At 39.1% G+C, this 57,671-nt stretch carries 60 protein-coding genes (2 of these 60 cut by a window edge); 14 read left to right on the forward strand and 46 right to left on the reverse strand.

Annotation, left to right across the window (positions count from 1 at the left end; genetic code table 11):
- The 10 genes from K364_RS0103935 to K364_RS0103980 all read right to left on the reverse strand — a co-directional run.
- Window positions 1-383, reverse strand: partial view of a Crp/Fnr family transcriptional regulator gene (locus K364_RS0103935; RefSeq protein WP_169734735.1) — the 5' portion only. The gene continues 361 nt to the left of window position 1, outside the view; the window shows 383 of its 744 coding nt (coding positions 1-383); the start codon lies at window positions 381-383; its stop codon lies off the left edge, out of view.
- 138 nt (window positions 384-521) lie between these two features.
- Complete coding sequence (hisIE, locus tag K364_RS0103940; protein WP_028306926.1) at window positions 522-1,160, reverse strand: bifunctional phosphoribosyl-AMP cyclohydrolase/phosphoribosyl-ATP diphosphatase HisIE; 639 nt, start codon at window positions 1,158-1,160, stop codon at window positions 522-524.
- The gene (gene hisF, locus K364_RS0103945) at window positions 1,160-1,915 is read right to left on the reverse strand and encodes an imidazole glycerol phosphate synthase subunit HisF (protein ID WP_028306927.1); all 756 of its coding nucleotides are present in this window, start codon (window positions 1,913-1,915) and stop codon (window positions 1,160-1,162) included. The genes hisIE and hisF overlap by 1 nt, the downstream gene beginning before the upstream one ends.
- A complete protein-coding gene (gene hisA, locus K364_RS0103950; protein ID WP_028306928.1) occupies window positions 1,915-2,649 on the reverse strand; it encodes a 1-(5-phosphoribosyl)-5-[(5-phosphoribosylamino)methylideneamino]imidazole-4-carboxamide isomerase in 735 nt (244 codons plus the stop codon). The genes hisF and hisA overlap by 1 nt, the downstream gene beginning before the upstream one ends.
- Window positions 2,650-3,252: an imidazole glycerol phosphate synthase subunit HisH gene (gene hisH, locus K364_RS0103955; RefSeq protein ID WP_028306929.1), complete on the reverse strand. Its 603-nt coding sequence runs from the start codon at window positions 3,250-3,252 to the stop codon at window positions 2,650-2,652. It lies immediately after the preceding gene.
- A gap of 14 nt (window positions 3,253-3,266) precedes the next feature.
- On the reverse strand, window positions 3,267-3,857 hold the full coding sequence (gene hisB, locus K364_RS0103960) for an imidazoleglycerol-phosphate dehydratase HisB (protein ID WP_028306930.1): 591 nt from the start codon (window positions 3,855-3,857) through the stop codon (window positions 3,267-3,269).
- Between the two features lie 14 nt (window positions 3,858-3,871).
- Entirely contained in the window at window positions 3,872-5,146 is a 1,275-nt protein-coding gene (hisD, locus tag K364_RS0103965) for a histidinol dehydrogenase (RefSeq protein ID WP_028306931.1), read from the reverse strand.
- Between the two features lie 2 nt (window positions 5,147-5,148).
- Entirely contained in the window at window positions 5,149-5,832 is a 684-nt protein-coding gene (gene hisG / locus K364_RS0103970; protein WP_028306932.1) for an ATP phosphoribosyltransferase, read from the reverse strand.
- A 43-nt stretch (window positions 5,833-5,875) separates the two neighbouring features.
- On the reverse strand, window positions 5,876-7,057 hold the full coding sequence (gene hisZ, locus K364_RS0103975; protein ID WP_169734736.1) for an ATP phosphoribosyltransferase regulatory subunit: 1,182 nt from the start codon (window positions 7,055-7,057) through the stop codon (window positions 5,876-5,878).
- A gap of 84 nt (window positions 7,058-7,141) precedes the next feature.
- Window positions 7,142-7,453 carry a YerC/YecD family TrpR-related protein gene (locus K364_RS0103980; RefSeq protein WP_028306934.1) on the reverse strand — a complete coding sequence of 104 codons (312 nt, stop codon included), beginning with the start codon at window positions 7,451-7,453 and terminating at the stop codon, window positions 7,142-7,144.
- Window positions 7,454-7,716: 263 nt separating this feature from the next.
- Between K364_RS0103980 and K364_RS0103985 the strand changes: the two genes are divergently transcribed.
- Window positions 7,717-7,896: a YgaP-like transmembrane domain gene (locus K364_RS0103985; RefSeq protein ID WP_028306935.1), complete on the forward strand. Its 180-nt coding sequence runs from the start codon at window positions 7,717-7,719 to the stop codon at window positions 7,894-7,896.
- A 265-nt stretch (window positions 7,897-8,161) separates the two neighbouring features.
- Here K364_RS0103985 and K364_RS0103990 read toward each other — a convergent pair whose 3' ends face one another.
- The 9 genes from K364_RS0103990 to K364_RS0104035 form a co-directional block, all read right to left on the reverse strand.
- Window positions 8,162-9,403 carry an IS4 family transposase gene (locus K364_RS0103990; RefSeq protein WP_028306936.1) on the reverse strand — a complete coding sequence of 414 codons (1,242 nt, stop codon included), beginning with the start codon at window positions 9,401-9,403 and terminating at the stop codon, window positions 8,162-8,164.
- 242 nt (window positions 9,404-9,645) lie between these two features.
- Complete coding sequence (locus K364_RS0103995) at window positions 9,646-10,314, reverse strand: GntR family transcriptional regulator (RefSeq protein WP_028306937.1); 669 nt, start codon at window positions 10,312-10,314, stop codon at window positions 9,646-9,648.
- A 29-nt stretch (window positions 10,315-10,343) separates the two neighbouring features.
- Window positions 10,344-11,339, reverse strand: a complete 996-nt coding sequence (locus tag K364_RS0104000) for an isocitrate/isopropylmalate dehydrogenase family protein (RefSeq protein WP_028306938.1) — start codon at window positions 11,337-11,339, stop codon at window positions 10,344-10,346.
- Window positions 11,340-11,400: 61 nt separating this feature from the next.
- Window positions 11,401-13,326, reverse strand: coding sequence for an aconitate hydratase (locus K364_RS0104005; protein ID WP_028306939.1), 1,926 nt, complete (start codon window positions 13,324-13,326; stop codon window positions 11,401-11,403).
- A gap of 117 nt (window positions 13,327-13,443) precedes the next feature.
- Entirely contained in the window at window positions 13,444-14,241 is a 798-nt protein-coding gene (locus K364_RS0104010; RefSeq protein WP_051533795.1) for an HAD family hydrolase, read from the reverse strand.
- Between the two features lie 117 nt (window positions 14,242-14,358).
- Complete coding sequence (locus K364_RS0104015; protein WP_028306941.1) at window positions 14,359-15,147, reverse strand: PhzF family phenazine biosynthesis protein; 789 nt, start codon at window positions 15,145-15,147, stop codon at window positions 14,359-14,361.
- Between the two features lie 209 nt (window positions 15,148-15,356).
- Window positions 15,357-16,154 carry a nitroreductase family protein gene (locus tag K364_RS0104025; RefSeq protein ID WP_028306942.1) on the reverse strand — a complete coding sequence of 266 codons (798 nt, stop codon included), beginning with the start codon at window positions 16,152-16,154 and terminating at the stop codon, window positions 15,357-15,359.
- A 58-nt stretch (window positions 16,155-16,212) separates the two neighbouring features.
- Window positions 16,213-17,523: a histidine--tRNA ligase gene (hisS, locus tag K364_RS0104030; protein ID WP_028306943.1), complete on the reverse strand. Its 1,311-nt coding sequence runs from the start codon at window positions 17,521-17,523 to the stop codon at window positions 16,213-16,215.
- 171 nt (window positions 17,524-17,694) lie between these two features.
- The gene (locus K364_RS0104035; protein WP_035267886.1) at window positions 17,695-18,477 is read right to left on the reverse strand and encodes a 4Fe-4S binding protein; all 783 of its coding nucleotides are present in this window, start codon (window positions 18,475-18,477) and stop codon (window positions 17,695-17,697) included.
- Between the two features lie 109 nt (window positions 18,478-18,586).
- On the opposite strand from K364_RS0104035, the gene K364_RS0104040 reads away from it, so the two are divergent.
- From K364_RS0104040 to K364_RS0104060, 4 genes are all read left to right on the forward strand, one after another.
- A complete protein-coding gene (locus K364_RS0104040) occupies window positions 18,587-18,949 on the forward strand; it encodes a DUF3221 domain-containing protein (protein ID WP_028306945.1) in 363 nt (120 codons plus the stop codon).
- Window positions 18,950-19,165: 216 nt separating this feature from the next.
- Window positions 19,166-19,456, forward strand: coding sequence for a CC/Se motif family (seleno)protein (locus K364_RS27520; RefSeq protein WP_264175342.1), 291 nt, complete (start codon window positions 19,166-19,168; stop codon window positions 19,454-19,456).
- Between the two features lie 118 nt (window positions 19,457-19,574).
- On the forward strand, window positions 19,575-20,102 hold the full coding sequence (locus K364_RS0104055; protein ID WP_028306947.1) for a DUF8052 family protein: 528 nt from the start codon (window positions 19,575-19,577) through the stop codon (window positions 20,100-20,102).
- A gap of 17 nt (window positions 20,103-20,119) precedes the next feature.
- Window positions 20,120-21,733, forward strand: a complete 1,614-nt coding sequence (locus K364_RS0104060) for a carbon starvation CstA family protein (RefSeq protein ID WP_028306948.1) — start codon at window positions 20,120-20,122, stop codon at window positions 21,731-21,733.
- 236 nt (window positions 21,734-21,969) lie between these two features.
- Here K364_RS0104060 and K364_RS0104065 read toward each other — a convergent pair whose 3' ends face one another.
- Window positions 21,970-22,428, reverse strand: a complete 459-nt coding sequence (locus K364_RS0104065) for a pyruvoyl-dependent arginine decarboxylase (RefSeq protein WP_028306949.1) — start codon at window positions 22,426-22,428, stop codon at window positions 21,970-21,972.
- Window positions 22,429-22,454: 26 nt separating this feature from the next.
- Window positions 22,455-23,282 (reverse strand): adenosylmethionine decarboxylase, encoded by an 828-nt coding sequence (speD, locus tag K364_RS0104070; protein ID WP_028306950.1) that lies wholly within the window; start codon window positions 23,280-23,282, stop codon window positions 22,455-22,457.
- Window positions 23,283-23,616: 334 nt separating this feature from the next.
- Here speD and K364_RS0104080 point away from each other — a divergent pair, with 334 nt between their 5' ends.
- Window positions 23,617-24,858 (forward strand): IS4 family transposase, encoded by a 1,242-nt coding sequence (locus K364_RS0104080; protein WP_028306951.1) that lies wholly within the window; start codon window positions 23,617-23,619, stop codon window positions 24,856-24,858.
- 347 nt (window positions 24,859-25,205) lie between these two features.
- On the opposite strand, the gene K364_RS0104085 is transcribed toward K364_RS0104080, so the two are convergent.
- The 3 genes from K364_RS0104085 to K364_RS0104095 form a co-directional block, all read right to left on the reverse strand.
- The gene (locus K364_RS0104085) at window positions 25,206-26,273 is read right to left on the reverse strand and encodes a LysM peptidoglycan-binding domain-containing protein (RefSeq protein ID WP_028306952.1); all 1,068 of its coding nucleotides are present in this window, start codon (window positions 26,271-26,273) and stop codon (window positions 25,206-25,208) included.
- A 126-nt stretch (window positions 26,274-26,399) separates the two neighbouring features.
- Complete coding sequence (locus K364_RS0104090) at window positions 26,400-26,585, reverse strand: hypothetical protein (RefSeq protein ID WP_028306953.1); 186 nt, start codon at window positions 26,583-26,585, stop codon at window positions 26,400-26,402.
- A gap of 78 nt (window positions 26,586-26,663) precedes the next feature.
- The gene (locus K364_RS0104095) at window positions 26,664-28,082 is read right to left on the reverse strand and encodes a pyridoxal phosphate-dependent decarboxylase family protein (protein WP_028306954.1); all 1,419 of its coding nucleotides are present in this window, start codon (window positions 28,080-28,082) and stop codon (window positions 26,664-26,666) included.
- A gap of 157 nt (window positions 28,083-28,239) precedes the next feature.
- Here K364_RS0104095 and trhA point away from each other — a divergent pair, with 157 nt between their 5' ends.
- Both trhA and K364_RS0104105 read left to right on the forward strand, forming a co-directional pair.
- The gene (gene trhA / locus K364_RS0104100) at window positions 28,240-28,917 is read left to right on the forward strand and encodes a PAQR family membrane homeostasis protein TrhA (protein ID WP_242841649.1); all 678 of its coding nucleotides are present in this window, start codon (window positions 28,240-28,242) and stop codon (window positions 28,915-28,917) included.
- 210 nt (window positions 28,918-29,127) lie between these two features.
- Window positions 29,128-29,457 carry a zinc-ribbon domain containing protein gene (locus tag K364_RS0104105; protein WP_028306956.1) on the forward strand — a complete coding sequence of 110 codons (330 nt, stop codon included), beginning with the start codon at window positions 29,128-29,130 and terminating at the stop codon, window positions 29,455-29,457.
- Window positions 29,458-29,512: 55 nt separating this feature from the next.
- Here the strand turns inward: K364_RS0104105 and K364_RS0104110 are convergent, their stop codons facing one another.
- The 4 genes from K364_RS0104110 to K364_RS0104125 all read right to left on the reverse strand — a co-directional run bounded on the left by K364_RS0104110 (window position 29,513) and on the right by K364_RS0104125 (window position 31,759).
- Window positions 29,513-29,755, reverse strand: a complete 243-nt coding sequence (locus K364_RS0104110) for a GIY-YIG nuclease family protein (RefSeq protein WP_028306957.1) — start codon at window positions 29,753-29,755, stop codon at window positions 29,513-29,515.
- A 76-nt stretch (window positions 29,756-29,831) separates the two neighbouring features.
- On the reverse strand, window positions 29,832-29,963 hold the full coding sequence (locus tag K364_RS26080) for an HAD hydrolase-like protein (protein ID WP_084295478.1): 132 nt from the start codon (window positions 29,961-29,963) through the stop codon (window positions 29,832-29,834).
- A 12-nt stretch (window positions 29,964-29,975) separates the two neighbouring features.
- Window positions 29,976-30,428: a CoA-binding protein gene (locus K364_RS22800; RefSeq protein WP_084295479.1), complete on the reverse strand. Its 453-nt coding sequence runs from the start codon at window positions 30,426-30,428 to the stop codon at window positions 29,976-29,978.
- Window positions 30,429-30,682: 254 nt separating this feature from the next.
- Window positions 30,683-31,759 (reverse strand): branched-chain amino acid aminotransferase, encoded by a 1,077-nt coding sequence (locus K364_RS0104125; protein WP_028306958.1) that lies wholly within the window; start codon window positions 31,757-31,759, stop codon window positions 30,683-30,685.
- Window positions 31,760-32,261: 502 nt separating this feature from the next.
- On the opposite strand from K364_RS0104125, the gene K364_RS0104140 reads away from it, so the two are divergent.
- The 5 genes from K364_RS0104140 (at window position 32,262) to K364_RS0104165 (ending at window position 36,449) form a co-directional block, all read left to right on the forward strand.
- Window positions 32,262-32,714 (forward strand): ferritin-like domain-containing protein, encoded by a 453-nt coding sequence (locus K364_RS0104140; protein ID WP_028306959.1) that lies wholly within the window; start codon window positions 32,262-32,264, stop codon window positions 32,712-32,714.
- Window positions 32,715-32,992: 278 nt separating this feature from the next.
- Entirely contained in the window at window positions 32,993-33,259 is a 267-nt protein-coding gene (locus tag K364_RS0104145) for a hypothetical protein (protein WP_028306960.1), read from the forward strand.
- The gene (locus K364_RS0104150; RefSeq protein WP_028306961.1) at window positions 33,260-33,607 is read left to right on the forward strand and encodes a type II toxin-antitoxin system PemK/MazF family toxin; all 348 of its coding nucleotides are present in this window, start codon (window positions 33,260-33,262) and stop codon (window positions 33,605-33,607) included.
- Window positions 33,608-33,972: 365 nt separating this feature from the next.
- Window positions 33,973-35,706, forward strand: a complete 1,734-nt coding sequence (locus K364_RS22805) for a TraB/GumN family protein (protein WP_207640826.1) — start codon at window positions 33,973-33,975, stop codon at window positions 35,704-35,706.
- A 137-nt stretch (window positions 35,707-35,843) separates the two neighbouring features.
- The gene (locus K364_RS0104165; RefSeq protein ID WP_028306962.1) at window positions 35,844-36,449 is read left to right on the forward strand and encodes a DedA family protein; all 606 of its coding nucleotides are present in this window, start codon (window positions 35,844-35,846) and stop codon (window positions 36,447-36,449) included.
- A 41-nt stretch (window positions 36,450-36,490) separates the two neighbouring features.
- On the opposite strand, the gene purD is transcribed toward K364_RS0104165, so the two are convergent.
- From purD to K364_RS0104255, 18 genes are all read right to left on the reverse strand, one after another.
- Window positions 36,491-37,750, reverse strand: a complete 1,260-nt coding sequence (gene purD, locus K364_RS0104170) for a phosphoribosylamine--glycine ligase (RefSeq protein ID WP_028306963.1) — start codon at window positions 37,748-37,750, stop codon at window positions 36,491-36,493.
- Between the two features lie 115 nt (window positions 37,751-37,865).
- Window positions 37,866-39,401 (reverse strand): bifunctional phosphoribosylaminoimidazolecarboxamide formyltransferase/IMP cyclohydrolase, encoded by a 1,536-nt coding sequence (gene purH / locus K364_RS0104175; RefSeq protein WP_028306964.1) that lies wholly within the window; start codon window positions 39,399-39,401, stop codon window positions 37,866-37,868.
- 43 nt (window positions 39,402-39,444) lie between these two features.
- Window positions 39,445-40,056 (reverse strand): phosphoribosylglycinamide formyltransferase, encoded by a 612-nt coding sequence (gene purN / locus K364_RS0104180; protein ID WP_028306965.1) that lies wholly within the window; start codon window positions 40,054-40,056, stop codon window positions 39,445-39,447.
- Complete coding sequence (purM, locus tag K364_RS0104185) at window positions 40,041-41,081, reverse strand: phosphoribosylformylglycinamidine cyclo-ligase (RefSeq protein ID WP_028306966.1); 1,041 nt, start codon at window positions 41,079-41,081, stop codon at window positions 40,041-40,043. Before purM ends, purN begins: the two co-directional genes overlap by 16 nt.
- Window positions 41,078-42,481 carry an amidophosphoribosyltransferase gene (purF, locus tag K364_RS0104190; RefSeq protein WP_028306967.1) on the reverse strand — a complete coding sequence of 468 codons (1,404 nt, stop codon included), beginning with the start codon at window positions 42,479-42,481 and terminating at the stop codon, window positions 41,078-41,080. The genes purM and purF overlap by 4 nt, the downstream gene beginning before the upstream one ends.
- Window positions 42,466-44,667, reverse strand: coding sequence for a phosphoribosylformylglycinamidine synthase subunit PurL (purL, locus tag K364_RS0104195; RefSeq protein ID WP_028306968.1), 2,202 nt, complete (start codon window positions 44,665-44,667; stop codon window positions 42,466-42,468). Before purL ends, purF begins: the two co-directional genes overlap by 16 nt.
- 2 nt (window positions 44,668-44,669) lie before the next feature.
- Window positions 44,670-45,368: a phosphoribosylformylglycinamidine synthase subunit PurQ gene (gene purQ, locus K364_RS0104200; RefSeq protein ID WP_028306969.1), complete on the reverse strand. Its 699-nt coding sequence runs from the start codon at window positions 45,366-45,368 to the stop codon at window positions 44,670-44,672.
- Window positions 45,369-45,370: 2 nt separating this feature from the next.
- Window positions 45,371-45,619: a phosphoribosylformylglycinamidine synthase subunit PurS gene (gene purS / locus K364_RS0104205; RefSeq protein ID WP_028306970.1), complete on the reverse strand. Its 249-nt coding sequence runs from the start codon at window positions 45,617-45,619 to the stop codon at window positions 45,371-45,373.
- Window positions 45,620-46,333, reverse strand: coding sequence for a phosphoribosylaminoimidazolesuccinocarboxamide synthase (purC, locus tag K364_RS0104210; RefSeq protein ID WP_035267893.1), 714 nt, complete (start codon window positions 46,331-46,333; stop codon window positions 45,620-45,622).
- Window positions 46,334-46,434: 101 nt separating this feature from the next.
- On the reverse strand, window positions 46,435-47,730 hold the full coding sequence (gene purB / locus K364_RS0104215) for an adenylosuccinate lyase (RefSeq protein ID WP_028306972.1): 1,296 nt from the start codon (window positions 47,728-47,730) through the stop codon (window positions 46,435-46,437).
- 654 nt (window positions 47,731-48,384) lie between these two features.
- On the reverse strand, window positions 48,385-48,699 hold the full coding sequence (locus K364_RS0104220) for a DUF6951 family protein (protein WP_028306973.1): 315 nt from the start codon (window positions 48,697-48,699) through the stop codon (window positions 48,385-48,387).
- A 78-nt stretch (window positions 48,700-48,777) separates the two neighbouring features.
- Window positions 48,778-49,461, reverse strand: coding sequence for a cysteate racemase (gene cuyB, locus K364_RS0104225; RefSeq protein ID WP_028306974.1), 684 nt, complete (start codon window positions 49,459-49,461; stop codon window positions 48,778-48,780).
- 44 nt (window positions 49,462-49,505) lie between these two features.
- A complete protein-coding gene (cuyA, locus tag K364_RS0104230; protein ID WP_028306975.1) occupies window positions 49,506-50,501 on the reverse strand; it encodes a D-cysteate sulfo-lyase in 996 nt (331 codons plus the stop codon).
- Window positions 50,502-50,705: 204 nt separating this feature from the next.
- Entirely contained in the window at window positions 50,706-52,244 is a 1,539-nt protein-coding gene (gene guaA, locus K364_RS0104235; RefSeq protein WP_028306976.1) for a glutamine-hydrolyzing GMP synthase, read from the reverse strand.
- Between the two features lie 11 nt (window positions 52,245-52,255).
- Window positions 52,256-52,795, reverse strand: a complete 540-nt coding sequence (gene hpt / locus K364_RS0104240; RefSeq protein WP_028306977.1) for a hypoxanthine phosphoribosyltransferase — start codon at window positions 52,793-52,795, stop codon at window positions 52,256-52,258.
- Between the two features lie 207 nt (window positions 52,796-53,002).
- Complete coding sequence (locus K364_RS0104245; protein WP_028306978.1) at window positions 53,003-53,692, reverse strand: hypothetical protein; 690 nt, start codon at window positions 53,690-53,692, stop codon at window positions 53,003-53,005.
- A 105-nt stretch (window positions 53,693-53,797) separates the two neighbouring features.
- A complete protein-coding gene (locus K364_RS22810; protein ID WP_051533796.1) occupies window positions 53,798-54,760 on the reverse strand; it encodes a uroporphyrinogen decarboxylase family protein in 963 nt (320 codons plus the stop codon).
- Between the two features lie 11 nt (window positions 54,761-54,771).
- Window positions 54,772-56,598: a sigma-54-dependent Fis family transcriptional regulator gene (locus K364_RS0104255; RefSeq protein ID WP_028306979.1), complete on the reverse strand. Its 1,827-nt coding sequence runs from the start codon at window positions 56,596-56,598 to the stop codon at window positions 54,772-54,774.
- Between the two features lie 213 nt (window positions 56,599-56,811).
- Here K364_RS0104255 and K364_RS0104260 point away from each other — a divergent pair, with 213 nt between their 5' ends.
- Window positions 56,812-57,671, forward strand: partial view of a citrate/2-methylcitrate synthase gene (locus tag K364_RS0104260; RefSeq protein WP_028306980.1) — the 5' portion only. Its footprint extends 517 nt past the window's final position; 860 of the gene's 1,377 nt are visible here — the first part of the coding sequence; its start codon is at window positions 56,812-56,814; its stop codon lies beyond the right edge, outside the window.

Raw genomic sequence — 57,671 nt, forward strand, 5'->3', positions numbered from 1 at the left:
TTCATTATATCCAGCATTGTATCTTTATCATAAAAATACAATTCACAATCCTCAGCTGTAACTGTTTCAAACAATGCAGGCTGGCCATGAAGGACAAACTGCTCACCAAAGAAACAACCCTCTCCCACTATAGAAAATGTTTTCATGGTCCCATCCTTACCAATTAAATAGCTTTTGACCCTGCCTTTTTTGATAAAATATATGCCCTTTATATTTCGACCTATTTCATGTATACACTCACCCTTTTTTCTTAATCTCTTTTGTCCTAAATAAAGGTACTTTTCCATAATGGTGGTGTCTACACCTTCTGCTTCCAATATATTTTTTTCAAACATAACAGATGTGGTCATGTGTTCGATTAGTTCTTTTACTTCTTTATCCACATTTTCACCTACCATCATTGTTTGCCTAGTTAAGTGTATTTTATCATTTTTTTTAAGGGCAAGCCAGAGGGACAAGCCAGGGGGACGGTTCTTCTGGCTGGTAGCCACACTAGCCAGAAGAACCGTCCCCCTGGTTGGTTATCTTCTTTTGTTTAGTTCGGATGCCAGATCATCAACTGTCAATTCATGGTATGCAAGGAGCACAAGCATATGGTAAATAAAATCTCCACACTCATAGATAATTTCTTCTTTGTTGTTGTTCTTTGATGCTATGATAATTTCTGCAGCTTCCTCGCCAATTTTTTTTAGGATTTTATCCTGACCCTCATTGAAAAGATATGTTGTATAGGACTTCTCCGGGCGTTTTTGCTGGCGGTCAAGGATAACCTTATATACTGCATTTAATGTTTCCCCCAGCCTTTCCCTACTAACTTCTTTTTCTGTGGCTGTAATCTTATTATGAAAACAGCTCTTTTGCCCTGTATGACAGGCAGAGCCCCTTTGTTCAACGTGTATTAAGAGACAGTCCCCGTCACAATCATAGGATACATCTAAAACCTTCTGTTTGCTGCCTGAGGTTGCACCCTTGTTCCAAAGTTCCTTCCTGCTTCTGCTATAAAACCATGTATACCCTGTATCCAGGGTCTTTTCTAAAGACTCCCTGTTCATGTAAGCCATCATTAATACTTCCCCAGAGGTTTTATCTTTTATAATAGCAGGTATAAGCCCATTACTATCAAATTTTAGACCATCCAGGATGCTTTTAATATTATCCATCACCTGACTGTCACCCCCTGGCTTTTAAGATATTCCTTTACCTGATTTATGGTATATGTACCATAGTGAAACAGGGAAGCAGCCAGCACAGCATCAGCCTTGCCCCTGGTTAGGGCCTCTCCAAAATGCTCTAGAACACCTGCACCCCCTGACGCTATAACAGGAATGTTGACTGTTTCACTGACCCTGCGGGTAAGTTCCACATCATATCCATCCTTTGTGCCATCCCTATCCATACTTGTTAAAAGAATCTCGCCTGCACCTAATTCTTCAACCCTTTTAACCCAGCTGAGAACATCAATCCCCGTGGGTGTACGTCCTCCATTTATGTAAACCTCCCATTCACCTTCCCCAGCAGACCTGGCATCTACTGCAACAACTATGCACTGGGTACCAAAACGCTTTGCAGCAGTTTCCACAAGGCTTTCATCCTTTACAGCTGCTGTATTTAATGAAACCTTATCAGCACCGGCAGCTAAAAGCATTCGAATATCCTCTATAGTTCTTATGCCTCCGCCTACAGTAAAGGGGATAAATACTTCCTCAGCTGTTCTTTTTACCACATCATAAATTATATCCCTTTCCTCATTAGAAGCAGTGATGTCCAAAAATACAAGCTCATCAGCACCCTCTTTATCATAGCGTGCAGCCAGCTCTACAGGATCCCCTGCATCTCTTAAATTAACAAAATTGACACCTTTAACGACCCTGCCTTTATGAACATCGAGGCAGGGGATTATTCTCTTGGCTAACATTATAATTCTCCTCCAGCTATTTTTATTGCTTCTTGTAAATCAATATCACCTGTGTAGAGGGCTTTCCCAATGATTAACCCCTCCACTCCTATACCCTGAAGTTCTTTGATCTTTTTAACATCTTCAAGGCCTGCCACTCCACCTGAGGCAATTACCTTTAGGCCTGTTTTTTCAGCCATCTCCCTTATTCCTTCAATATTGAGCCCCTCTAGAGTTCCATCCCTTAAGGTATCAGTATAAACAACCCTTTCTAATCCCATTTCTTTCATTTCCCGGGCAAATTCCAGGGCAGACTTCTCCATAACTGTTTCCCAACCATCTATTGCTACCTTGCCCAGCTTGCTGTCAAGGCCTAAAACAATGGCATCACTCCCAAACCTCTCTACAGCAGCTTTAACCATCTGGGGATTTTTTAAGGCGGCTGTTCCAATAATAAGTCTAGTTAATCCCAGGTTTAGATAGTATTCTATTGTTTCAAGGCTGCGAATCCCTCCCCCTAACTGGACAGGAATATTAACCCTGGATATTATCTCCTTGATAACCTCTAAATTTTTTGGCGATCCTGAAACGGCTCCATCCAAATCAACCAGATGCAGGAACCTGGCACCCATCTGCTCCCATTTCAAGGCCACCTCCCACGGTTCTGTAGAGTAAACAGTTGCTTCCTTCATATCTCCCTTGTACAAACGGACGCATAATCCATCCTTTAAATCAATAGCCGGCAGTACTAGCAATTATATCATCTCCCCGAAGTTTCTAAGTATTTTCTGTCCAAGGGAACTGCTCTTTTCAGGGTGGAACTGGATTCCCATAACATTGTCCCTTGCTATAATAGAGCAGTAATCAATTCCATAATGGGTAGAGGCTGCAGCATATTCTTCGTTATCTGGTTTAACATAATAGGAATGGACAAAATAAAAATAGCTGTTATTTTTAACTCCAGATATCAGCTTATGGTCCCTTTTTATTGTAATGGAGTTCCAGCCCATATGAGGGACTTTTACTATGGAGGGTATCTTTAAAACCTGTCCTTCTATTATTCCTAGTCCATCATAGAAACCATTTTCTTCACTAACTGTCATAAGCAGCTGCATTCCAAGGCAGATGCCCAGCAAGGGCTTCCCCTCTTTAACCACATGCATAATAGCATCAACCATTCCACTGGTTTTAAGGTTCTCAATGGCATCGGCAAAGGCACCGACTCCAGGCAATATAATACCTGAAGCTGCTGCAACCTTTTCAGGATCAGAAGTAATCTCAGCTTTATAACCTACGCCTTCCAGGCTTTTTTGGACGCTTCTTAAGTTTCCCATACCGTAATCTATTATTGTAATCATTTTCATGCTACCACCTACTCTAGAATTCCTTTAGTGGATAGAACAGAAGCTTGACCTTCATTTATTTCCCATGCAGCACTCATACTGCGGGCTAATGCTTTAAATATTCCTTCAATAATGTGATGGGTATTATGCCCAGCAAGCTTATCCACATGCATGGTTATGCCGCCATTAACCGAAAGGGCACGCAGAAATTCTTCAACAAGTTCAGTATCAAAATCACCTACCCTTTCTTTTAGTCCACATACCCTATAGGCCAGGTATGGCCTTCCGCTAAAATCCACCACCACCCTTACAAGGGCATCATCCATTGGCACATAGCTGGTTCCATATCTCTTAATACCCTTTTTGTCACCCAGGGCTTCTTTAAGTGCCTTGCCAATACATATACCTAGATCTTCAATGAGGTGGTGAAAATCAACGTGCAAATCCCCAACTGCAGATATTTCCATATTGCAGCCACTATGCCGGGCAAAGAGTTCAAGCATATGATCAAAAAAACCCATGCCAGCTGTTCCAGTTAATAAACCCTGTCCTTCCAGACATATTTTCACTTTAATATCTGTTTCACCAGTTAGTCTTTCAATAGTTCCTGTACGGTCCATATATACTCACACCTCTATTCTAATCTAACCCTAACTGAATTAGCATGGGCATCCAAGCCCTCTATTTCAGCCAGATCTATTATCCTTTGACCCCATTGCTTTAAATTAGCTTCAGTATAGTAAATAACACTGCTCTTTTTAATGAATGTATCCACTGTAACAGGTGAATAGAACCTTGCTGTACCCCCTGTGGGCAGAATATGATTTGGGCCTGCAAAGTAATCTCCTACAGGCTCAGGACTGTAAGCTCCTACAAATATTGAGCCGGCATTTTTAATTCTGCTGAGAATATCAAAGGGGTTATCTACCAGGAGCTCCAAATGCTCTGGTGCATAGGCATTAGATACATTAACAGCTTCATCTATATCCTGAGCCAAGACTACTGCTCCATAATCAATGAGGGATTTTGCCGCTATTTCATTACGGGATAGCCCTGCCAGCTGCAGCTTCAGCTCTTTTTGGACTTCTTCTATTAACAGCTCACTTGGTGTAACTAATATTGAGGAGGCCAGGGTGTCGTGCTCTGCCTGGGACAATAAATCGGCAGCTATATAACGAGGATTTGCATTTTTATCAGCAATTATCAAAATCTCACTAGGCCCTGCCAGCATGTCTATATCAACCACGCCATATACAAGCTTCTTGGCCAGGGTAACAAAAATATTCCCAGGACCAGTAATCTTGTCAACTGGCTGAAAATCCCTGTCTCCATATGCCAGAAGCCCAATGGCCTGTGCACCCCCAACCTTGTATACAGCAGTTACACCTACCTCTTTTGCTGCTACCAGGGTATAGGGATTTACTGTTCCATCCCTGGCAGGTGGTGTTACCATGATGATATCCTTTACTCCTGCAACCTGAGCTGGAATAGCATTCATTAATACTGATGAAGGGTAGGCTGCAGTACCCCCTGGCACATAGATGCCTGCCCTCTCAACTGGATTATATATCTGCCCCAACAAATTTCCATCCCTATCCTTTTCCAGCCAGGATACCCGTTTTTGCTTTTCATGGAAATCTTGAATTCTAGCGGCAGCCATATTAATATTTTCTATATAGCTCTCTCCTACTTTTTTATAGGCATCAAGGAATTCTTCCTCTGAAACCTTTAATGCTTCCCTTGTCAGCTTGATACCATCAAACCTTTCAGTATATTTAAGCACTGCATCTATTCCATTATCTTTTACATCCTGCAAAATAGCGTCCACATCCGACATGAATTTATTTTCATCACTTCTTTTTTGCTGCATTAATTCTTGCAGCTCTTCTAATGTAAGAATTCTTAACATTTTCACTGGCTCCTTTTGTTTACTTGTTCATAGCATTTTGCAGCTAGATCCTGAATTATAGCATTTTTTATTCTATAGCTAACCCTGTTGGCTATTAGCCTTGCTGTGGCCTCAAACATCTCTTCTACAGCTATAAGGTTATTTTCCTTTAAGGTTCTGCCTGTTGACACAATATCAACAATGAGATCGGCAAGGCCTACTGTGGGAGCAAGCTCTATATTACCATGGAGCTTTAAAACTTCAACTTGAATCCCCTTTTCCCTAAAATAGTTCCTGGCAACCTGGGGAAATTTTGTAGCCACCCTTGCGTTATTGAAAAAAGCTAGATCAAAGCAACCCCTGGCATCCCTAATCCCCTCAACTACTCCTTGTGGTGCTGCAACGACAAATCTACAGTACCCAAAGCCCAAGTCAACCAGTTCAAATACATCTGCTCCAGATTCCTCCAGAGAATCCTTGCCCACTATTCCTATATCTGCCGCACCATATTCAACATAGGTTGGAATATCAGTTGGACGGCAAATAAGGTATTTAACTTTTTCCAATGGAAATTCATATACCAGCTTTCTAGACTCTGTATCAACATTTTCTGACGGATAACCAACCTTTGAAAAAATATCTAATGCCCCTTGACCAAGCTTACCCTTTGGCAAGGCAATTATTAACTCCTCTTTATGTGTACCCATGGTTAGCACCTTCTTTATATCAGTTATTAATATCCCATTTAATCTACAGCAGTTTAATGATATTCTTTATTCTTCTTTCAATGGCATAAGCCTCTGCCTCTTGTTCCGTAAGGTTCATCAAGTCTACCTCCACAACATAGCCCTTTGAACGAAGAAGTTTTGCTTCCTTAATAACTTCATGCTCGATGCTTCCACAAATTAGATAGTCTATCTCTGGTTCCTCTGCCAGATTGCCCTCTCTGCATAAAGCCTCAAGAACCCTTTCCACCCCTATAGCAAATCCAGTTGCGGGGTTAGAATTACCGAAGCTGCCCAGGAGCTTGTCATAACGGCCTCCACCACAAATTGGAAAACCCAGGCGTTCACTATAGCCTTCAAAGACGATGCCTGTGTAATAGTCAAAATCCCTTAAAATACTAAAATCCACAAACACCCTCTGGTCTACCCCATATGCCTTTAATGATGAAGCAAGACCTTCTAAATCCTTAATGGGTTTTTCAAGTTCTGGGGCAGCTACAAGGGACTTTAAGTTTGTTACAGCCTGGTCCAGGCTGTTCTGAGTAGTTATCACCTTGAAAATGTTCTCTTCAATTGATTGTGTTTTGAAGTTTAAAAGCTTTGCAAGCTCCACATAATTTTTGCGGCTTAGAGCTTGTTTTATTCTCATTGCCCTTTCAACATTATCAGTACCATTTAACTGCTTTAATAAGCCCTTGGTAATTTCCATATGACCTAGCCCAATCTGAAAACCCTGCAGACCTGCTGTTTCAAGGGCTGCCACAGCCAGGGCTATTATTTCACCATCTGCTTTTGGTCCCTTGGGGCCAATAAATTCTACCCCAGCCTGATAAAATTCCCTATGGCGGCCTTTTTGTATCTCACTTTCATAACGAAACACATTGGCTAAATAAAAAAGCCGCTGGGGTAACTTTTGGTCCTTCATTCTTGTCGCCACCAGACGAGCTATGGGAGATGTCATATCGGGCCTTAAAGCTAAAATGTGTCCTCCTCTGTCAACAGTTTTTAATAAACTAAGAGTATCTACTCCAACATTCATTGTTAAAGTGTCATAATACTCAAAGCTTGAGGAGACAATTTCTCTATAAGCCCAGCTCTTAAATAGATGTATCCATTTTTCCTCTAAATACCTCTTCTTATATGCCTCTTCAGGCAAAAAGTCTTTAAACCCTTCAGGAACCTGAAGTCTATTACTAAAAATATTCAACACAATCACCTTCTACCATTTTAACGTAATAAAACATTAAAGCAATGTTAACATGAAAGGTTAAAAAATGTCAATTGTTTTTTATTATTCCCTGCTTTTATTCTTGTCTTTTAATCTATCCAAAATTAGCCTGTAACCGTCTGCACCATAGTGAAGACATTTCTTTACCCTGCTAATTGTTGCTGTACTGGCACCAGTAGCCTCGGTTATATCTAAATAAGTAGCATCAGTTTCAAGCATTTTTGCTACTTCGAGTCTTTGGGCCATGGATTTTATCTCACTAACGGTACATATATCCTCAAAAAATCGGTAGCATTCTTCCTCATTCTCTAACAGCAAGATAGCCTCAAAAAGCGAGTCTGTAAATTTGTCTTTTAACCTTGTATTATAGGTCATTTTAAAATCCCCCTATTTTGTGTTGTTTTGTATTTTCTACATTTTATCTTAATCTCCTCCATGAGGAAGTGAAGTATGTATCACTACTTTAAAATTTTCACATATTAAAGCACCAAGATGTATATGAAGGTTTTTTATTATAGTATGTATCCTTTAATGTTCATAATTGTGTTCTTGGTATATAAGTAAGTTTTATGGAGAAAATATATGTAGATCATACTTACTGATAGTGTAAAATAGCCAAGAGAAGAAAGGATTTTAATATGACTATTAAGATTAAGTATAAAAAGAACCTTGCTGCCTGGGACAGGGCACTTAGATTTGGTATAGGAGCATTTCTCCTGGTCCTGGCAACTGTTAATCTTGGTCTGCCTGTGGTTACGAATTTAATAATTGCATTGGTTGGAATTTCTCAAATTATTGAAGGCACCATTGGTTACTGACTAGTCTACGATTTAATGGGTTGGTCAACCCGCAAGCTGTAGTTTAAATTTAAATAGAAGAAAATTTTCAAGATAATTATTTTATATTTTAAATCAGTAGTGTTGCATAAAAATTTTCTAACATTGTCAAACCCAGAAAATAGCAATAATTAACTATGGATAATTAAGCTAAATATGTTTAAATTTAACAATTAAATTTCCTGATCAAATTGCCAAAAAGGCGAAGTAAGGGGTAGTCCTTATCCACATTTTGACAGTATGCGCTTTACAGTAGTACTGGGTCATAAGTAAGATCATCTAAATGATCTGATTCGCCTGCTATAACCTGCCTTAGAGTCATTTTGTAAGTTAGTTCGTGGTCAATTTTTCGTCGCCCCTTCGAGGTCCGCTTAGGTTTTCGATGAAGCTTGCGAATAAATGTACTAAATGCTTCTAATAAGCAAGTGATTAGCATTCTTTTAAAATTTAGCATTAAACCCTGATAGCCAGTTTTTAATTTAAGCAGCATCAGCAAGCAATGTGTTATTAGTGCTATTAGTATCTGGTTTTCCACTGCCTGGGGACTTTGCCCATAAAAGTGCTTAATGCAAAACTGCTGTTTGAGCCATTTGAAAAATACTTCTATTTGCCAGCGATAGAGGTAAATACTACTTAACTCATCTACAGATAGTTCTAGCTTATTCGTTATGATAATTATCTTATTGCCTTTACTGTCTTGTGTCTCTATAAGCTGTAGGGGATGCTCCATTTTTGTAGAGCCATCTTTACCAAGGCGTACTAGCTGATGTTTTGTTATGTTACCAGAGGTTGGATAATCTTCTATTACTTCTACTATTGCATTGCTTTTTAAGCGACTGACGAAGTAAATACCCTCTTTACAGTATGCATCAAATTTCTCATAATCAACATACGCCCTGTCAAAAACATAGATGGTTCCTTGTTCATAGATTATCATATCATCCATCATGTTTTTATCTGCAGGCTTTGCTGGTGTAACTATTGCTTCTTCTGGTATAACCACACCATTGCAGAATTCAAGTAGTAAATGAAGCTTTATCCCTGCTTTAGTTTCTCTGAATTTAGCCCATCTAAACAGGGATAAACATAAGCTTATGGTGCTAGAATCAAGTATTAGCAACCGTCCCATTTCTTGACGTATTCTATCATGACCAAGTTCTTTACCAAGTTGCGTAGTGATATTTTTGAATAAATAAGCTACTACCTCTACTGGTAGATCTCTTAATCTACGAGATATTTGTGAAGGACTAAAGGATTCACAATCAAAAGCTTCGCAAAATCCATCATTATTAAAATCATTGCTAATATCTCTTAAACTAGCTCTTTGATTAATCTGAGAATTGGCTAGCAGTTCAATAAGTTCTACTGTAGATAACTTTTTTAAATACTTATCTACCTCCATGTCTGACAGCAAATTTAAAAATTTTTCATTAATTATAGGACTAAACAGTTGCAAAAAAGTGGATTTTTTGATATCCTTGCCTTGCATTTTATAACTCCTTTATATTAGGGATTTGGCAAGGACTACCTTGTTATCTCTATTATAAAGGATTTTTTAATGCAAATACAGCAAAATATCTATTTTATCTTCTTAATTCGCAGCATTTCTTTGATTATCAAAATTTATTATAACTTGACAAATTCTAAATGTTTTTTTGCAACGTTACTGATTTTAAATAAAGAAGAGACAAGCCCAGCACTCTAGGTTTGTCTCTTAAATTTGCTAGAATTTTATTTTTCAACTACTTTTCTATGTGATACCAGGTTGTCTCTTGCACCTAAAACGTGTTTTTTCATGGCTTCTTCAGCAGCATCAGGATCACTTGCTATAATGGCGTCTAGTATAGCCCTGTGCTCCTGGAGGGCTTTTGTCAGTCTTCCAGGGACCATTAATGAATCTCCTCTAGCTTTTCTGAGAAACTGATGAAAATTAGCTAAAACAAACCTCAGGGGCTTGCTCTTGGATGCCTGGAAAATAATGCTGTGAAAGCGGGCATCTAATTCCTGAACTTGATCCAATGCACCTCTTTGTGTATAAAACTCCATAAGCTCCAATGTCTTTTTAAGCTCTTCAAACTCCTCTTCTGTGATATTTACAACTGCCCAACGAGCTGCTAATCCTTCAAGTCTTTTACGAATAATATAAATATCATCAATATCCTTTTCTGTAATGCCCTGTACGACAACCCTTCTATTTGGCAGCGGGGTAACTAAACCCTCTAATTCAAGCTGTTTGATAGCTTCTCTTATTGGTGTCCTGCTGACGCCCAGTTTCTCCGCCAGCTTGGATTCAACAAGGGTCTCTCCTGGACTATAAGTCCCGTCTAAAATGTCATCCAGCAATCGATTAAACACCATACCGCGCAGTGAGTTCTGGTCTCCCCCGCCAGTATATTCCATTCTACTAGCCTCCTTGGTTGATATAACCCTTATAGTTTTGCCATAATTGCTTCGGTAATCTCATTTGTTGAACTGCTGCCGCCAAGATCACATGTAATAAACTGTCCCTCCAATAAAACCTGATCTACAGCAGTTCTAATTCTTTGACTTATATCTTGATATTTTAAATAGTCCAACATCATGCAGGCTGAAAGTAGAAGGGCTATAGGATTAGCCTTATTCATTCCGGCTATATCAGGAGCACTTCCGTGTACGGCTTCAAATACAGCAGCATCGTCACCAATATTGGCTCCAGGTACTAGTCCTAATCCTCCAACTAGCCCAGCTGCTAAATCAGATAGTATATCGCCATATAAGTTAGGCATCACGAGAATATCAAAGCTTTCTGGAAATTGTACCAACTGCATGCACATATTGTCAACTATTTTTTCTTCAAATTTTATTTGAGGATAATCCTGAGCGGCTTCCTTGCAGCACTCTAGAAATAACCCGTCTGTCAGCTTTAAAATATTGGCTTTATGCACAGCAGTTACTTTCCTTCTATTATACATTTTAGCATATTCAAATGCAAAGTGTGCTATTCTTTTAGAGGCATCAGCAGAAATAATTTTTATTGCTTCTGCCCTACCCTCTTCAACCTGTCTCTCTATTCCTACGTAAAGGTCTTCAGTATTTTCTCTGACAACAACAAGATCAACATTTTCAAATCTGGTCCTTACATTAGGTAAATTTTTGACCGGTCTTAGGTTTGCATAAAGGTTTAGTTCTTTTCGTAACGTTACATTTACACTTTTAAAGCCCTTTCCTACAGGTGTGGTAATAGGGCCCTTTAAAGCAACCTTATTTCTTTTAATGGAATCCAGTACTGCAGCTGGCAAGGGGGTTCCTTCCCTTTCAATTACTTTTTCTCCTGCCTCTACTTTCTCCCATTCCAGGGGGGAGCCTGCAGCTGCCAATATCCTTAATGTAGCCTCCATTACCTCTGGCCCTATACCGTCCCCTGGTATAATAGTAACTTTTTGCATGTCATCACCCTATTCTTTTATTTGTATTTAATTACCTCTACTTATGCTTGTACTTAGGCTGCTAGTTACTCCTGGTAGTAAAATTCAACAGTCCACCTGCCAGCAAAATCTCCTTCTGTCTAGGTGTAATATCCAGTATTACAGAAATATTAAACCCTTTGGTTTCATTCACTAGTATGCCTTTTCCATTCATTACCAAGGATTGGACGTCCTGGGCATACAAAACATCATTTATGCTTATATCTTCCATGTCTTCTGGTCTCTCAAAGGTTAAAGGTAAAATGCCAAAGTTAATTAAATTGGCCTTGTGTATTCTTGCAAAGGATTTTGCTATGACTCCCTTTATCCCAAGGTATAAAGGAGCTAGTGCAGCGTGCTCTCTGCTTGATCCCTGACCATAGTTGTCACCGCCTATAATAAAACCACCCTTGTTTTCCATTGCCCTCCTGGGAAAATCCTCATCAACAGGGGCAAAGCAGTACTCAGCTAACTTTGGAATATTTGATCTAAAGGGGAGAAGCTTTGCATTAGAAGGCATAATATGGTCTGTGGTAATATTGTCGCCTACTATAAGCAGGACCTTGCCGTTTATATTTTTTCCTAGAGGTTTAGCCTTTGGCACAGGCTTGATATTAGGCCCCCTTACCACTTCCACAGTTGATGGGTCTTCTGGTGGCTTGATTATCATACTGTCATCTATGGTGAATCTTTCTGGGTAATCTATATTTACCATTTCTCCCAGGGTTCTTGGATCAGTTAAGTAACCTGTAATTGCTGCAGCAGCTGCCGTCTCTGGGCTAGCTAGATAAACTTTGGCAGTTTTTGTTCCACTTCTGCCTTCAAAATTTCTATTAAAGGTTCTTATTGAAACAGCATTATTTGCAGGTGCCTGCCCCATTCCAATGCATGGTCCACAGGTGCACTCTAGTATCCTGGCACCTGCACTAATAAGGTCTCCTAATGCTCCATTATCAGCCATCATTTGCAAAACCTGTTTGGAACCAGGAGAAATAACTAAACTAACCTCTGGATGCACTTTTTTGCCCTTAAGGATTGCAGCAACCCTCATTAAATCTGTATATGAAGAGTTGGTACAGCTTCCTATGGCAACCTGATCTACCTTGAGGTTTTTTATATTTGTTAAAGGAACTACAGCGTCTGGACTGTGCGGCTGGGCAACTAAAGGCTCTAGCTCAGAGAGATTAATATTTATAACTTCATGGTAGCTTGCATTTTCATCTGCCTGGAGGGAAACCCATTCCCCTTCTCTTCCCTGGGCTTTAAGAAACCTTAAGGTCTCTTCATCGCTGGGAAAAATAGAAGTAGTAGCACCCAACTCTGCGCCCATATTTGTAATGGTAGCCCTTTCTGGAACTGAAAGATTTTTAACACCTTCTCCTGCGTATTCAAAAATCTTTCCTACCCCTCCCTTTACTCCAAGCTCCTTAAGGAGATGAAGGATAACGTCCTTGGCTGAAATCCAGGGCTTAAGCCTTCCTGTCAATTCAACTTTTACCACCTTGGGCATGGTCAAGTAATATGGGCCTCCAGCCATGGCTACTGCAACATCTAATCCCCCAGCACCCATGGCAAGCATACCCATGCCGCCAGCAGTAGGAGTGTGGCTGTCAGAACCCAGCAGGGTTTCCCCAGGAACGGCAAATCTTTCTAAATTTACCTGATGGCAAATGCCATTTCCAGGTTTGGAAAAATACACCCCGTGCTTGGCTGCCACTGTTTCAATGTATTTGTGATCATCTGCATTTTCAAAGCCTGTTTGTAAAGTATTATGGTCAATATATGCAACAGATCTTTTGGTTTTTACCCTGGAAATCTCCATGGCCTCCAGCTGTAAATAAGCCATGGTTCCTGTTGAATCCTGAGTCAAGGTTTGATCTATTCTGAGGCCAATTTCTGTTCCTGTATTAATATTATTACCCTCAACTAAATGTGATTTAACAATCTTTTCAACAATGTTTAACGCCATTTTTTAACTCCCCCATACTATTTAAATAATATGCAAGTATTTCTGCATACAATTATACATTGTTTTTAAGGATTAAGTCAACAAATGCTGGCAATAAGCTGGCAAAAGACATTGTTATCAGCAACATCTTTCCTTAAATAAGCCTAACAGCTCACTTATTCTACGTATTTCACAGTCTGGTTTAACCCCTTGCATCCGGATACTGCCCTCATGATTTATCCATACGGAGGTTATGCCCACGCCATTGGCTCCAGCTATATCTCTTGCCATACTATCACCTATCATAACTGCTTCCTGTGGAGATACCCCTAGCTTTGTTAGGGCCTCCATGAAGATTTTTGGTTTGGGCTTGCCAACCCCAACCTCTCCAGATACCACAATAACCTCAAAATACCTATCTAGATTGGCTTTAAAAACCTTTTCTCTTTGCAGGTCAGGGGCTCCATTGGTTATCATGGCTAATTTATAATTCTTTTTTAACTCCTCCAGGGTTTTTTCCACCCCCGGAAAGGTATAAAACCTTTCCTTCCTTTCTTTTTTGTACCTTTCACCTAGTTTAACTGCCAGGGCAAAATTATTAATGCCAAGGTCTTTCAAAGCATTTAACCAGGCTTCTCTTCTATATACCGGGCCCCACTCATGTAAAGCAGCAAGCCTTGGATCCTCCCCCTGAAATTCCGCACACAGGGCTTCCGTAAAGCTTATTTGTATATCGTCACAGTAATCAAATAATTCATAGTCTGTCCATAGTTTCTTTCCATGAAGTAAAAGCGACTGAAATAGAGCCAGCAAATCCACCTGCTTCAGTTCAGATATATTTTCACATGCAGCATAAAATGCTTTCCTTGTTGCCTCTTCCTCTACTATTAAAGTGTTGTCTAAATCAAAAATAATGGCCTTCTTTTCTTTAAGCACAGCCTCTAGCAGCTCCTTTACAATTCCTTTATAAAACTTAGGTCATCATGGGCGTCTGGCGAGAAATTTGAATGCACATGCATATCTGCTATTAAATCCACAAGCATATTCACCTCTCTACGCGGTCAGCTCTCCTTTAAGCACTGTTACAGCCCTGCCCATTAATAGTACTCTCTCACCTTCTACACTAACCTTAACAACGCCAGTTCTCCTGGAAACCTGCAGCCCTGTTAATGGATTTTTGTCAAGCTTTTGCTTCCAAAAAGGCCCGAGACAGCAGTGGGCAGAACCAGTAACAGGATCTTCATTAATTCCTACACCTGGCGCAAAATACCTTGACACAAAATCATAACTTTCAAGCTTTGACTTGCTTGTAACAATAACACCTCTATATCCTAGTATCCTACCAAGTGAACTAAAATCTGGTGCTAAACCCCGAATAATATCCTCTGACTCATATTCAAACAGGTAGTCCAAGCGGTTTCTGCCTATATATATGGGCTTAGCTCCAATTGCTTTCACAATCTCCTCAGGGGGGTCTGTTTCCTTCTCAGGTTCAGCAGGAAAGTTAAGCTCTATCCATTCCCCCTTTATTAAGGCAGTCAAAAGACCACTTTTGGTATAAAACCTGGCCTGCTGGTCTAAATTTAAGTATCCATTTTCCCACAAGGCATGGGCACTAGCCAGGGTGGCATGGCCGCATAAATCAACTTCTGCTGCAGGGGTAAACCAGCGCAAATTATATCCGTCTTTTTCTGGATATAAAAAAGCAGTTTCTGATAGATTCATCTCCTGGGCAACTGCCTGCATCCATTCTTCATCCATTATTTCATTTAAAATGCATACAGCAGCAGGATTTCCTTTAAAAGGCTCTTGGGTAAAAGCATCTACCTGATATATTTTCATTAGGGTTCTCTCCCTTCTTATATTACAAATGAAAGCATTCTAAGAACTTCAAAATAATCATGGGATTCAAATATTATATTATGTGGTGTAACCTGCTCAGATCCAGGATAAAAGGAAGCCTTATAGACTTTGCTTGGTTCAACTATGCCAACAAGTTGGCACAAGTTTCACTGAATGTGCTTCAAATGGAACCAAAGCTCCACCTAAAGCTAGGAGTTCTTTTTATATATTGCCACGTCAGGATCTGTTAGATACTCCCAGCTGCCCTTTACACCAGCATACATTGCTCCTAATTCCAAGTGAAGCATGGCAATCCCACAATCAAGCCTCCTTGAAATACCCCTGGTATCCCTGGGTGTATCTATAGACACCTTTATATAGCTATCCCCTACAGAGAATCTCCAGGGCTGCCTGTTTACTGCAGATGGAGCTAACCTGGCAGCCTCTAAAGCCGTCTTTTTCCAACCTTCTAGGCTATAAGATGCTTGTTCTAGTAATAGGTTGCTTAAATCCTTTCTTTTTTTGCTTGAAACCATGCTGGACATTAATTTCTCCTGGATAGAGTATTCTTGCTTTACATAGCCAATTGGTGAAACAGCCAACACCCTTTCGTTACTCTCTAAATAAATCTGATTAGCTACTGCCTCTGGTTTAAAAAAACCTCCCACCCAACATGTTGCTAAATTCAAGGCAGTTGCTTCTAGAATTACTCCTTCCCCAAGGTAACCCACCTTTTCCTGTACATTTGGGTCATTCATATTACCCACAAAAGCAACATAGGCAGGTGCACCAGTAATCTTTCCATAAGAGCCTACAATACCCTTAAACACCTCATGAGGGTTTTGACTTACAACAACAGCTTGTACTCCTGAAATACTGCTGCTTAAAGCTGCACAAACCTTTTCTAATTGAGCCAGGGAATCATGGGAGATATTATCACTTAAAAAATTTCTTCTGGATTTTCTTGTAAATATCGCCTTATACCATTTTTGGACAGGTAATATCAAATTTACTTTCCTCCTCTATAATCTTTAATTTTCCTTGAGATGAATTTTGGTACTACTATTATTTAATCTTGGCAATTATTTCTGAAATAGTAAGGGTATCCTGTTCCCCACTCTTCATGTCTTTAAATGTCAGCAGATTACTTTTAACTTCATCACTACCTATAAGAATTACATAAGGTATACCAAGCTTGTTGGCATAGTTTAGCTTCTTGGCAGTTTTGGTGTCTTCAACATATACTTCTGAAATAATGCCGTTATCTCTCAATTCATTAGCTGCCTTGATGCAGTATTCAAAATCCTCATTAATTGGGATAACCAAAACCTTTGATAGGGTTGCGGCCTCAGGCTGGATTATGTTGGCTTCTCTTAACTGATAAAAAAGCCTCGTTAACCCAATGGATATGCCAACACCAGGGAGCTTTTGGGTTGTATAGTATTCAGCAAGATTGTCATACCTGCCCCCTGAGCAGACGCTTCCTATTTCTGGGTAGTCATTTAGTATGGTTTCATATACTGTGCCAGTATAGTAATCCAGCCCACGCGCTATTCTCAAGTCAATTGCATAGTTTTTTTCAGGCACATTAAATGCTTTTATGTACCGGACAACCTGAGCAAGCTCTTCCAATCCTTCTTTAAATATGTTATTGGAAATGTTTAAAGTTCTTAAAGCCTCAATAATCTGTGAGTTGCTTCCCCTGATTCTAATAAACTCTAGAAGCCGTTGAATGGAAGCCTCACTTAATCCAAGGTCTTTAAGCTCTTTAATTACTGAATCTTGTCCAATTTTTTCCAGCTTATCTATTATTCTTAAAACTTCTGCTTTATCCTTAATGGCAAGTTCATCAAAATAACCATTAAGAACCTTCCTGTTGTTGATCCTAATTGTAAAGGAATCAAAACCAAGATCTTTAAAGGTTGAATAAATTACACTTGGTATTTCCGCATCGTTGAAAATACTCAGTCTGCCATTACCAACAATATCTATATCGCACTGATAGAATTCTCGAAATCTCCCCTTCTGGTTTCTTTCACCTCTGTACACCTTGCCAATATGGTATCTGCGAAAGGGAAAGGTCAAGGAAGAAAAATACTGGGCCACATAGCGTGCCAGGGGAACCGTAAGGTCAAATCTTAATGAAAGGTCCGTATCCCCCTTCATGAAACGATAGATTTGTTTTTCTGTTTCTCCCCCACCCTTGGCCAAAAGAATTTCGGACTTTTCTATTACAGGTGTGTCAATGGGAATATAGCCATACTTCTCAAAATTAGCTCTAATTTTATCCAGCATTTTATTGAATAGGATTTGATCTCCTGGCAAAAGCTCCATGAAGCCTGGCAATATTGATGGCTTAACTATAGAGTTACTCATTGCTTTCCCTCCATCTTTATTAAATACTATTTTGTATTGATTTTATGAAAAACAGCATATACCCATGGGTTATTAATGATTTTAAAAGGTTATTTCTTATTTTCTCTAACAGTTTAATGCAAACTTAGATTTTTGTCCAGAATTAGCCATAAATATGGAGGTAATGGTCACTTAATCTATTTTTTTGGGAATTAGATTTTCACAGGGCACGCCTGTCTGACATTTGCCACACCCATATCTAGGTTTATAGCGAGGCAGTATAATTTCATCTATATATTTTGAACATAAATCGTGGTCTTTGCCGTCCTTTGAAATTGCCAAAGCCGGACACCTTTTTATGCAGGCACCACAAAAATTGCAGTACTCGTATATATCCTTATACTGTCTTTGAGTATATGGATATTCAACAGTTGTAACAACACTGCCTAACCTTCCGGCACAGCCCATTTCCGTTATAAAGGATTTGCCGAGATTAAAGGTTCCTAACCCTGCAATGAATGCAACATGCCTTTCTGACCAGCTGCTTCTTTTATTTAATACGGTAAAGCGTGGATCCAAAGCCGGGTATATGGCTTTGCCACCCATGGTTTCCAATTCTCTTACTAAATAGCTGGCCAGAGCATTGTTTAGTGCCTGGCCCTCAATCCTTCCATAGAGCCACTCAGTGGATGGGAGTTCCCTTGAGACCCTGTTGGATTTTCTAACACCATGGCTAAAGGGAAGAAAGTATGATATTACTGTCCGAGCTCCTGGCAGCCACTGCTCAGGTTCAATATGATGCAGACCAATAATGTCTTCTTCCTTTAATTTCTCAAAAAGCTCATCCCTGGGATTGGCAAAGCCAAATAGTGGTCCCTCAAATATCTGCAGTTTGTCTAATTCTTCTATATAGTTCATAGGATTATTAAGGATAAAATCAACGGCCTTTGTAATGATATTTTCTGCCCTTTGCATAATGGTATTCCCCCTTATGGATTAGTTTTAATAATTTATGGAACCTACAGGCTTTTTTCCTCGTCTAATAAACATAAGTAACAAACAAGAATTAGAGGAGATGATGAGAATGAAAAACAAGATTGTTGCCTTGGTTATATTAGTAATTCTACCTTTAATAGTTATTTCCTGTTCTTCAAAACCAGAAAAGGACCCTGACATTACAGGTATAATTTACTCAATAACTGAACAATCAATTTTAGTGGTGGAGGGTATTGTTGATTTGAATACCAGCTATGATGAATGGTTTGAGCAGGGCAAGCTGGCAATTAGTTTTACCGTCAATGATAAAACTATAATCAAGCAGGGGAAACAAAAATTAACCTTTGATGATCTGGAAGAGGGGCAAATGGTCAAGGTATGGTCTACCGGTCCACTGGCAGAGTCATACCCAATGCAGGGCACTGCAAGGGAAATCTTTATACTTGACTGAGGAAATACAACAACTGACCTTCACACACAGCTAGGTCAGTTTTTATGTATTTATTGGAGTTTAACTAATTCTTCTGAGAATAACTATTCTTCACTTAATTTACTTAATTTTTCTCGTCTATAACATTAATATATGGTATAAGTATTAGTACAGTTAGATATTGTTTGTTTAATTATATGCCTTAGACATGTTTTTTTGGGGAAAGGAGGTGCTAACGTGAAAATAATTATTGAAGAAAAAGCAATGGATTATATCAAGAAACTAGGAGGCAAAATTACCATTAACTGCATGAGAATCGGCAAGGGATGACATGGCGGCATGAGAATGCCTACCGTGGAAGTAGGTGAACCCCAAAAAAGTAAAGACAACTATAAGATAATAAATGTTGAGGAAGTTATAGTATACATTTCTCCCTCACTGGTACCTGTAAAAGATGAGATCAGCATTTTATTAAAAGGCTTTTGGTTTATGAAAGATCTTGTTGTCATCGGTTTTAAGTGTGAATAATTTCTCCAAATTTACTGAAATTTTTTGAAGGAATATTTACAGGTTGTGCCGAAATAAAATTAACACTAAAATTAGTTTTGCAGCATTTTTAAACAAATTAAACTATGGTGGATTTATCATGGATAAAAATATGTGTCTAAACAATCTTAGAGAACTATTCCAGAGATATCATGATCTAAAAGAGCCCCCATATCTTTCTGAATTAGAAATGGACTTATATGCCCATTTTTACCAGACAAATCAAAAATACTTTGGAAGCAAAAAAATAACTCTCTGGCGCCTAGATAACGAAGAGCACTGTTTTGCAAAATATTTTGAATATACTGACATGTTTTGTCTGAATCAGATGGTGGAAGCATTAAAAATCGCTTTAGATAAGCTGGTTAAACCCCATCCAGATCATATGAAAACAGTAATTACTGGGGTGATTGTTACCAGCCGCAAGGTTCCAGCAGAGGTAATTAGGGCAATCAAAAAATTTAATTATAAAAAAGTTTTCAAACTATACTTGTTTGGCTGGGCTGAAATAAGATTAATTGTAATAGATTTATCATCTAGCCAGGTAATCTGCAACACTTCAGGAAAGGAGGTGCAAAAATTTTTTGAAGGCTTGTTTATAGATGATAAATATAACATGATACCATAAAGGAGGTTAAGTAAACAGTGAGCGCATTAGTGCTGATTTTCATTGGTATTGTCTGCTTCTTGATAGCTTACATTGCTTATGGTGCATGGCTAGCTAAACAATGGGGAATTGACCCCACTAGAAAAACTCCTGCCTGCTCCAAATATGACGGTGTAGACTACTGTCCCGCAAAAGCTCCTGTGCTTTTGGGACACCACTTTTCATCCATAGCCGGAGCAGGGCCTATAGTTGGACCAATAACGGCCAGTATTTTTGGTTGGGTCCCTGTAGCCTTGTGGGTCATCATAGGATCTATCTTTGTTGGAGGAGTGCATGACTTCGGCTCCCTTTTAGCATCAGTTAGACACGGGGGAAAATCAATAGGTGAAGTAATTGAGGTTAACATAGGAAAAACAGGGAAGAAGCTCTTTGCCCTGTTTGCCTGGCTAACCCTTATCCTGGTTGTGGCTGCATTCCTTAATATTACAGCCAACACCTTTGTATCAGTTCCCTCAGCAGGAACAGCCTCTATACTGTTTATCTTTTTAGCAATGCTGTTTGGCTTTGGTTTAAACACCAAAAAATTTGGTCTGGGGCTGGGAAGTGTTATTGGCATAGCCTTGCTTTTACTATGTATCTATATAGGCCAGATCTTCCCTCTGAGCCTGCCATTTACTACCTGGGCTTACATCTTAATATTTTATATTTTTGTTGCATCGGTAATGCCTGTATGGCTGCTGCTGCAGCCCAGAGATTATTTGAACTCCTTCCTGCTTTACGCTATATTAGCTGGAGCTGTTATTGGTATTATCATCTTAAATCCCACCCTTGAGCTTGCTCCTTACAAGGGCTTCTATGTTAATAACATGTACCTGTTCCCCATGCTCTTTGTAATAGTAGCATGCGGTGCAATTTCAGGCTTCCATTCATTGGTTGGTTCCGGGACCACATCCAAGCAGTTAGAAAGTGAAAAGGACGCAAGACTTATAGGTTACGGCTCTATGATGATAGAGGGTGTTTTAGCACTTGTTGCCTTGATCACTGCTGCCTATATTATTGGACCCAGACTAACAGAGTTGCTGCAAGGCGGACCTATTAATGTTTTCGCTGATGGTATTGGTTACTTTTTAACATCCCTTGGCATAAGCCATGCGGTAGGTAAGCAATTTGGCGCTTTAGCATTATCGGCATTTGCTTTAACTACCCTGGATACTGCTACCCGTTTAGGACGCTTTATCTTCCAGGAGTTTTTTATGGAGGCTGGCAAAGAAGAATCTGTTATGACCAACCGTTTTGTGGCCACAGGCATCACAGTAGCCCTGGGTGGAACCCTGGCATTCTACGGCTGGAATATAATCTGGCCAATGTTCGGTTCGTCTAACCAGCTTTTAGCAGCCCTGGCACTTATTACAGTGGCTGTGTGGCTAAAAAAGTCTGGCAAAAACTATATAATGTTAGTAGTACCAACAATATTCATGTTTGCAGCAACCCTTACAGCCATTTTCTTCCTGGTACGCAGCAACTTTGCTTCAGGAAACTATATTCTGGTGGTATTGGGAATTGCCCTATTTGTACTGGCTCTAGTTCTAATTAAACATGCAGTTACATCTCTTTCAAGTAAACCTCCCACCGATGCAAATCTTAAAGCGTAAAAGGTATGGCTAGATGGAGATATGAAAAAAGCAAAACTGACCTTCACACTCTGAAGGTCAGTTTCTATTTGTTCCACTATCAGAGAGTATAACTTTTAAATGTAGATAGTATAAGTGCCCCAAAGGGACTGGTATTTCTACGCATTAAAAATGCTAGAACTACTGACGCAACTAAGGCTTTCGCTGACGCCAAAAGGCTTGGCGAAAGCCAAGTTTTCTTTATAATAAATGTTTAATTAAAACCACATGGGAACTGCAGCAACAGCACAGCCAATTTTCTTAACAGTGTGTTCAACACATGAAACTGATATGTCCTTTAACTCCATTTCCCTCATCTTAAAGGATTCCTTAACCATTTTAATTATTTTCTCTTCAGCTTCATCCTTGCTCATTTTGCCAACCAATTCCATAATTACCCCAATAGAATCCTTGGTTCTGCCAACTGCCACTGCCGCAGCTATGGTAACACCTGGTTCCGTTGAAACTATTGAACCATAGGCAGTTGGCACCAAGCCACCTAAGGGCAGTTCTAGTTCAGCACAGTACTGGGCACCTGGTGGCAGAATACTGCTGACCTTTAAAAGGTTTATATTTCCAATGCCCGCCTTTAAAAGGGCTCCATCAAACGCAGTTAACTCCGTTGCACCTTCTGAACTTCCACTAGTTAAAAAATATTTCTTTGGAACTGGTAACATTTTAATCCCCTTTCCATTGAATTCTTTTATCCTTTAAACTTGGCTATATTTCGACCATAATATATCTCCAACATTTCTTTTTTGATTCTCTGCTTGATTTTTTTCTTTTCTAGTGATTGCAGGTCTTTTTTGGCAACTCCAAATAGATAGTGGTCCAGGTCAAATTCTTTCAAAATCATCTTGGTATGAAAGATATTCTCCTGGTATACGTTAACGTCAATCATCTGATACATTTGTCGGGTTTTACCCGTCATAAAATTCTGAATGGAGTTTATCTTGTGATCCAGAAAGTACTTTTTCCCATTTACATCACGGGTAAAGCCCCTAACCCTGTAGTCTATGATAGCTATGTCTGGTTCGAAACTGGTTATTAAGTAATTAAGGGTTTTTAGAGGTGATATTTCGCCACAGGTGGATACATCTATATCAGCACGAAAGGTACTGATACCTCTATCGGGATGGCTCTCAGGATATGTATGAACAGTTATATGGCTTTTATCCAGATGACCTACAATTGCTTCAGATGCGGGACCTGGCGATTCATTATCATATATTTTAATGCTGTCATCACATATAACCTGGTTTTCTGCAACAAGCATTGTAACACTAGCCCCTTGTGGCTCATAGTCCTGGTTAGCAATGTTAAGAACATTGGCACCAATTATTTTAGCCACAGTGTTCAAGATATGGACCAGGCGATCGGCGTTATATTCTTCATCAATATATTCTATGTATTCCTGACGCTGCTCAGGGGTCAGTGCGTAGCATATATCATAAAAATTGAAGCTTAGTGTCTTTGTAAGATTATTAAAACCATAGAGCTTTAATTTCTTGTTAATAGGCTTTATTTTCATATTTACCCCTTTCCAAAAGAAGTACTTCTTTTGCCTTAAAAATATTTTGTGGTATACAAAGAAAAGTATACATGTTTTTCAATAAACCAACACCAAATTATATTTTACTTTATTGCCCAGACCAGAAAATTCGTCAATTTTTAATGTTTATCTTCAGTAACGTTGCAAAAAAACATTTAGAATTTGTCAAGTTATAATAAATTTTGATAATCAAAGAAATGCTGCGAATTAAGAAGATAAAATAGATATTTTGCTGTATTTGCATTAAAAAATCCTTTATAATAGAGATAACAAGGTAGTCCTTGCCAAATCCCTAATATAAAGGAGTTATAAAATGCAAGGCAAGGATATCAAAAAATCCACTTTTTTGCAACTGTTTAGTCCTATAATTAATGAAAAATTTTTAAATTTGCTGTCAGACATGGAGGTAGATAAGTATTTAAAAAAGTTATCTACAGTAGAACTTATTGAACTGCTAGCCAATTCTCAGATTAATCAAAGAGCTAGCTTAAGAGATATCAGCAAGGACTTTAATAATGATGAATTTTGCGAAGCTTTTGATTGTGAATCCTTTAGTCCTTCACAAATATCTCGTAGATTAAGAGATCTACCAGTAGAGGTAGTAGCTTATTTATTCAAAAATATCACTACGCAACTTGGTAAAGAACTTGGTCATGATAGAATACGTCAAGAAATGGGACGGTTGCTAATACTTGATTCTAGAACCATAAGCTTATGTTTATCCCAGTTTAGATGGGCTAAATTCAGAGAAACTAAAGCAGGGATAAAGCTTCATTTACTACTTGAATTCTGCAATGGTGTGGTTATACCAGAAAAAGCAATAGTTACACCAGCAAAGCCTGCAGATAAAAACATGATGGATGATATGATAATCTATGAACAAGGAACCATCTATGTTTTTGACAGGGCGTATGTTGATTATGAGAAATTTGATGCATACTGTAAAGAGGGTATTTACTTCGTCAGTCGCTTAAAAAGCAATGCAATAGTAGAAGTAATAGAAGATTATCCAACCTCTGGTAACATAACAAAACATCAGCTAGTACGCCTTGGTAAAGATGGCTCTACAAAAATGGAGCATCCCCTACAGCTTATAGAGACACAAGACAGTAAAGGCAATAAGATAATTATCATAACGAATAAGCTAGAACTATCTGTAGATGAGTTAAGTAGTATTTACCTCTATCGCTGGCAAATAGAAGTATTTTTCAAATGGCTCAAACAGCAGTTTTGCATTAAGCACTTTTATGGGCAAAGTCCCCAGGCAGTGGAAAACCAGATACTAATAGCACTAATAACACATTGCTTGCTGATGCTGCTTAAATTAAAAACTGGCTATCAGGGTTTAATGCTAAATTTTAAAAGAATGCTAATCACTTGCTTATTAGAAGCATTTAGTACATTTATTCGCAAGCTTCATCGAAAACCTAAGCGGACCTCGAAGGGGCGACGAAAAATTGACCACGAACTAACTTACAAAATGACTCTAAGGCAGGTGATAGCAGGCGAATCAGATCATTTAGATGATCTTACTTATGACCCAGTACTACTGTAAAGCGCATACTGTCAAAATGTGGATAAGGACTACCCCTTACTTCGCCTTTTTGGCAATTTGATCAGGAAATTTAATTGTTAAATTTAAACATATTTAGCTTAATTATCCATAGTTAATTATTGCTATTTTCTGGGTTTGACAATGTTAGAAAATTTTTATGCAACACTACTGGTTTATCTTACAATAAAGCAGAGTTTTCCATATAAATATACACTAATTACAGCTTTATTAAAAGAGTTTTTAGTAATTATCTAATAAGACAATAAGGTCACAGAAAAGCCGCCGTTATTTTTTCGGCGGCCTCTCATAGTATTCTCTTATAGTATTGTCTCATAGTATTGGTTTTGTTATCTGCCGGCAGCTATACGCACATTTTTTTGATGAGCCAGGCTGGGTGTATTATCCTTATGCCGATGGCTATTTAGAAAGTGCACGCAAAAATGACCATTAAAATTGTTGTTTTTGATTTCCTGAATAGAGTGGGGCATACCATTTGCTGAAGCTGCTATTTTACGACCTTTCACTTCTACTATTACAGGTCTTTCCGCCCAACTCCATTTTCCACCCCATACTTCACTCATAATTTTGGTATCTGCTGCTGTTAGAGGTTCCACGTCTGCGTGGAAAGCTCCATAGGAACGAATTACCTTCCAGCTTTTTTTAGTGTAAAAGTCAGTTATTGTTGCCACTGTTCCAATGGGCCAAACATATTGAGCCTCTGTCCACCAGTCTAAAAGCTCACCATGGTTTGAACTTACAGTAGGCTTGATGGGTATATTATATACCGGTACAGTTAATTTCTGCCCAACATGTATCTGATGCCTCTCAGTCAGATTATTAACCTTTAGTAATTCCTGCATGGGGATTCCATATTGGATACTAACTGTCCAAAGGGTATCTCCCCTCTGTACTGTATGTGTTGTATAAGTTACCCTGAGTCTATCATTTGTTCCTCCTCTAGACACAGAGGGTGCATCCTGCCTGGGCACATTGGAAAACTGTACTGCTGTGGGTATCTTAAGGCTTTGTCCAGGATATATTGTTGAGTTTTCTTTTAAACCGTTAATATCCATTAGATTTCTATGTGAGACTGCAAATCTTTGACTTATTAACCATGGTGTATCACCAGGCTTTACTGTGTAAAAAAAGAAACTGTGATTGTCACTAACCAGCTTTACTGCAAGACGCTGCCCACTTAAAATTATATTAGACTGTAAGCCATTTATCCTCTTTAGCGTATCAATATTAACTCCATACTGGTTGCTGATTAGCCATAGGCTTTCCCCTGGCTGCACAATATGTACCAGCCAACTAGATTGTTTACTGTCAGTGCCTGCTGTTTGTGCTACCGATACCATGGGCATTGCTAAAAGCATGGCCACAGCCAGCACTAATGTAAAGTATTTCTTTTTCAATTACATTCCTCCCTTTGCTGTAATATTTAGGTCGTATCGGGAATATTCGACAATGACAGCAAAAGGCCTTTAAGAAAATTATTCCTATTTATAGCCGAGGATTTTACACAATGGTTTTGTCTAGATTTATAATCCTTGCATCCTGTAAATCCTTAATTGTTGCTTCATCAAGATTAAAATAGATTGCTTTTTCTGTTGGGCTAACGGGCTGGGGGAAGCTCCTTCCTCGTTATAACAAGGAACAATAATGGTTACAAAGGGTGTTTCATATAAGGGTAATGGTGGCTTTCTTTCCCTTCTAATATAAAACAATAAGGCTCCTCCAACCCAAATTACACTCATAACCAAGGGGTACCAAAAAACAACTGATAACCTGACGTCTAGCTTCATTTAGCTTTGACCAAGTATTTCTTGAGCTTTTTCCTTAATAATTTTCCAGGCTTCCACAACATGGGCTTCCTGGGTTGCTCTAACCCCTATAGCCATTCTAATAGTATATTTTCCTTTTAAGGAGGTGTGAGTTAAAAAAACCTTCCCTGTGGAGTTAATATTGTCTAAAAGCTTTTTATTAATATCAGTAAGCTCTTCTTCAGAAGCACCAGCTTTTTTCAATCTAAAGCAAACCAAGCTGACGTTAACAGGTGCCAGAATTTCAAAGTGTTCGTCTTCCTCAACCCAACTCTTGAAAAGCTGGGCCAGCCGCAGATGCTCCCGAACCATTTCCTGCAGCCCTTTAACCCCATAGGAGCGAATTACAAACCAGAGCTTGAGTGCTCGAAATCTTCTGCCAAGCTGAATGCCCCAATCTCTATAGTTCTTTACCTTGGCATCCTGGCCTGTCTTTAAGTACTCAGGATGGATTTCAAAGGTCCTAACAAGGTGCTCTGGGTTTTTAACAAAATAGGCTGAACAATCAAAGTTAGTAAACATCCATTTATGAGGATTAAATACAAGAGAGTCTATTTTATCTGCACCTTTTAACATATCCCTTTTTTCCAGGAGCAGGGCTGCAGTACCTGCAAAGGCTGCATCCACATGGAGCCACACATTATAATGCTTACAAATTTCACCAATGGCCTCAAGGGGATCAATGGCAGTTGAGGAGGTAGTGCCTATATTGGCAACAACCAATGCGGGTTTTATGCCCTGCTTAATGTCTTTTTGTATTGCTTCCTCAAGCTTTTCAGGAATAAGGGCAAAGTTTTCATCAGTGGAAATATAACGCAAATATTCTTTACCGTAGCCTGCAATTTTTACACCCTTTTCTAGACTTGAATGAGTTTCCTCTGAAGCATATACAGCCAAGGGCATCCTTGCACCCTTGATGTTTGCTTGAAAATTGGTGGCAACTTCACGGGCAGACAGCAGGGCACAAAGGGTGGCAGTGGATGCTGTGTCTTGTATTACACCAGTCATATCTTCTGGCAGCCCTATCATTTGCTTTAGCCAATCCATAACTACTTCCTCCAGTTCAGCTGCGGCGGGAGATGTCTGCCAGATCATACACTGGGCCCCAAGACCGGCAGTCAAAAGCTCTGCCAGGATTGAGGGAGGACTATTATTTGCCGGGAAATAGGCGAACCACGAGGGGTGCTGCCAATGGGTTATGCCTGGAAAGATAATATCTTTAAAGTCGGCAAAAATTCTATCCATGGGTTCCCCTTCATGGGGAGGACTCCCGGGCAATTTCTCCTTAATATCTCCTGGGTTGACCTGGGATTTTACCGGATATTTGTGAACTTCATCCATGTAATCTGCTACCCAGTCCACAAATTCATATCCATACTTTTTAAAAGCCTCTTTGTCCATAAATGTTCCTCCTTGTTATCGACTTTTTTAAAATTAAGATTTATAGATCATATTAGATTTTCATTCCAAATTATAGTATAATTTACAAAACGGTTATTTATAATAAAAATGAACAGGTTTACAATTATTTGATATCTAATAAAGGGGTGGTTGGTCAATGACATACGACTCTTTAATGAACTCAGGAAATAATAAAAAATTGATAAACAGGTACACCATAAAGGAAGAAATCTTCAACAGTATAACTCATGGCATTGGTGCCTTGTTAAGTATTGCAGCTTTAGTAATCTTAGTTGCTTTTGCCAGCATCAATGGTGATGTTTTGCAGATAGTAAGCTTCAGCATCTACGGATTTACCTTATTCTTTCTTTTTACATCATCTACACTCTATCATAGTATTTTTCATGAAAAGAGTAAACAGGTTTTCAGGGTTCTGGACCATGTATCCATATATCTGGTCATTGCAGGCAGTTACACTCCCATTGCCCTTGTTGCAATGAAGGGAACCTGGGGATGGATAATTTTTGTTTTAATTTGGTCCCTAGCGGTACTGGGAATTGTCCTAAAGGCCTTTACCCTAAGCAAATCAAGACATTCGTCAATTTTACTATATGTAATAATGGGCTGGTTAATAGTAATAGCTATTAAACCCATGTTAAACACCGTACCTCCTGGATTATTTGCCTGGTTACTTATAGGCGGCCTAACCTACACTCTTGGGATAGTCTTTTATGTGTGCAAGAAAATACCCTTTAATCACGGCATATGGCATATTTTTGTTCTGGGTGGAACCATTATTCATTATCTGGGCATACTATTTCATCTAGCACTATAGTACTAACAGCAATTATCAGCAATAATCTGAATAAAAAAAGATTTTTTATTCAGTAATAGTTGTTTTTTCTCTTTTATTTTTGCTAGGTATTGGTTATACTAGATTTGCCTAGAAAATGCTAAGGTAATAAACATTAACCTCCTTGATTGTATAGTCTGGGGTGTTTTTTAGATTAGCTTTACCGGGCAATAAACACATGGAGGTTTTTTTATGTACACTGATAAGAATCTGAGTTGTAAGGATTGTGGCAAGGAGTTTGTTTTCTCATCTTCAGAACAGGAATTCTATGCAGAAAAGGGATTTGAAAATGAACCCGGACGCTGCCCCGAATGTCGTTCAGCAAAAAAGGCTCAAATGAAATCAAATAGACGTGGCGGTGGCAGTGGTAGTGGTGGTGGTTACGGTCGTTCACAGCAAAGAGAAATGCATCCTGCAACTTGTGCTTCTTGTGGAAAATCTACAACTGTTCCCTTTAGACCAAGTGGGGATAAGCCAGTATATTGTAAAGACTGTTATCAACCACGCAGAAACAGCTGGTAAACATTAAAACCTTTTTCAGTGTCCACTGGAAAAGGTTTTTCTTTAATCAATCCATTCACTTACTATTCAATATTGCCAACTTATCTTCTCTGGACAGTTGTTTTATAAAGTATTCCCGCTGTAAAGCCTTGCTCCTGGTTTCAACCTTTTCTAAATACTTTATGACAACAGGATATCTGGCACGGGTATATTTACAGCCCTTACCTGTATTATGCATTTTTAATCTCTTTTCGATATCTGGTGTACACCCTGTATAAAGAGTACCATCCTTACATTCTACAATGTATACATAATACATGCCCTTACCTCTCTTAACAACCCATGGCTAGTATATTACATCATTACCCAACTCATTCTCTTCTGTAACATTTGCTTTAGCAGTACATGTCTTTTTCTTCCAATCTCTTGAACTTATGCCTTTCGGCAAGTTGATTAACCACATCTATAACTATGTTTTTAGAATCAACCAGGGTTCCATCAAAATCAAAAAGCACATATTTAATCAATCTAATAACTCCCTATTTAGGTTCTTTACCAATTAACTTCCATATATACCTATGAAAATTATGTGGAAATGTGACTGGTTCTACAAACATTAATATGCATTCATTATGAATTACCTTAACATTATTTTCTCGACAATAATCAATTGCCTCCTTGGTTTCAGCGCCCTGCTGCATCCAAATACGTTTTATACCTGCAGCCACAGCTTCCTTTACTACCTTTTCTGTTTGTTTTGGAGGCAGTAGGATTAACAGGCTGTCTACAGATTGTGGTAATTCTTCAATGCTTTTATAACATTTGTTACCGTCAATTTCATCTGCCTTGGGATTTACGGGATAGACGTTGTAACCTTTAGCCTTTAGGTCCTTATAGACTCTATTGGAAAACTTCTTACCTGTACTAGAAACCCCTACAACAGCCAAGCTTTGTTGACTAATAAAATCAACTACAATAGACTTTGAGCTCATAAAAACCTCCTCATGTGACTAAACACAATTTCTTAATATATTAGAGCTATTAATATTACAATTATACTACTATTTTAGTTTAACTAAATAGTAAATAGGCAAAAATCCTCTTGAATATTGTATAAATTACCATGACAACTCCCACTATTTTTGATAAGCCAGGCATCTACTGGTTAAATAATGCAATAAGCAACCCTATTGAGGATTAATTAGTTTATCCTCTATAGGGTTTTATTTATTTTCTACTACTTTATCTATTTAAAGGCCGATTCGACCTCTAAGGTCCAGTTGAAAATGTCATCAAATCTACCAGTCTGTATTCCAGTTAGTGTGTCATATACCTTTAGAGATACTTCTCCTATTTCTCCTTGACCTATCTTTATACTCATGCCATTCCAATTCAACTCTCCTATTGGTGATATTACTGCGGCAGTACCAGTTCCAAATGCTTCTTTTAAGGCTCTTGCTTGGTACACATCATATAGTTCTTGCATGGAAACTCTTCTTTCACAAACATTCATGCCCCAGTGTTTTAATAATTGGATAACTGAATCTCTTGTAATACCCGGAAGAATGCTTCCTTCAAGGGCTGGAGTGATAATTTCATCATTAATCTTAAAAAATACATTCATGGCTCCAACCTCTTCAATATATTTCTTCTCTATACCATCAAGCCAGAGAACTTGAACAAAGCCTTTCTCAGCTGCTTTTGCCTGGGCTTTCATGCTGGCAGCATAATTGCCAGAGGTTTTTGCAAAACCTGTTCCACCTTTGACTGCACGAGTATATTCTGACTCTACATAAATACTTATGGGGTTGATACCTTGTGGATAATAGGCACCAACTGGGGATAGTATAATCATGAATTTAAAACTACTAGATGGTCTAAGTCCCAGATAAGGATCTGTTGCAAAGATAAATGGCCTAATATATAGCGACGTTCCTGGAGCTGTTGGTACCCAGTCCTGATCTATACTTACTAGCGTCTTTAAGGCCTCTAGACAGAAATCTACATCAATAGGTGGAATACACATTCTGTTGTTTGTAATATTTATTCTTTCCATGTTTTTTTCAGGTCTAAATAGGAGTATTCTATTATCTGCTGCGCGATAAGCCTTGAGCCCTTCAAAGATCGCTTGTCCATAATGAAACGCAGCCGTTGCTGGGTCTAACTGCAGTGGTTCATAAGGTGTAATCCTTGGGCTATGCCAACCCTTTTCTGCATCATAATCCATGATAAACATATGGTCAGAAAAGTACCTTCCAAATCCTAAATTGTCTTGATCTGGTTTAGGCTTAGGTTTAGTTGTCTTTTGAATAGAAATTTGCATATAATTATCTCCCCTTATTAATATGTCATTTAAGTCTATGACATAATGTTCAAATGAATTACCCTTAACTTTTTCTATTAATAATATATGATTTTTTAAAAACTTAAAAGTTTAAATTTTTAAAAAGGGCAAAAAATAATTGTATTCAACAATTCTTTTTCCTTCAATACCTGGTGTTGTAGTAATTATCACATTAAACCCCTCCGTTATATTTTTTTACATATATATTTCTTAATTACTTCCTTGCTATCATTTCTATTTCTACTAAAGCATCTAAAGGTAAAGAAGCTCACCAGTTTCAACAGCATGGGAGTATGGTCCAATGGATACTGCCCCTTTAGCACTGTAAGTTTTTCGATACATAACAAATCTCCCTGTGAAAATTTTTATTAGAAACATAGGTAAAGCCATGTGGCATACTCAACCTAATACAAATTAAATACTTGATTATATTATTGGCAATAATATAATTAAAGTTAATTTTTAACCGGAGGTTGGATGCTTGAATCAGCAGCAAATTATAAATAAATTAAACTGGTTTTATAGCCTTGAACTTAATCAAGTTGATTTATATATGGCTCAAAGCAAAAGAGTGGGTGACATCTATTTTAGCAAGGTATTTGAACGTGCTGCTTATATTGAACAACAACACGTTGATAATATTGCAGAAAAGATCAAGGAACTTGGCAGCAAACCTACCATATTAGGAGATGTCATGGCACCAATTTTAGGTAAAATTAGCGGAAACATTGTTTCCACAGCCGGCATATTACCCATGTTAAAAGCTAATATTCTTTTAGAACAAAAGGCAATATCCGATTATAAAGATTTTATCTTAAAGGCTGGTAAAGACCCTGAATTATTTAACCTCTTATGGTCAAATTTAATTGATGAAGATTTTCATGTCTCCTGGTTTTCAAGGAAAGTTCAAGAATTAGAAGAAAAACCTCATTAATTACTATTCCATTTATCATATGTATAATCCTCTTTTTAGCCTGCTCAGGGGTTTAATCTTTGTTGAAGATACACGTTCTCCTGAGAAAAAATTTTGGGCTAATATTTAATCCATTAACCTTGTTTCTATAGGTTTTATTTTTGTTCAAATCAAATTTAACTGATAGTGGGCATCCCACTATTTTATTTTTTTATTTATTCGGTTAATGTAATTATTTGTATAATTAACATTATTATTGTACAATATACTTATACAATATTGTATTGGGAGTGATTACATTGTCTAAAGCTATAAAAAACTATACATTTTCTCTACCCATAGAACTACTTAATAAACTAAAAAAATACTCTAGTGAAGGCCATGTTCCATCGGTAAATTCTGCCGTAAAAGAAGCGATTGAATCCTACGTTAAGGTTATTGAAAAACAAAATTTATATATTCAAATGAAGGAAGCTTCAAAAGACCCTATGTTTATGGAGGACCTGGATAGTGTAATGTATGATTTTTCATATTCTGATTATGAAGTCACAAAGGAGAATAAATAGATGAATTACCAATGGAACATTTTTTGGGCTGATCTTAATCCTATTAAAGGTTCAGAGCAAGCCGGCATTAGACCTGTTTTAGTGATTTCTGAAGAAGCAGTAAATCAAGCACTTCCAATTGTTACTATTATCTGCTTAACTTCTCATAAACAAGGGAGAAAAGTATATCCAATTGAGGTATTACTCGAACCTAATGATTCACACCTTCCTAATTCTTCCATAGTCATGGCACATCAGATACGATCTATTTCTAAAGAACGTTTAAATGATAAGTGTGGTTTTATTCAAAGTGAAGAGGTTAAAGAGAAAATCAGACAAGCTGTTAAGCTTTATCTGGATTTGCTTTAAAAGCATACCGCCCCTTGCGGGGAAGCTAGACATAACATTCTCCTGTTCATTTTTTCTAAAAGAAATTGTTCACTGTCATTTTTTGAATATTTCGATGCAAATATGTCAAACAACCATAGTAGAATTACTATTAAAGTTCCAGTTAATATTACCATTTCCCCTGATATATTATGATTCCATTTACTTTTTCAACATAAATAGGCAAAATCCTCCAGCATTAGAATAATAAAATATGGGAACCTTCAATTGGGATTAGTAAAAAAATACTATATCTGCAAATTGAAGTTAGACCCAGGACTTGATATAATTCATAGTGATATAGGAGCTATGCTTGGCTGGTAGAGCAAGGAGAGGTGGTCTGCAAAATGGATTGTCTATGTACCAATAACTGTAACGCTTCATTAAACCAATCTGAGGTTAAGCTTATATTGGAAAAAGCTGTTGTGCCTGAGCATTCAGTTTTGTTCATGCAGGCCATGTCAGGTGGAACGGCTTTTATGGCAGGTCCCTATTTGTTTATTGTTAGCAATAAGCTGCTTATGGCTGTTGGCTATCCAGTTACAGGCTCTTATGACCCTGAAGGTTTCGATAAGGCAATCAAAGAGGCCCAGAAACAGACAAGGGCCAGAGATTGTATAGCAATTAGTCCGTCCATACCAGCACGTCTCAGGCCATATCTTCAAGAAATAGATCAATATTACATCCTTCCTGCTAAAAATGCTATACCCAAGGGTATGGAAAGGTTTACAAAACGGGCGGCAGCTTCTTTAAGGGTTGAAGAAGACAAGGAATTTACCCCTGCACACAAGAGGCTCTGGGCTGAATTTGTTGGCCGTACTCCACTAGCCCCCAATGTGCGCAGGCTCTATGAAGGCACAGAGTCCCTTTTCCCAGACAACTCCAAGCTGATCCTTCTTAATGCATGGGATGAAAATAATGAACTGGCTGCCTGCCTTCTCTTAGATTTAGCTCCTGGGAGTTTTCTCAGCTACATATTAGGCGCCCATTCGAAAAATAATTATACTCCTTATGCTGCTGACCTTCTTTTTAAAGAGATGATTTCTATTGCTAGAAGAGAGGGCAAGGATTATATCCATTTAGGCCTGGGAGTTAACAAGGGTATAAAACGCTTCAAGACTAAATGGGGAGGCTTCCCATCCTTACCGTACCAAATGGCTGTATGGGAAGAGGATGTGCCCTTAAGCGGCAAAGAGCTTTTGCAAATCATGGCCCCTGTACAAGGGCAGCCCATGTCTAAACAGCAGCTTTTTATGGAGAAAATGAGCAATGAAAGACCCTTTAAAATGCTCTGGGAGATTGAGAAAAATGATAAACAGTCATGGATTGGGGGCTCGGCACATTTCTTCCGTTACAGCTTTGATAGCTCATTTCGTAAATTGTTTGAAAAGGTAGATACTGTCATTTTTGAGGGCCCACTGGATCAGGTAAGTTTAGACCAGGTTAACAGTTTGGGTAAAAATCCTGAACCCAATACCCCCAGAATTATTGATTACTTAAACGAAAAAGAGATAAGAAGCCTTGAAAGGGCTGTCATAGGGCTTCCGAACCTTTGGAAGGGCTTATTGAATTCTAAAAATCCTGATATTCCTGATGTCCCCTATTATCTGTCTAAAACCAGACCCTGGATGGCCTTCTTTTCAATTTGGAGCAGCTTTTTAAGGCGAAATGGCTGGCACCAATCTGTTGATCTAGAAGCCTGGCAAATAGCAAGGGAAATGAATAAAATAGTTTTTGGGATGGAAATTATCTCAGAGCAAATAGATACCCTGGAAAGCATTCCTGTCCAGCGCATTGTCAATTTCTTTAAAGAATGTCATCGCTGGAAGGCTTATATCAAACAGCACGAGGATGCCTATCTAAAGGGCAATTTGACAAAAATGATGGGAACCTCTGCTGAATTTCCTTCACGTACAGAAATGGTAATAAACAGGAGAGATGAAATCTTCTTACATCGCATGCTGCCATATATTGAAAAGGGCAGGTGTGCAGTATTTGTGGGATCTGCCCACATGCTGAACCTGGAAAAAATGATTTCAGATGCAGGTTTTAAGATAGAGAAATGCAAAAATATCCCATAAGTTAAAAATCTATAATAATAATTCTCTATTTGTATATATAAAAGTGAAACTTTTTTCAAAGCATATCCGTCAATATCTATAATAAGCTTATAATGCTTTAATCAGCAATTAATGGAATTACAAAGGAGAAGATCTAATTGGATTCTTTAATTCAGTACATAAATTTTATTGCTGCCCATTGGTATTTGGGCCTTATACTAAGCGGAACAGTTGAAGGCCTTTCTTTGCCATTTCCCAGCCAACCCCTTGTATTATATATTGGTCATATCATCAACACTAAGAACCCCAACATGCTTATGGCAGCAAGTTTTTTTGCATTTCCATACACTATAGCTTCCTGCATTCCTTATTTTATTGGGAGTAAATATGGTAAGTTTTTGCCCAGAATCAGCCCAAGATTTGAAAAATATCTCAGCAAGGGAGAAGATGTTTTTACAAAATACGGAGAGGTTTCTGTTTTACTAACAAGGCCTTTTGCAGTAGGAAACTATATTTCTTATCTGGCAGGGATTTATAAAATGAACTTCTTAAAGTATTTCTGCCTTACTTTTTTGGGCATTTTTACATGGGCACTAGCTATTTTATATCTGGGTGGTCAAGTAGAATTAACCTTCACAATGTTGATTAAATCAATCTCTAAAAGTATAGAAGACGGGATGATAATTCTTTTAAGTATTATGGCAATTTTAGGTCTAGCATCACTATGGTTAAAATATCCTCGAAAGGCTAACCAAAGTAAATAGAAACAATGGTGGATTGAATTAAAAAAGGCTCTTAGTTAACTTTAACCAAGAGCCTTTGCACCTATATCCCTTCGAAAATGCATATCAGGAAAATAGATTTTTTCTATTGATTTGTATGCATTTTTTATTGCCTGGTCCAGGGTTTCTCCCCTGGAGGTTACTCCAAGTACGCGGCCTCCAGAAGTAACTAGTTGGCCATTATTAACCATTGTGCCTGCATGAAATACCTTTGTAGAGTCGGGCATTTCACCTATGATTATAGGCTTACCCTTTTCGTAGTCGTTAGGGTAGCCTCCTGAAGCAATGACTACACAAACCGCATGGCCTTGATGCCACTTAAGATCAATTTGGCTTAATGTTTCATTTATTACTGAATTGCAGACTTGAACAAGGTCACTTTCTAGCAAAAAAAGAATGGGTTGTGTTTCAGGATCTCCAAATCGCACATTAAACTCAAGCACCTTTGGACCTTTATTGGTTATCATTAGTCCTGCATACAAGACTCCTTTAAATGGCCTTCCCTCTCTTTTCATGCCAGCTACAGTAGGCTGAAGTATATTTTCCTGTACCCACTTAAGCATGGAAGCATCACATATGGGTGCGGGAGCATAGGCACCCATTCCACCAGTATTTGGCCCCTGATCATTATCATATATTCGCTTGTGATCCTGGGCAGGCAGCATGGGAACAACTGTATTTCCATCTGTCAGGGCAAGCAGGCTCACCTCTTCCCCTTGCAAAAATTCTTCAATGACAACCTGCCTGCCGGCATCCCCAAACCTTTTATCCTCCATTATCTCATCAATGGCCTGGATAGCCTCTTCTTCAGTTATTGCCACTATTACCCCTTTGCCGGCTGCCAGACCATCAGCCTTGACCACACAGGGAGCACCTAGCTTCCTTACATATTCTTTTGCCTCATGAGAATTAGCAAAGGCACTGTACTCAGCTGTAGGGATATTATATTTTTTCATGAAGTCTTTAGCAAAAGCTTTACTGCCTTCTAATTCTGCGGCCATTTTTGAAGGTCCGAAGATTGCTAGGCCTTCCTTTTCAAAAGCATCTACAATCCCTTGAGTTAAAGGAACCTCTGGTCCAACTATGGTTAACTCAACATTATTCCTTTTGGCAAAATCTATTAATCCAGCAAAATCCAGGATATCTATTGAGACGCATACGGCCTCATTTGCTATACCACCATTTCCTGGTGCACAGTAAATCTTGTCTACCATCGGGCTCTTCGACAGCTTCCACACCAGGGCATGCTCTCTGCCGCCTCCTCCAACTACCAAAACATTCATTTATCCAAATACCTCCCAGCACCTGCCAATTCAGAACACAGGAGCATATTGTTTATGAAGATGTCCCGTATCCTTATTTGAGGTTAATATTGATAATAATAAAAACAAGTCATAATTAATGCTTAAAATGCCTGATGCCTGTAAAGACCATGGCTATGCCAAGCTCATTGCACTTTTTGATAACCTCCTCATCCTTTAAAGAGCCCCCAGGCTGAATTATGGCCTCTATTCCATAATTGGCTGCTAATTCCACAGTGTCTGCAAAGGGCAAGAAGGCATCTGATGCCAACACAGCACCCTTTGCTTTTTCACCAGCCTGCTCTAAAGCTATTTTTGCTGAACCTACTCTATTCATCTGGCCGGCACCCATACCCAGGGCTGCACCATTTTTTACTATTACTATGGCATTGGATTTTACCCATTTAGCAACCCTATTGGCAAAAATCAGGTTGGCAATTTGTTCTTTATCAGGATGTTTATTTGTAACAGCTTCCAAGGGGTATTCTTCAACCCTTTTATCATAATCCTGAATCAAGATGCTCTTGCCTATGGATTTAATCTCCACACTCTCCCCAGAAAGTCCTTTTGTGGAAAGCAGTCTTAGATTGGGTTTTGCAGCAAGAATTTTCAGGCTTTCCGCAGAAAAATCCGGAGCAGCTATAACCTCATAAAACATTTTTACAAGCTCATCTGCCAGCTTAGCATCTATAGTTCGATTAAAGGCTACTATTCCACCAAAGGCTGAAACAGGGTCACATTCTAAAGCTTTTTTATAGGCAGCAAGCAAATTGTCACCTATGGCAGCACCACATGGATTATTATGTTTAACTATAACAGCTGCTGGAGAGTCAAACTCTTCAGTTAAGCCCCAGGCAGCGTGAGTGTCAAGATAATTGTTATATGAAAGGGGTTTGCCCTGAATGGGTATTATATCTGCAAGACCTTTCCCCTCTTTATCCATGGTATATATATTTGCTCTTTGATGCGGGTTTTCGCCGTATCTTAAGGACTTGCCATCTGTTCCGGAGATAATGAAATGATGGGGAAAACAAGCCAGAGGAACCGTCCCTGTGGTTTGGCTGCTGTTTAAGTAACCAGCAATTATGGAGTCATATTCTGCCGTGTGGGCAAAAGCTTCTGCTGCTAATTGTCTGCGAAACTCAAGGGTGGTTTCCCCCTTGTCCTTGAGCATTTTTATTGTGTCTGTATATCTATTTGGGTTGACCACCACGGTAATACGCGGAAAGTTTTTTGCTGAAGCCCTGACCATGGTTGGACCGCCAATATCTATATTCTCTAATGCTTCATCAAGGGTTACTCCAGGTTTGCTAATTGTTTTTTCAAAGGGGTAAAGATTTACTGCTACCAGGTCTATTAGTTCAATGTCATGCTCCTGCAGCTGTTCTAAATGTTCCTGGGTACCCCTGGCTAGAATCCCACCATGAATTTTGGGATGCAGCGTTTTTACCCTGCCTTCCAAAATCTCAGGAAACCCTGTAACTTCACTTACCTTAATTACCTTTATACCTGCTTCCTGCAGCAGCTTATATGTACCACCAGTGGAAATAATTTCATAGCCTAATGCTGCCAGCTCCTGGGCAAATTCAACTATTCCCTTTTTATCATAAACACTTATTAAAGCTCTGGGCATTTCTTTCCACCTCTTTAAGTTTATTTTTCATTAGTGCCCATTATTATTTTATCCTTACTTTTCTACCGTCCTTGTATATTCTGTTTTCACTAAACAGCTGGATAACCCTTGGATAAAGCAAATGTTCTTCAATTAATATTCTCTTTGTTAGACTTTCCAGGGTATCATCTGGGTCAATGGGGACTATCTGTTGGGCAATAATAGGCCCAGTATCCACTCCTGCATCTACAAAATGAACAGTGCACCCTGTATATTTGACCCCATACTCAAAGGCCTGTTTCTGGGCATTTAACCCTGGAAATGCAGGCAGCAGGGATGGATGTATATTAATTACCTGATCTGGGAACTTATCTAAAAAGCCTTGGCCCAGTAATCTCATCCAGCCAGCCAGGACCACCAGATCGACCCCCTGCTGTTTTATTTTTTCAGCCAGCAATAGATCATACTCCTGGCTGTTTGAAACCCTTGCAGGATCAAGAAAAATATGGGGAAGCTTGTTTGCAGCTGCTCTTTTTAATGCAAAAGCATCCTCATTATCACTTATTACTATTACAATTGCGGCATTTAATCTGCCTGTATCTATAGAATCTATTATGGCCTGCAGGTTGCTCCCCCGTCCAGAGGCAAGAACAGTAAGCCTTAAAGGCCTTGACATACTATCTCTCCCCTACCTGGTATTACTTTACCTATAATGGCTGCTTTAAGGGTTTCCTGAAGATTTTCATGAGCAAAAAGCTCGTTTGCAGTTTCCTGGGAAACAATCAAGCAGTAACCAATGCCCATGTTAAAGGTCCTATACATCTCAGCGGTATAGACATTTCCTAACTCTTGAAGAAGAGTAAATATGGACGGTACTGACCAGGCAGACAGTTTTAATTCAATATCCATATTTTTTGGCAGGCACCTGTTCAAGTTTTCCAGGAGCCCTCCACCAGTGATGTGAGCCATGCCTTTAACTGGGTATTTGTCCAACAAGGGCAGTACTTCTTTAACATATATTTTCGTAGGTTCTAAAAGTGCTTCTCCCCAGGTCTTGCCCAGATCTTCATTAAACCTATTAAAAGGGATATGATATTTTTCAAGTATTTTCCTGGCTAGAGAAAACCCATTGGAATGGAGTCCTGAGGAAGGGATGCCTATTACCAGATCACCTGCCTGTATAGAGGAGCCATCAATAATCCTGCTTCTTTCTACCACACCAACAGCAAAACCAGCCAGGTCATATTCATCCTTGTGGTAAAAGCCCGGCATCTCTGCTGTTTCTCCTCCTAGCAGAGAACATCCAGCCTGTTTGCAGCCTTCTACAATACCTGAAACTATTTCTTTCACCTTGGCAGGTTCAAGGTTTTCAATGGCCAGGTAATCCAGGAAAAATAATGGTTCTGCTCCAGTGACCAGAATATCATTGACACACATAGCAACCAGGTCAATTCCAACTGTGTTGTGCCTGCCCATTTCAATTGCAACCTTTAGCTTTGTTCCTACTCCATCTGTTCCTGACACAAGGATTGGCTCCTTATATTTGCCAACATCCAGGGCAAACATCCCTGCAAAGCCTCCCAGGGTAGATATTACTTCAGATCGATAGGTACTTTCCACATCAGCCTTAATAAGCCTTACCGCTTCATTGCCGGCTTCTATATTTACTCCTGCCTGCTTGTAATCCAATGGCTTTTTCATGAAACTATTCCCCCAATACAGTCAGGAATTTCTACAGGGTATTTTCCACTAAAGCACGCCTGGCAGAACTTTTCCTCTTCCAGTGCTTCCTGGAGACCTTTTAAACTTAAATAGGTCAGTGAATCTGCCCCTATATATTTTCTTATGCCTTCAATCTCATTCTGGGCTGCAATAAGCTCCTCCCGTGTAACAATGTCAATTCCATAATAACAGGGATGCAAAACTGGCGGGGAACTTATTACCAGATGAACCTTTTTTGCCCCAGCATTTTTCAAAAGACTGATAAGCTTTTTACTTGTAGTTCCTCTAACAAGGGAATCATCCACCAGAATAATATCCCTTCCTTCTATAACAGGCTTGATTGGATTAAGCTTTAATCTTACACTTAATTCTCTTAACTCTTGGGACGGTTTGATAAAGGTTCTGCCCACGTACCTGTTTTTCATTAATCCTTCAGCCAGGGGGATGCCTGAGCCTTCTGCATACCCAAAGGCTGCCACAATGCCTGAATCAGGTACAGGAACAACTAAATCTGCCTCTATCTTGTTTTCCTGGGCTAAAATAGCTCCCATTCTCTTGCGGACTAGATTTACTGATTTTCCATCTATAATTGAATCAGGCCTTGCCAAATAAATATACTCAAAGGAGCAAAGGGCATGCCTGCCCATTGTCGGCACCTTAATACTATTATAGCCTGTCTCATCAATTACAATTATTTCACCTGGTTCCACATCTCTTATAAATTCAGCACCCACAACATCCAGGGCGCATGATTCAGATGCCAAAATGTATCCATCACAGCCTAATCGTCCTAAACATAAGGGCCTGATTCCAAAGGGGTCCCTTACTCCAACCAGCTTGTTTTCTGTCATTACTATTAAAGAATAGGCACCCTTTAAATCAATCATACATTTCATCAAGGCTTCTTCTATGGGGTTTTGGCTGTATCTTGCAATTAAATTTACAAAAACCTCCGTATCACTGGTAGTTTGAAAGACTGAGCCAGTTGTCTGCAAATTATGTCTCCAGTGATTGGCGTTAGTCAGGTTTCCGTTGTGTACCAGGGCTACCTGTCCCTGAAGGTAGTGAAACAGTAGTGGTTGAGCATTTAGGATGCTGCTTTCTCCTGTTGTAGAGTATCTAACATGACCAACTGCCATTTTGCCAGTATACCTGGCTAATACTTCCTCATCAAATACTTCAGAGACCAGGCCCATGTTTTTATACAACTTTATTTTCTTCCCATCAGAGACTGCAATTCCGGCACTTTCCTGCCCTCTGTGCTGAAGAGCATAAAGACCATAATAGGTTAATGCAGAAACATCAGAGTTAGGAGAGTATATGGCGAAAACTCCACATTCGTCCCTTGGCTTGTCCAGCAAATCTAGCTCATTCGACATGGTATCTCCTCCCGCCAGGCTTTAGTCATATCCTGTAAAGATAGGTCAATAACCTTACCATACCCTTGAACTGTTATTGTAAACATATCTCCTAAAACTTCTCCTATTACTGCAAAGTGTACATTATGCTTTTTGCAGATAGCTTCCAGCTGGGAAATCTTATCATTCTCCACACTGGTTATGATCCTTGACTGATCCTCTCCAAAGAGGAGTGCATCTAATCTGCCATTAAATGCAGGCAGGATTACGTTTACTCCAAGGCTGCCAGATATAGCTGATTCAGCTATTGTTACTGCCAACCCACCTTCGGAACAGTCATGGGCTGAAAGGAGTAGTTTTTGCCCAACTGCCTCCAGAACCGCCTTGTGCAAATTGCCCTCAGTCTCAACATCCAATGCTGGAGGTTTGCCGGCAGTCAACCCATGCACCTTATAAAGATATTCACTTCCTCCCAGCTCGCCCCTGGTTTCCCCAAGAAGTACAATTATTGAGCCTTGCTTTTTAAAGTCCTGGGTAATCCTATTTTCTATATTTTCCAAGAGTCCAACCATTCCTACTACAGGTGTTGGGTGTACAGCACCCTGGGGCGACTCATTGTACAAACTAACATTTCCTCCTGTCACAGGAGTATTAAAATACTCACAGGCTTCGGCCATGCCGTCAATACACCTGCTCAGCTGCCAGAATATCTCTTCCTTTTCAGGATTGCCAAAGTTTAGACAGTTAGTTATAGCCAGGGGGAGTGCTCCTGAACAGACAACATTGCGAGCAGCCTCGGCAACTGCAATTTTGCCGCCTTCATAGGGATCTAGGTAGCAGTACCTGCCATTACAGTCAGTAGATAGGGCTATGCCCTTATTTGTACCCTTAACTCTCATTACTGCAGCATCTGAACCTGGATACACTACTGTATTGTTTCCTACACCATGGTCATACTGCTCATATATCCATTCCTTGCTGGCAATGGTTGGTGAGGTTAGAAGACTCATGAAGGCTTCATTATAATCTTCAGGCTGGGCAATATGTTCCAGGTTTAAATCCAGCTTTCCAGCCCTGTCTGGAGCTATTACAGGATAATGATATACTGGGCTTTCATCTACCAGAGCTGCAACTGGTATTTCTGCTGCCATGCTTTCTCCCTCTTTTATCCTTAACACAGGTTCACTAATAACTGAACCAACGGTAACTGCATTCAAGCCCCACTTTTTGAAGATTTCCTGGACCCTTTTTTCGCTTCCCTTTTTAGGAACTAAAAGCATCCTTTCCTGGGATTCTGACAGCATTATCTCATAGGGGGTCATGTTTTCTTCTCTAACTGGTACTAAGGAAGTATCTATCTCCAACCCAGTACCTGCCCTTGAAGCCATTTCCGATGAAGAGCTTGTCAAACCTGCTGCTCCCATGTCCTGCATGCCAACCACCAGGTCTTCCTCAATGATTTCCAGACATGCCTCTAGAAGCAGCTTTTCCATGAAGGGATCTCCCACCTGAACAGAGGGACGACTTTCTTCACTGTCTTCTGTGAGCTCTGCTGATGCAAAGGTTGCGCCATGGATACCATCCCTGCCTGTTCTGGCACCAACAACCATTACTGGATTGCCAATTCCCTCAGCCAGTCCTTTCTTTAGCTTGTTTGCCTCAATAAAACCAACACACATGGCATTGACAAGGGGATTGCCTTCATAGGATTTGTCAAAGTACACTTCCCCGCCAACAGTTGGAATGCCCAGACAGTTGCCATACCAGCTAATGCCTGAAACAACCCCTGAAAACAGGTATTTTGTCCTATTATTATCCAGGCTGCCAAAACGCAGAGAGTTTAATAAGGCCACTGGCCTGGCTCCCATTGTAAAAACATCCCGTACAATTCCACCTACTCCCGTGGCAGCACCCTGAAAGGGCTCTACTGCTGAAGGGTGATTGTGACTTTCTATTTTAAATACCACAGCCTGTCCGTTCCCAATGTCTGCTACACCAGCATTTTCTCCTGGACCCTGGATAACCTGCTTGCCCTTTGTGGGAAACTTTCTTAAAACAGGTTTGGAGGTTTTATAGCTGCAGTGTTCTGACCACATGACAGCAAAGATGCCAACCTCTACAAAGTTTGGTTCCCTACCAAGTAAATCTTTTATTCGTGTATATTCATCATCTCTTAACCCCATATTTCTCCATACTGAAGGTTCCATGGTTAATTCCTCCCCTGCCACCAGCTAATTATGGATTTGAAAATTTTTAGACCATCCTCATTACCTAATATATTCTCTGCACATCTCTCAGGATGAGGCATCATGCCTAAAATATTACCTGCTTTATTGATTATTCCAGCAATATTATTTACAGAGCCATTAGGATTTGCATCATCAGTTATCTGTCCATCTGAAGTGGCATAACGGAAAACAACCTGTTTGTTCTTTTCTAGCTCCTCCAGCTCATTTGCTGAGGCAAAATAATTTCCTTCTCCATGGGCTATGGGCACCTTGATAACTTCACCTGGAGACATCTGGTTGGTAAAAGCAGTACTTGTGTTTTCTACCCTAAGGTAGACAGGTTTGCAGATAAATTTCAGGTCCCTGTTTACCCTCAGGACGCCAGGCAGTAAACCAGCTTCTGTAAGAACCTGAAAGCCATTGCAGATACCAAGAATCAGTCCCCCCCTTGCGGCATGTTCCATAACCCCATCCATTACTGGAGAAAATCTGGCAATTGCTCCTGTTCTAAGGTAATCTCCATATGAAAAGCCTCCTGGAAGAACAACACAATCCAGATCCCTGGGAAGTTTATCTTTATGCCATATGAAGCTTGCTTCCTGTTTCATGACTTCGCCAAGTACATGTTTAACATCATCGTCACAGTTTGAGCCTGGGAAAACCACAACTCCAAATTTCATTGTTAAACCTCCGTAACCTGAAAGCTGTATTCTTCAATCACAGGGTTTGCCAGAAGCTTTTTGCACATCTGTTCCACCTGGGCTTCTACCATTTCCTTAGAATCACCAGCAATTTTTACTTCAAAGACCTTGCCAACCCTAACATCTTGAACCCCTTGAAAGTCCATGGACTCCAGGGCACGTTGTATAGTACTGCCCTGGGGATCAAGAACTCCCTTTTTCAAGGCAACATAGACCTTAACATGAAACATTTATGTTAACCTCCTTAACCTTTGTAAAACCTCCTGATAGGCATCAGTTACTTCTCCCATGTCATTTCTAAATCTATCCTTGTCTAAGACCTTTTTCGTGTCTGCATCCCAAAATCTACAGGTATCTGGTGATATTTCATCTCCTAAATACAAAATTCCATCCTGAACACCAAATTCCAATTTAAAATCAACTAAAATTAAGTTAGCTGCACTGGTAATTTCTTTTAAAATCTCATTAATCTTCAAAGTCATTTCCTTCATTTCACTTAACTGCTCAGCGCTAGCTAATTTTAAAGCCAGCACATGATCGTCATTGATAAAGGGATCCCCTAATTCATCTGATTTAAGACAAAGCTCTAGAACTGGTTTTTCAAAAACCACACCAGGTTCAACTCCCAATCTTTTGCATAGGCTTCCTGCAGCAATATTTCTTACAATTACTTCTACCGGAAGGATTTTAAGGCAGTTTACCAGCATTTCTCTTTCGGAGACAAAGCCCTGAAAATGATTTCTAATACCCCTTTCCTTAAGTTTTTCAAAGAAAATAGCAGAAATCTGACAGTTACAATGACCTTTGTCTTGAATGGAACCCTTTTTTAATCCGTTAAATGCTGTAGCATCATCATGAAACTCCATAATAGCAACAGTAGGGTCATCAGTATAGTATAAAGATTTTGCCTTGCCCCTGTATATTTCTTTTCCTTTTGTTACCATTGATATACCTCCGTAACTTAAAGTCAGAATTCAGAAGTCTTAAAGCTGTTAGGCTCTTCTAAAATCCTGCTAATTATTTCATATTAGGCTAGTAAATAATTTCACTCTATTCCAACGCGCTTAAAGATATAGTCCACATTTTTCAAATGATAATCGTAATTAAATATTTCCTCTATCTCTTCTTTAGACAGCTTATGGGCAATATCCCCATCATTAGTTACAAGCTCCTTCAACGGCACTTTACTTTCCCAAGCCTGCAAGGAGTTTCTTTGTACCCATGCATAGGCTGTCTCCCTTAGTATGCCTTTTTCAACTAATGCCAACAACACCCTCTGGGAAAATACAAGTCCTAAAGTTTTGTTAAGGTTGGCCTGCATGTTATCCTTGTTTACAACCAGATTTTTAACCACATTAATAAATTTGTCCAGCATGTAGTAAACAAGGTGAGTAGAGTCTGGAATTATTAAACGTTCTACAGACGAATGGGTTATGTCCCGCTCGTGCCACAAGGCAACGTTTTCCAGGGCAGCAGAAGCATTACCCCTAACAACTCTAGCCAAGCCGGAAACCCTCTCACTAAGAATGGGATTTTTCTTGTGGGGCATTGCTGATGAACCTTTCTGGCCCTGTGCAAAGCTCTCCTCCACCTCATGGATGTCTGTTCTTTGCAGATTTCTTACCTCTAATGCAAACTTGTCAAGTGAACTGGCAGTGACAGCAAGCTGGGTCATGTAGGCAGCATGTATATCTCTTTGGATAATCTGGGTTGAAATAGGAGCAGGTTTTAAACCTAATTTTTTGCAGACATACTCCTCCACATAGGGATCAATATTGGCAAAGGTACCTACAGCACCTGATATTTTACCAACTGAAACCTCCTCTTTTACTGCCTCCAGCCTCTTAATGTTCCTTTGCACCTCGTCATACCACAGTGCCATCTTCAGACCAAAGGTAACAGGCTCTGCATGTATTCCGTGAGTTCTGCCAACCATCAAGGTATACTTATGTCTGATAGCCTGGTTCTTAATTTCTTGAGCTAGAATATTTAACTTATGTAGTATTAGCGTTAAAGCCTCTTTCATCTGAGTAGCCAAAGCAGTATCTAGAATATCAGATGAAGTCATTCCCAGGTGAATATATTTGGAAGCTTCGCCAACATTTTCAGCCACGTTGGTTAAAAAGGCCAAAACATCATGTCTGGTGGTCTCTTCTATTTCACTAACTCTTTTAAGATCAAAGTCAGCTTTTTCTTGAATATCCTTTAAAGCCCTCTCTGGGATCAGACCCAACTCTGCCATGGCTTCACAAGCATAAACCTCTATCTCCAGCATTTTTCTCAGTTTATTTTCTTCTGACCATATACTTTGCATTTCAGGCAAACTATACCTTTCTATCAAGCTTAACACCCTTTCCAACTTGGTTTTGTCATGTAACCTGAACCTGGAATTGTGGTGCCTTATGCCTTAGTAGTTATCAATACCCACCCTGGACAGGTTAACATCTTTTTCCTCTACCTCATTAGCCATTTTAACCCTATATTCCTTTAATTCTTGTGGTAAATTTTCAGCTTCTTTCCTTACATTTATTACTACTTGTTCATATTCTTCATATCTTACTCATATTTTTTACCTTATTCATTTAAATAAACGTAAAAGAAACCCATCTGACAGGACAAAACCTGAAAGTTTTTGTCTCAAGGTAAATAATAAAGCCCAGTCCAGGGAAGTTTCTGCGTTAAACCTCCCCGTCTGGGCTTTTCTCCCTACGGTGTAGCACGTTTATGTGCCTGTACCACTTGGACCTGACCAATATACCTTGCGGAACCCTAGGTACACTTTCTTGCAGCTAAGGATATATTACTACGTATATAGTAGCAAATAGTAAATAAGCTGTCAATATTAATTCCGAACGTTTTTATCAAATTAATATTTAATGTTCGCTTTTTAAATTGTCATTATTGTCATCTTTTTTATTTTTCTAATAATGTGCCTAACCCAATAGCTGCCTTTGAATCCTGGCACTGCTTAATAGTTTAATGATGCTTAGTTGTATTAGGACTTGTTTACTTGAACTGATGCATCCTTGGGCAGGGCAAGGTTTGCTTCAATTTCAACGGCTTTAAGTATTCCACAGGGTACTATACAAGCCGGATGGGGCAAATGCTTGCTTGCCAATTCATACGTCTTAGTTGATGTTGCTCTTTTAAAGACCTCATTAAATGGGTCAACCTCTGTCAGTTCTTCTGCTAGTTTCTTAACATTTGGACAATCTGTTTCTATGGACAGTTTAATTTTGCCCCCTTCATCAGTAGAGGTTACTTTTGTGGTAAAGCCACAAATGCCCCCATTAATTTGGCTGATTGCCATGGTCATACTCCTCCTTCAAATTAATCAAGCTATTAGCATGATTATATCACTTATTTAATCATAAAAATGTTAAGATTTTTAGAATGCTTTATTAACTATAGCTTTTGCTAAAATGTTTGCCGGGTCATAGAATTTTAAAGAGTATTGTTCCTCATTAATCACAAGGGGTAATTCAGTACAGCCAAGGATTATTGATTCAGCACCTACACTTGCTACATGGGAGATTACTTTTTTTATACATGATTCGGCTTTAGAAAAATTTGCTGACTTAACTGCAAATATGGTTTCCATAACCATCTGCTGGTAATCTTCCTGAGGCAGGATTAACTCTATCCCAGCAGCATTTAGTTCTCTAGTGTACAGATTTGCGTTAAGAAGCGCACTAGTGGCTATTAAAGCTGCCTTTTTCACTTGATCCCTTTCTAGTACATTTACTGTTTCCTCAATCATATTTAAGACATCTATTCTAACTGCATCCTTAACATAGTCAATAAAATAATGAGCTGTATTACAGGGTATTGCTAAAAAATCAGCTCCGATTTTTTCTAATCCTCTAGCCATTTGAGCCATAACTGGACCCGGGTTAGGTCCACCCTCCATTATAGCCTTGACCCTACAGGGAATCTGTGGATTACTATCTACAAGCATCCTTATATGGTCTTGATCAACCCTGGCGGGAGTAATTCTGATTACCTTTGTCATTAAATCCACCGTTGCCTCCGGCCCCATACCACCAATTATTCCTACAGCTTTAGGTGTCATGTTTCTCCTCCAATTCTACAAATGGGGTTCACTGTATAAGTGGTTTATTCGAATAGATGGGTATAAGCATATAAAGCAGGCGATCCACCTGTATGAACAAATAGCACATTATCCTCTTTATTAAAATAACCTTGACGAATCAATCCAATTAGTCCTGCCATAGCTTTTCCTGTATAAACAGGATCTAGAAGGATCCCTTCTAACCTGGCCAATATATTTATTGCTTCTACCATCTCAGGGGTAGGAAGCGAATAGCCAGGACCTACATATTCATCAAAGCATTTTACCGCTTCCCGAGGTATTGTTGATTTAATGCCAACACGTGCAGCTGTTTTCTCTGCCAGTTTATATACATTATCCTCCTGCATATCCTTATTCTGCCTTACATTGATACCTACAATGGGAATATTGGCATTTGTTCCATAAAAGCCGGCAACTAAGCCCGCATGAGTCCCAGCACTTCCACTTGCAGTTACAAGATGATTAATATTTAATCCCATTTCAAAGGTTTGTTCCAGGATTTCTTGAGCACATGCCACATAGCCTGTTGCACCAATTTCATTTGATCCACCACCAGGAATGATATATCCTTTTCGTCCTTCAGCGGCAAGCTCATCAACAAACCCCTGCATCTCTGCTAGTAAATCTGTCCCTCCTGGAACCGCCCTGGTTTTCTCCACACCCAGTAGATTATACAGAAAATTGTTCCCACTGGCCTTGGGATTATAGCTTCCTGGAACCCTTTCTTCTAGAACCAGTCTACATTTCAACCCTTCTTTAATTGCAGCAGCTAATGTTAGTCGACAGTGATTAGATTGAACTGCACCACATGTAACAAGTGTATCTGCGCCCCTTTCTAAGGCATCTGCAACCAGGAATTCTAACTTTCTAGTTTTATTCCCCCCTGAGGTTAAACCTAACAAATCATCTCTTTTAATGTAAATATTAGGTCCTCCAAGGGCTTTTGATAGATGGTGCAGTTTTTCAATAGGTGTCTTTCCCTCTGTATAACGTCTGCGTGGAAAATTTGCTAAATTCATATATACCTTCTCCTTTACTCTTTTGGGTTTTAAAATGCTTATTCTACAAAACCTAGAACGTTTCCTGCAGTAAATTGCTATTTTTTTTTAAGTCTTGCAATAATTTTTTAATAGATAGTGCCCTATTTAATTACAACCAAGGATAAAAAACACCTGACTTCACTTCTTAAAGTTGTGAAATCAGGTGTTTTCATGTTGGTTAATTTATTCCCACTCAATGGTTCCAGGTGGTTTGGAGGTTATATCGTATACTACTCTATTTACATGGTTTACTTCATTAACGATTCTGTTGGAGATTTTCTCCATTAAGTCATAGGGAAGCCTTGCCCAGTCAGCAGTCATGGCATCGTCACTTGTTACTGCCCGGAGAATAATTGGGTAGGCATATGTTCTGCTGTCCCCCATAACTCCAACACTTTTTATAGAGGGCAGAACAGCAAAGGACTGCCAGATTTCCCTTTCTAGACCCGCTTTACGTATTTCATCTCTAACTATATAGTCAGCATCTCGCAATATGTCTAGTTTTTCAGCAGTAATATCACCAAGGATTCTAATGGCCAAACCTGGTCCCGGGAAGGGCTGTCTCCAAACAATCTCCCTTGGCAGGCCTAATTCCTCGCCTACCTTTCTTACTTCGTCCTTAAATAAGAAGTATAAAGGTTCAATTAGTTCAAAATGCATATCTTCAGGAAGTCCACCTACATTGTGATGACTTTTTATAGTTTCAGCAGTATCTGTCCCACTTTCAATTACATCAGGGTAAATAGTTCCCTGCACCAGGAAACTGAAATCCCCAAGCTTTGCTGCCTCCTCTTCAAAAACCCTGATGAATTCTTCACCAACAATCTTCCTTTTAGACTCCGGATCTGTGATGCCCTGCAGCCTATTGAGGAACCTGTCAACTGCATCTGCCACAATTAGGTTCAAGCCAAAGCTTTTCTTAAATGTCTCCTCTACCTGCTCAGGCTCGCCCTTTCTTAATAGCCCATGGTTTACAAAAACACAGGTAAGCTGGTCACCAACTGCCTTGTGGACTATAAGTGCGGCTACTGCCGAATCTACACCACCACTTAAGGCACAGAGGACCTTCTTGTCACCCACGCGCTCTTTTATTTTTGCTACTTCAGTTTCTATGTATGATTTCATGGTCCATTGCTTTCTACAGCCGCAAATTTTGAACAGAAAGTTCTCCAGAATGGTATTGCCTTTAGGCGTATGCTTTACCTCTGGATGGAATTGGACACCACATAGCTGTTTATCCAAGTGAATCATGGCTGCTACAGGTGCATGATCTGTTCCTGCTATTACTTCAAAACCATCAGGAGGTTTACTTATATAGTCTCCATGACTCATCCAAATCTGTTCCTGGTCATTCACTCCATCTAACAAATCAGATTTTTGAAGCATATTCAGCAGGGCTTTTCCATACTCCCTGCTTTTGCCAGGCTCAACCTTCCCCCCTAATTGATGTGCCATCATCTGCATCCCATAGCATATTCCCATAATGGGGATATTGGCTTCATAATACTTCTTATCTATAGCAGGAGCGCTGTTCTGATATACACTAGCTGGACCGCCGCTGAATATTATTCCCTTGGGATTTCTTTTAACAATCTCTTCAAAGCTGGTAGTGTAAGGAAACATTTCACAAAAAACACCTAGCTCCCTTATTCTGCGGGCAATTAATTGACTGTATTGACCACCAAAGTCCAGTACAATTACTTCATCTACTTTATCAATCATTTTTGTCCTCCTTATTTTTCATACACTTCTGAGCTAAGAACGGCTACATAGGGTAGATGCCGATAATCCTCAGCATAATCTAACCCATATCCTATCACAAAAGCATCAGGAATCTCAATACCACTATAATCAATTTTTACATCCACTTTCCTGCGTTCTGGTTTATCTAAAAATGCGCAGGTTTTGATACTAGCCGGTCCCCTGGCATTTAATATGCTAATCAGGTATCTCAGCGTTAAACCTGTATCTACTATATCTTCAACTATCAAAAGATGTCTGCCTTCAACACTTGAATCCAGGTCTTTTAGTATTTGTACAGCACCTGAACTCTCAGTTGATTCCCCATAGCTGGAAACAGCCATAAAGTCTAGTTTTAAGGGCACCTTAATCTCCCGAATCAAGTCTGCGCAAAACATAACAGCCCCCTTTAATATACAGATAACCATTATTTCCTTTCCTTCATAGTCACTGGTTATCCTTTGACCTAATTGAGCAACCAGTTTTTTAATATTAGTTTCACTTACCAGGACCTCTTTAACATCCTTTTCCATAATACAGCTCTCCCTTTTCCTGTAACTTTATATCTACCCTTATTCAAGCCCTATTGTTTCTAGTATTTCATTATCAATAGTTTCTTTTTGCCAGATGAAAAATATTCTGTTTTTCTAAGATAAAATCCACAAAGCTTATATTTCTAGGAAAGAAAAAAAAATCCTTCCCCATAAACAGTATTTTCGGGGAAGAACTTGCTTTTAGCATTATTGTGTCGAAGGTGCTTCAATATTAATTTTTTTATTAAAATCATAAAGGACTAACTGCATATGCAGTCCATTATGAGAAGCATCCTTATGGTCTGCAAATACTTCTGCTTTAAATACCCTTTTGGATCTTTTTTCTATCCATACCTTGTATTTAAAATCCTGCCAGTAGGTTGTCAGCATTTGATTTGTAACAACTGGGCTGTATTCCATGACATAAGCATCAACCCTATCTTTTTCAATGCCAAGGTAGTTAATATTGTTTAACGCCTGGTATTCTAAACTTGCTATTGGGTTTACTTCAACCATAAAAAGATCTTGTTGGAATATGTCACCACCATGATTAACCATCCAACGCCCCGAGACAGCATCCTTCATATAAACTTTGTTATCAACATATATTACATCCACTTCCTGGCCGGCTATCTCTCCCTGGAGATGGAATTGGTCATTTTGCCTTTCTCCCTTAACCCTGCTCAACAGCCTATCTTCACCATTAACCTTTAGTTTTAATCCAACATGATAACGATAGCTATTGACTGAAGTTGTTCTTTCTATAGCATGTGGCAGCAACTCCTCCGGTATCACCCTATTAACCCACTCATAGTAGACTTTTCCAGCCATGGACAAAATAGAAACCAATAATATGATTATTACAGCCTTCCAGTTGAATTTAAGTTTTAGTGCCAACCTCCCACTTCCTTCCCCATCTTTCTCCTTAAGACCTCACTTCAATTTTACTAACTGGGGAGGGGGATTATGACAATAATTTGCTGTAGTATATATTTAATAAAACTACCTTTTGCTTACCGTTTGGTAAACCAATTTTACCTTTTCCAAAGGAAGATTGTCATCTATAATACCAGCAGAGGTGCCAAATATGTATGGTTCACAATCCTGGCCCAGTGCAATCATTCCTCTTACCTTATCAATTAACTCCTCCTCTTCATATTCATAAAAATTGTTTAAATCAAAACCACCCAGGAGGCAGATATTATCTCCAACAGCTTTTCTAACACTTTTTAGATCCATGTTTGAGTTTTCCTCAATAGAGTGAATTCCAGCAATACCAGTTTTTGCTATGTCAGGCAAAATATCAGTCAGGTTACCATCACTATGAAAAACTACTGGTTTGTTTGTGCTCGCTGCAATCTCCTGTATTCTAGGCAAAAATACACTTCGAATAATTTTAGGAGATACTATCAAGCCTTTAGAATAAGCAATATCCTCCCCTAAAATTACCCCATCAGCACCATTTGACACTGCAATATTTATTATGGTGATTATTTCCCTGGTTATAGCCTCTACCCCTTTTTCCATTAGATCTGGCTTCATCATGGTGTCCATAAGAAATTGGTTATAATCTAAGAGGCTGCTTAACGTTTGAAAAGGGCCATCAATTAGAGCAAATACAAAAAAGTCAGTCTCTTTTTTCCACCTGGAAAGATTATCAAATTTTACATGTTGGACCTTTAAACAGTTACATAAATTCTCAATACCATCATAGATAGGTCCTTCATAACCCCTTTGCCCAAAATCCAACCTGCCCCAGTGATCCCTGCCATCATGACTTTTATCAACACCTTCAGCAATATAATTAAAACCTAAAAGCTCTGCTGAAATTCTTTTAGCCAGCCACCTATCCTCATGCCCAGTTAATTCTTTAGCTATGCCCTTTTCAATAAAGAACTCTCCTTTAGCCCTGTATTCCGTCTTTTCCCCTGCCAGCTTCTTGGTTATTAACTCAACAGATTTCATCTGAAACCCCCTTATATATCATTGAGGTTAGCTCCATTTATAATTTCCGGAGATATTTTGTATTTATGAATTTTTCTATATATGGTAGCCCTGCCAATTCCCAAAGCCTTTGCGGCTTTAATCTTCCCTTCCTCATGCCAGCCGAAGTGATTTAGTGCTTTTATAATAGTCTCTTTTTCTATTTCATCCAGGCTTTTTACAACAGTATCACCGCTTAAGTCATAGTCAATAACGCCCTTTGTATTAACCTCCTCTCGTATTCGTGGAGGAAGACTTTCTATTTTGATTATAGGTCCTTCTTCAATATTAATTGCATATTCAACAGCATTCACCAGTTCTCTTACATTCCCTGGCCAGCTATAATTCAGGCATATATTCAAAGCTGCTTTATCAAAATCAATTATTTTTTTACCCAGTAATTTGCCGTACCGTATGCGATGATAATCCAAAAGCTGGGGAATATCCTCCTTCCTTTCCCGTAAGGGTGGTATTTCTAAGGGAATTACACTTAATCTATAATACAAGTCGTCTCTAAAAAGGCCCTTGTTTACAAGATCCTGTAAATCGCTATTTGTTGCAGCAATCACCCTTATATCAACAGATATTAGCTTATTGCCGCCAACCCGTTCTATTTGCCTCTCTTGTAAAACCCTAAGGAGTTTGGCCTGCAAATAAAGTGACATGTTGCCTATTTCATCAAGAAAAACTGTACCACTGTTAGCCAGCTCAAATTTGCCTATCTTTCCCCCTCTTTTCGCCCCTGTGAAGGCTCCCTCTTCATATCCAAACAGTTCACTTTCAAGGAGGGCTTCCGGAATAGCTCCGCAGTTAATGGAAACAAAAGGTTTATTGCTCTGAGAGCTTGCCTCATGTATAGCTCGTGCAAATAGTTCCTTGCCAGTGCCGCTTTCCCCAAGAATCAATACAGTGGAATTGCTGCTTGCTATTTTTTTTGCTTTTTTAACAACCTCCTGCAAAGATGCACTAGAGCCAATAATATCATCAAAAGACAGGTGCTGCTGTTTATTAAAAATTTCATAGACATTTTTTTGAGTTTCACCATAGTCTCTATAGGAGGCTACAGCCCCTACAATTTCCTTGCTTTCAGATAAGATAGGCCTGGCTGTACTGAGAAGGTGAAGCTTTTGCCTGTTAAAATCTGTAAAGACTTCTTTATAAGTAAAGCTTTCAGCACCTTCAAGCAGGCTTAATAGAGGAAGATTAGGTGCCAGTTCTTTAAGATTTTTGCCTACTACTTCATTTTTCTTGGCACCAAAGATCTGCTCAGAGGATTTATTGAAATGGGTAATTATTCCAATTTCATCAATGGCAATGACTCCCTCATGTACAGAGTCTAATATAGCTTCCAACCTATTTGTCATGACAGCCTTATCAGCTTCCATTTGCTTTTCAATAACCTTTGAGCTTATAAAATCGGCCATTTTACTAACAAACTCAACCAGAGAGTCTCTTTGACGCCGTAAATTTTCCTCCTGTTTATCATTAAAGGCAATAAGACTAATGTTACCAATTACCTCTTCTTTAACCTTTATAGGATACACAATATAAGCTTTATAAAAACACTTACCAGCCAATGAACACTCCTTGCAGATTGCATGATGCCCGGGAGAGCTGATATATATATAATGACCAGTCTCTAAAACATGCTTGTTGACAAGACCCCTTAACATCCTGGAACCTATATTTTCTTTAACTCGTCCTGTACCTGCAACCCTTACTAATTCCTGATTTACTATTTCTACCTCCACATTTAAAACAGTGGCAATTGCTTCAGCTACCTTTTGACCCTTTTCCTTAACCTGAAATAATCTATTCATATCACGTAACCCCCCATGGGTCAAACTATCTATACAAAGAATAGATTCGCCATATTGGCCAATAAGTCCTTCTACTAATAACTTAAAAGCTGATAATAGGAAATAATGAAATAACGACAGCCAAAATGTAAAAGGTAATTGACTCCAGAAAGTTATTCCAGTATAATTGTATGCAGTAATACGTGTGTGCGATTATTGGAGGGGGTAAATAATATGGTAAGCTTAACGTACAGAAACAATCCTTTTGAGGATCCATTTTTTCATGAACTATCCATTCTTGCAGAGAAAAATAATTATATTGATCCAGAGCTTCATACACAATACAACACTAAACGGGGATTACGAAACAGTGACGGTACAGGAGTCTTGATTGGACTTACAGAAATTGGCGAAGTACACGGTTATATAAAGGAAAATGATAAAAAAATACCGCAGGAAGGCAAGCTGCTGTACAGGGGAATAGATGTTAAAGAAATTGTAGAAGGCATCCAAAAAGAGGGAAGATTCGGCTTCGAAGAGGTATGCTACTTACTGCTCTTTGGCAGCCTGCCAAATGAAGATCAGTTGTCCACATTTAAAGAAATGTTATGCACACTCAGGCATTTACCTAATGGTTTTCGTGAAACCATGATTTTAAAGGCTCCAAGTAAAAACGTTATGAATAAATTAGCCAGGACTGTACTTACAAGCTATTCCTATGATGACAATCCAGATGATACTAGTGTTAAAAATGTACTTAGGCAGTCAATAGAATTGATTGCACGTTTTCCTTTAATGATTGCCTATGGGTATCAAGCAAAAATTCACTACTACGATAATCAGAGTCTGGTTATTCATCTGCCCAAGGATGAATTAAGCACCTCAGAGTGTTTCCTGCATATGATAAGACCGAACCACGATTATTCAGAGCTTGAAGCTCAAACCCTGGATTTGAGCCTGATTCTACATGCAGAACATGGCGGTGGAAACAACTCTGCATTTACTACCCATGTAGTGTCTTCCGCCGATACTGACACTTACTCGGCTATTTCTGCAGCTATTGGTTCTTTAAAAGGCAACAAACACGGTGGAGC

This window comes from Desulfitibacter alkalitolerans DSM 16504, from assembly GCF_000620305.1.
In the GTDB taxonomy this organism is placed as follows: Bacteria; Bacillota; DSM-16504; order Desulfitibacterales; family Desulfitibacteraceae; genus Desulfitibacter; species Desulfitibacter alkalitolerans.

Bases quoted from the DNA above. Each gene is read 5' to 3' on its own strand.
- hisIE (WP_028306926.1), bottom strand. From the start codon at position 1,160: ATGGATAATATTAAAAGCATCCTGGATGGTCTAAAATTTGATAGTAAT.
- hisF (WP_028306927.1), bottom strand. From the start codon at position 1,915: ATGTTAGCCAAGAGAATAATCCCCTGCCTCGATGTTCATAAAGGCAGG.
- hisH (WP_028306929.1), bottom strand. From the start codon at position 3,252: ATGATTACAATAATAGATTACGGTATGGGAAACTTAAGAAGCGTCCAA.
- hisB (WP_028306930.1), bottom strand. From the start codon at position 3,857: ATGGACCGTACAGGAACTATTGAAAGACTAACTGGTGAAACAGATATT.
- hisD (WP_028306931.1), bottom strand. From the start codon at position 5,146: ATGTTAAGAATTCTTACATTAGAAGAGCTGCAAGAATTAATGCAGCAA.
- hisG (WP_028306932.1), bottom strand. From the start codon at position 5,832: ATGGGTACACATAAAGAGGAGTTAATAATTGCCTTGCCAAAGGGTAAG.
- K364_RS0103980 (WP_028306934.1), bottom strand. From the start codon at position 7,453: ATGACCTATAATACAAGGTTAAAAGACAAATTTACAGACTCGCTTTTT.
- K364_RS0103985 (WP_028306935.1), top strand. From the start codon at position 7,717: ATGACTATTAAGATTAAGTATAAAAAGAACCTTGCTGCCTGGGACAGG.
- K364_RS0103990 (WP_028306936.1), bottom strand. From the start codon at position 9,403: ATGCAAGGCAAGGATATCAAAAAATCCACTTTTTTGCAACTGTTTAGT.
- K364_RS0103995 (WP_028306937.1), bottom strand. From the start codon at position 10,314: ATGGAATATACTGGCGGGGGAGACCAGAACTCACTGCGCGGTATGGTG.
- K364_RS0104000 (WP_028306938.1), bottom strand. From the start codon at position 11,339: ATGCAAAAAGTTACTATTATACCAGGGGACGGTATAGGGCCAGAGGTA.
- K364_RS0104005 (WP_028306939.1), bottom strand. From the start codon at position 13,326: ATGGCGTTAAACATTGTTGAAAAGATTGTTAAATCACATTTAGTTGAG.
- K364_RS0104015 (WP_028306941.1), bottom strand. From the start codon at position 15,147: ATGAAAATATATCAGGTAGATGCTTTTACCCAAGAGCCTTTTAAAGGA.
- hisS (WP_028306943.1), bottom strand. From the start codon at position 17,523: ATGAGTAACTCTATAGTTAAGCCATCAATATTGCCAGGCTTCATGGAG.
- K364_RS0104035 (WP_035267886.1), bottom strand. From the start codon at position 18,477: ATGCAAAGGGCAGAAAATATCATTACAAAGGCCGTTGATTTTATCCTT.
- K364_RS0104040 (WP_028306945.1), top strand. From the start codon at position 18,587: ATGAAAAACAAGATTGTTGCCTTGGTTATATTAGTAATTCTACCTTTA.
- K364_RS0104055 (WP_028306947.1), top strand. From the start codon at position 19,575: ATGGATAAAAATATGTGTCTAAACAATCTTAGAGAACTATTCCAGAGA.
- K364_RS0104065 (WP_028306949.1), bottom strand. From the start codon at position 22,428: ATGTTACCAGTTCCAAAGAAATATTTTTTAACTAGTGGAAGTTCAGAA.
- speD (WP_028306950.1), bottom strand. From the start codon at position 23,282: ATGAAAATAAAGCCTATTAACAAGAAATTAAAGCTCTATGGTTTTAAT.
- K364_RS0104080 (WP_028306951.1), top strand. From the start codon at position 23,617: ATGCAAGGCAAGGATATCAAAAAATCCACTTTTTTGCAACTGTTTAGT.
- K364_RS0104095 (WP_028306954.1), bottom strand. From the start codon at position 28,082: ATGGACAAAGAGGCTTTTAAAAAGTATGGATATGAATTTGTGGACTGG.
- trhA (WP_242841649.1), top strand. From the start codon at position 28,240: ATGACATACGACTCTTTAATGAACTCAGGAAATAATAAAAAATTGATA.
- K364_RS0104105 (WP_028306956.1), top strand. From the start codon at position 29,128: ATGTACACTGATAAGAATCTGAGTTGTAAGGATTGTGGCAAGGAGTTT.
- K364_RS0104110 (WP_028306957.1), bottom strand. From the start codon at position 29,755: ATGTATTATGTATACATTGTAGAATGTAAGGATGGTACTCTTTATACA.
- K364_RS22800 (WP_084295479.1), bottom strand. From the start codon at position 30,428: ATGAGCTCAAAGTCTATTGTAGTTGATTTTATTAGTCAACAAAGCTTG.
- K364_RS0104125 (WP_028306958.1), bottom strand. From the start codon at position 31,759: ATGCAAATTTCTATTCAAAAGACAACTAAACCTAAGCCTAAACCAGAT.
- K364_RS0104150 (WP_028306961.1), top strand. From the start codon at position 33,260: ATGAATTACCAATGGAACATTTTTTGGGCTGATCTTAATCCTATTAAA.
- K364_RS22805 (WP_207640826.1), top strand. From the start codon at position 33,973: ATGGATTGTCTATGTACCAATAACTGTAACGCTTCATTAAACCAATCT.
- purD (WP_028306963.1), bottom strand. From the start codon at position 37,750: ATGAATGTTTTGGTAGTTGGAGGAGGCGGCAGAGAGCATGCCCTGGTG.
- purH (WP_028306964.1), bottom strand. From the start codon at position 39,401: ATGCCCAGAGCTTTAATAAGTGTTTATGATAAAAAGGGAATAGTTGAA.
- purN (WP_028306965.1), bottom strand. From the start codon at position 40,056: ATGTCAAGGCCTTTAAGGCTTACTGTTCTTGCCTCTGGACGGGGGAGC.
- purM (WP_028306966.1), bottom strand. From the start codon at position 41,081: ATGAAAAAGCCATTGGATTACAAGCAGGCAGGAGTAAATATAGAAGCC.
- purF (WP_028306967.1), bottom strand. From the start codon at position 42,481: ATGTCGAATGAGCTAGATTTGCTGGACAAGCCAAGGGACGAATGTGGA.
- purL (WP_028306968.1), bottom strand. From the start codon at position 44,667: ATGGAACCTTCAGTATGGAGAAATATGGGGTTAAGAGATGATGAATAT.
- purQ (WP_028306969.1), bottom strand. From the start codon at position 45,368: ATGAAATTTGGAGTTGTGGTTTTCCCAGGCTCAAACTGTGACGATGAT.
- purS (WP_028306970.1), bottom strand. From the start codon at position 45,619: ATGTTTCATGTTAAGGTCTATGTTGCCTTGAAAAAGGGAGTTCTTGAT.
- purC (WP_035267893.1), bottom strand. From the start codon at position 46,333: ATGGTAACAAAAGGAAAAGAAATATACAGGGGCAAGGCAAAATCTTTA.
- K364_RS0104220 (WP_028306973.1), bottom strand. From the start codon at position 48,699: ATGGCAATCAGCCAAATTAATGGGGGCATTTGTGGCTTTACCACAAAA.
- cuyB (WP_028306974.1), bottom strand. From the start codon at position 49,461: ATGACACCTAAAGCTGTAGGAATAATTGGTGGTATGGGGCCGGAGGCA.
- cuyA (WP_028306975.1), bottom strand. From the start codon at position 50,501: ATGAATTTAGCAAATTTTCCACGCAGACGTTATACAGAGGGAAAGACA.
- guaA (WP_028306976.1), bottom strand. From the start codon at position 52,244: ATGATTGATAAAGTAGATGAAGTAATTGTACTGGACTTTGGTGGTCAA.
- hpt (WP_028306977.1), bottom strand. From the start codon at position 52,795: ATGGAAAAGGATGTTAAAGAGGTCCTGGTAAGTGAAACTAATATTAAA.
- K364_RS22810 (WP_051533796.1), bottom strand. From the start codon at position 54,760: ATGAAATCTGTTGAGTTAATAACCAAGAAGCTGGCAGGGGAAAAGACG.
- K364_RS0104255 (WP_028306979.1), bottom strand. From the start codon at position 56,598: ATGAATAGATTATTTCAGGTTAAGGAAAAGGGTCAAAAGGTAGCTGAA.